51 protein-coding genes and 1 tRNA gene (1 of these 52 only partly in view) are annotated in these 57,671 nt (G+C 53.0%); 31 read left to right on the top strand and 21 right to left on the bottom strand.

All coding sequences use genetic code 11. From position 1 onward, the window contains the following. Positions 1-105 precede the first annotated feature (105 nt). Positions 106-1,197 carry an A/G-specific adenine glycosylase gene (gene mutY / locus OH144_RS15500; RefSeq protein WP_266203180.1) on the bottom strand — a complete coding sequence of 364 codons (1,092 nt, stop codon included), beginning with the start codon at positions 1,195-1,197 and terminating at the stop codon, positions 106-108. Between the two features lie 323 nt (positions 1,198-1,520). On the opposite strand from mutY, the gene OH144_RS15495 reads away from it, so the two are divergent. From OH144_RS15495 to OH144_RS15485, 3 genes are all read left to right on the top strand, one after another. Continuing rightward, on the top strand, positions 1,521-1,826 hold the full coding sequence (locus OH144_RS15495) for an HU family DNA-binding protein (RefSeq protein ID WP_046309325.1): 306 nt from the start codon (positions 1,521-1,523) through the stop codon (positions 1,824-1,826). 59 nt (positions 1,827-1,885) lie between these two features. Further along, positions 1,886-2,755 carry a tetratricopeptide repeat protein gene (locus OH144_RS15490; RefSeq protein ID WP_266203179.1) on the top strand — a complete coding sequence of 290 codons (870 nt, stop codon included), beginning with the start codon at positions 1,886-1,888 and terminating at the stop codon, positions 2,753-2,755. A 218-nt stretch (positions 2,756-2,973) separates the two neighbouring features. After that, positions 2,974-4,572, top strand: a complete 1,599-nt coding sequence (locus OH144_RS15485) for an Rne/Rng family ribonuclease (RefSeq protein WP_266203178.1) — start codon at positions 2,974-2,976, stop codon at positions 4,570-4,572. Positions 4,573-4,649: 77 nt separating this feature from the next. Here OH144_RS15485 and OH144_RS15480 read toward each other — a convergent pair whose 3' ends face one another. Further along, on the bottom strand, positions 4,650-5,321 hold the full coding sequence (locus tag OH144_RS15480; RefSeq protein ID WP_266203177.1) for a porin family protein: 672 nt from the start codon (positions 5,319-5,321) through the stop codon (positions 4,650-4,652). Positions 5,322-5,395: 74 nt separating this feature from the next. On the opposite strand from OH144_RS15480, the gene gldB reads away from it, so the two are divergent. The 4 genes from gldB to OH144_RS15460 all read left to right on the top strand — a co-directional run bounded on the left by gldB (position 5,396) and on the right by OH144_RS15460 (position 11,504). Then, complete coding sequence (gene gldB / locus OH144_RS15475; protein WP_266203176.1) at positions 5,396-6,400, top strand: gliding motility lipoprotein GldB; 1,005 nt, start codon at positions 5,396-5,398, stop codon at positions 6,398-6,400. Positions 6,401-6,516: 116 nt separating this feature from the next. Beyond that, the gene (locus OH144_RS15470; protein ID WP_266203175.1) at positions 6,517-7,725 is read left to right on the top strand and encodes a glycosyltransferase family 4 protein; all 1,209 of its coding nucleotides are present in this window, start codon (positions 6,517-6,519) and stop codon (positions 7,723-7,725) included. Positions 7,726-7,907: 182 nt separating this feature from the next. Next, positions 7,908-8,402, top strand: coding sequence for a hypothetical protein (locus OH144_RS15465; RefSeq protein ID WP_266203174.1), 495 nt, complete (start codon positions 7,908-7,910; stop codon positions 8,400-8,402). Between the two features lie 309 nt (positions 8,403-8,711). Continuing rightward, entirely contained in the window at positions 8,712-11,504 is a 2,793-nt protein-coding gene (locus OH144_RS15460) for an outer membrane beta-barrel protein (protein WP_266203173.1), read from the top strand. Between the two features lie 477 nt (positions 11,505-11,981). Here OH144_RS15460 and nth read toward each other — a convergent pair whose 3' ends face one another. From nth to OH144_RS15445, 3 genes are read right to left on the bottom strand one after another with little or no spacing between them, the layout of a single operon-like run. Further along, positions 11,982-12,665: an endonuclease III gene (gene nth, locus OH144_RS15455; RefSeq protein ID WP_266203172.1), complete on the bottom strand. Its 684-nt coding sequence runs from the start codon at positions 12,663-12,665 to the stop codon at positions 11,982-11,984. A gap of 19 nt (positions 12,666-12,684) precedes the next feature. Then, entirely contained in the window at positions 12,685-12,918 is a 234-nt protein-coding gene (locus OH144_RS15450; RefSeq protein ID WP_266203171.1) for a hypothetical protein, read from the bottom strand. Continuing rightward, on the bottom strand, positions 12,893-13,495 hold the full coding sequence (locus OH144_RS15445) for an RNA polymerase sigma factor (RefSeq protein ID WP_073851816.1): 603 nt from the start codon (positions 13,493-13,495) through the stop codon (positions 12,893-12,895). The genes OH144_RS15450 and OH144_RS15445 overlap by 26 nt, the downstream gene beginning before the upstream one ends. A 378-nt stretch (positions 13,496-13,873) precedes the next feature. On the opposite strand from OH144_RS15445, the gene OH144_RS15440 reads away from it, so the two are divergent. After that, positions 13,874-14,080 carry a hypothetical protein gene (locus tag OH144_RS15440; protein ID WP_266203170.1) on the top strand — a complete coding sequence of 69 codons (207 nt, stop codon included), beginning with the start codon at positions 13,874-13,876 and terminating at the stop codon, positions 14,078-14,080. Between the two features lie 13 nt (positions 14,081-14,093). Here the strand turns inward: OH144_RS15440 and OH144_RS15435 are convergent, their stop codons facing one another. The 5 genes from OH144_RS15435 to OH144_RS15415 all read right to left on the bottom strand — a co-directional run bounded on the left by OH144_RS15435 (position 14,094) and on the right by OH144_RS15415 (position 16,938). Beyond that, positions 14,094-14,477, bottom strand: a complete 384-nt coding sequence (locus OH144_RS15435) for a group III truncated hemoglobin (RefSeq protein WP_266203169.1) — start codon at positions 14,475-14,477, stop codon at positions 14,094-14,096. A 5-nt stretch (positions 14,478-14,482) separates the two neighbouring features. Beyond that, positions 14,483-14,674, bottom strand: a complete 192-nt coding sequence (locus tag OH144_RS15430) for a cupin domain-containing protein (RefSeq protein ID WP_266203168.1) — start codon at positions 14,672-14,674, stop codon at positions 14,483-14,485. A gap of 180 nt (positions 14,675-14,854) precedes the next feature. Continuing rightward, positions 14,855-15,193 (bottom strand): hypothetical protein, encoded by a 339-nt coding sequence (locus OH144_RS15425; RefSeq protein WP_266203167.1) that lies wholly within the window; start codon positions 15,191-15,193, stop codon positions 14,855-14,857. 482 nt (positions 15,194-15,675) lie between these two features. Then, positions 15,676-15,801, bottom strand: coding sequence for a 30S ribosomal protein THX (locus OH144_RS15420; protein ID WP_266203166.1), 126 nt, complete (start codon positions 15,799-15,801; stop codon positions 15,676-15,678). A 102-nt stretch (positions 15,802-15,903) separates the two neighbouring features. Beyond that, a complete protein-coding gene (locus OH144_RS15415) occupies positions 15,904-16,938 on the bottom strand; it encodes a hypothetical protein (protein ID WP_266203165.1) in 1,035 nt (344 codons plus the stop codon). Positions 16,939-17,353: 415 nt separating this feature from the next. Between OH144_RS15415 and uvrA the strand changes: the two genes are divergently transcribed. The 7 genes from uvrA (at position 17,354) to OH144_RS15380 (ending at position 30,371) form a co-directional block, all read left to right on the top strand. After that, on the top strand, positions 17,354-20,161 hold the full coding sequence (gene uvrA, locus OH144_RS15410) for an excinuclease ABC subunit UvrA (protein WP_266203164.1): 2,808 nt from the start codon (positions 17,354-17,356) through the stop codon (positions 20,159-20,161). 1,080 nt (positions 20,162-21,241) lie between these two features. After that, positions 21,242-22,003 carry a triose-phosphate isomerase gene (gene tpiA, locus OH144_RS15405; RefSeq protein ID WP_266203163.1) on the top strand — a complete coding sequence of 254 codons (762 nt, stop codon included), beginning with the start codon at positions 21,242-21,244 and terminating at the stop codon, positions 22,001-22,003. A 90-nt stretch (positions 22,004-22,093) separates the two neighbouring features. Then, complete coding sequence (locus OH144_RS15400) at positions 22,094-22,447, top strand: DUF6150 family protein (protein ID WP_266203162.1); 354 nt, start codon at positions 22,094-22,096, stop codon at positions 22,445-22,447. Positions 22,448-22,455: 8 nt separating this feature from the next. Further along, the gene (prmA, locus tag OH144_RS15395; protein ID WP_266203161.1) at positions 22,456-23,286 is read left to right on the top strand and encodes a 50S ribosomal protein L11 methyltransferase; all 831 of its coding nucleotides are present in this window, start codon (positions 22,456-22,458) and stop codon (positions 23,284-23,286) included. A 44-nt stretch (positions 23,287-23,330) separates the two neighbouring features. Next, positions 23,331-28,097 carry a hypothetical protein gene (locus tag OH144_RS15390; protein WP_266203160.1) on the top strand — a complete coding sequence of 1,589 codons (4,767 nt, stop codon included), beginning with the start codon at positions 23,331-23,333 and terminating at the stop codon, positions 28,095-28,097. 170 nt (positions 28,098-28,267) lie between these two features. Further along, on the top strand, positions 28,268-28,915 hold the full coding sequence (gene plsY, locus OH144_RS15385) for a glycerol-3-phosphate 1-O-acyltransferase PlsY (RefSeq protein ID WP_266203159.1): 648 nt from the start codon (positions 28,268-28,270) through the stop codon (positions 28,913-28,915). A 91-nt stretch (positions 28,916-29,006) separates the two neighbouring features. After that, positions 29,007-30,371, top strand: a complete 1,365-nt coding sequence (locus OH144_RS15380; RefSeq protein WP_323134737.1) for a dipeptidase — start codon at positions 29,007-29,009, stop codon at positions 30,369-30,371. Positions 30,372-30,434: 63 nt separating this feature from the next. Here the strand turns inward: OH144_RS15380 and OH144_RS15375 are convergent, their stop codons facing one another. From OH144_RS15375 to OH144_RS15335, 9 genes are all read right to left on the bottom strand, one after another. Continuing rightward, entirely contained in the window at positions 30,435-31,094 is a 660-nt protein-coding gene (locus OH144_RS15375) for a porin family protein (RefSeq protein ID WP_266203158.1), read from the bottom strand. 127 nt (positions 31,095-31,221) lie between these two features. Next, the gene (locus OH144_RS15370; RefSeq protein WP_266203157.1) at positions 31,222-31,893 is read right to left on the bottom strand and encodes a porin family protein; all 672 of its coding nucleotides are present in this window, start codon (positions 31,891-31,893) and stop codon (positions 31,222-31,224) included. Positions 31,894-32,205: 312 nt separating this feature from the next. Further along, positions 32,206-32,781 carry a porin family protein gene (locus OH144_RS15365; protein WP_266203156.1) on the bottom strand — a complete coding sequence of 192 codons (576 nt, stop codon included), beginning with the start codon at positions 32,779-32,781 and terminating at the stop codon, positions 32,206-32,208. 242 nt (positions 32,782-33,023) lie between these two features. Continuing rightward, positions 33,024-34,562 (bottom strand): YifB family Mg chelatase-like AAA ATPase, encoded by a 1,539-nt coding sequence (locus OH144_RS15360; RefSeq protein ID WP_266203155.1) that lies wholly within the window; start codon positions 34,560-34,562, stop codon positions 33,024-33,026. A gap of 117 nt (positions 34,563-34,679) precedes the next feature. Then, positions 34,680-35,312: a hypothetical protein gene (locus OH144_RS15355; protein WP_266203154.1), complete on the bottom strand. Its 633-nt coding sequence runs from the start codon at positions 35,310-35,312 to the stop codon at positions 34,680-34,682. A 155-nt stretch (positions 35,313-35,467) separates the two neighbouring features. Further along, positions 35,468-36,043 (bottom strand): D-sedoheptulose 7-phosphate isomerase, encoded by a 576-nt coding sequence (lpcA, locus tag OH144_RS15350; RefSeq protein WP_266203153.1) that lies wholly within the window; start codon positions 36,041-36,043, stop codon positions 35,468-35,470. 8 nt (positions 36,044-36,051) lie between these two features. Next, entirely contained in the window at positions 36,052-36,393 is a 342-nt protein-coding gene (locus OH144_RS15345; RefSeq protein ID WP_266203152.1) for a hypothetical protein, read from the bottom strand. 128 nt (positions 36,394-36,521) lie between these two features. Continuing rightward, entirely contained in the window at positions 36,522-38,360 is a 1,839-nt protein-coding gene (locus tag OH144_RS15340; RefSeq protein ID WP_266203151.1) for an ABC transporter ATP-binding protein, read from the bottom strand. 400 nt (positions 38,361-38,760) lie between these two features. Further along, positions 38,761-40,422, bottom strand: coding sequence for a hypothetical protein (locus tag OH144_RS15335; protein WP_266203150.1), 1,662 nt, complete (start codon positions 40,420-40,422; stop codon positions 38,761-38,763). Between the two features lie 248 nt (positions 40,423-40,670). On the opposite strand from OH144_RS15335, the gene upp reads away from it, so the two are divergent. The 3 genes from upp (at position 40,671) to OH144_RS15320 (ending at position 42,663) form a co-directional block, all read left to right on the top strand. Further along, positions 40,671-41,327, top strand: coding sequence for a uracil phosphoribosyltransferase (upp, locus tag OH144_RS15330; protein WP_266203149.1), 657 nt, complete (start codon positions 40,671-40,673; stop codon positions 41,325-41,327). Positions 41,328-41,528: 201 nt separating this feature from the next. Continuing rightward, positions 41,529-41,936, top strand: coding sequence for a hypothetical protein (locus OH144_RS15325; protein WP_266203148.1), 408 nt, complete (start codon positions 41,529-41,531; stop codon positions 41,934-41,936). Positions 41,937-42,411: 475 nt separating this feature from the next. After that, complete coding sequence (locus tag OH144_RS15320; RefSeq protein ID WP_266203147.1) at positions 42,412-42,663, top strand: hypothetical protein; 252 nt, start codon at positions 42,412-42,414, stop codon at positions 42,661-42,663. A gap of 104 nt (positions 42,664-42,767) precedes the next feature. Here OH144_RS15320 and OH144_RS15315 read toward each other — a convergent pair whose 3' ends face one another. Continuing rightward, positions 42,768-44,126: a DEAD/DEAH box helicase gene (locus OH144_RS15315; protein WP_266203146.1), complete on the bottom strand. Its 1,359-nt coding sequence runs from the start codon at positions 44,124-44,126 to the stop codon at positions 42,768-42,770. A gap of 239 nt (positions 44,127-44,365) precedes the next feature. On the opposite strand from OH144_RS15315, the gene OH144_RS15310 reads away from it, so the two are divergent. From OH144_RS15310 to OH144_RS15270, 9 genes are all read left to right on the top strand, one after another. Continuing rightward, a complete protein-coding gene (locus OH144_RS15310) occupies positions 44,366-44,986 on the top strand; it encodes an outer membrane beta-barrel protein (RefSeq protein WP_266203145.1) in 621 nt (206 codons plus the stop codon). 98 nt (positions 44,987-45,084) lie between these two features. After that, positions 45,085-46,311, top strand: coding sequence for a serpin family protein (locus OH144_RS15305; RefSeq protein WP_266203144.1), 1,227 nt, complete (start codon positions 45,085-45,087; stop codon positions 46,309-46,311). An 81-nt stretch (positions 46,312-46,392) separates the two neighbouring features. Next, complete coding sequence (locus tag OH144_RS15300) at positions 46,393-47,727, top strand: dihydroorotase (RefSeq protein WP_266203143.1); 1,335 nt, start codon at positions 46,393-46,395, stop codon at positions 47,725-47,727. A 5-nt stretch (positions 47,728-47,732) separates the two neighbouring features. Further along, positions 47,733-48,206, top strand: a complete 474-nt coding sequence (locus OH144_RS15295; RefSeq protein WP_266203142.1) for a DinB family protein — start codon at positions 47,733-47,735, stop codon at positions 48,204-48,206. Positions 48,207-48,271: 65 nt separating this feature from the next. Further along, positions 48,272-48,640 (top strand): DUF6980 family protein, encoded by a 369-nt coding sequence (locus OH144_RS15290; RefSeq protein ID WP_266203141.1) that lies wholly within the window; start codon positions 48,272-48,274, stop codon positions 48,638-48,640. Positions 48,641-49,046: 406 nt separating this feature from the next. Next, a tRNA-His gene (locus tag OH144_RS15285) sits at positions 49,047-49,123 on the top strand. Between the two features lie 92 nt (positions 49,124-49,215). After that, positions 49,216-50,139, top strand: coding sequence for a PfkB family carbohydrate kinase (locus OH144_RS15280; protein WP_266203140.1), 924 nt, complete (start codon positions 49,216-49,218; stop codon positions 50,137-50,139). A 323-nt stretch (positions 50,140-50,462) separates the two neighbouring features. After that, positions 50,463-50,663 carry a hypothetical protein gene (locus OH144_RS15275; protein WP_266203139.1) on the top strand — a complete coding sequence of 67 codons (201 nt, stop codon included), beginning with the start codon at positions 50,463-50,465 and terminating at the stop codon, positions 50,661-50,663. 127 nt (positions 50,664-50,790) lie between these two features. Then, positions 50,791-52,029 (top strand): NAD(P)/FAD-dependent oxidoreductase, encoded by a 1,239-nt coding sequence (locus OH144_RS15270; RefSeq protein WP_266203138.1) that lies wholly within the window; start codon positions 50,791-50,793, stop codon positions 52,027-52,029. Between the two features lie 149 nt (positions 52,030-52,178). Here OH144_RS15270 and OH144_RS15265 read toward each other — a convergent pair whose 3' ends face one another. Then, the gene (locus tag OH144_RS15265) at positions 52,179-53,894 is read right to left on the bottom strand and encodes a M61 family metallopeptidase (protein WP_266203137.1); all 1,716 of its coding nucleotides are present in this window, start codon (positions 53,892-53,894) and stop codon (positions 52,179-52,181) included. 1,198 nt (positions 53,895-55,092) lie between these two features. Here OH144_RS15265 and rpmH point away from each other — a divergent pair. The 4 genes from rpmH to tsaB form a co-directional block, all read left to right on the top strand. Then, positions 55,093-55,254, top strand: a complete 162-nt coding sequence (rpmH, locus tag OH144_RS21580; protein WP_071784616.1) for a 50S ribosomal protein L34 — start codon at positions 55,093-55,095, stop codon at positions 55,252-55,254. Positions 55,255-55,295: 41 nt separating this feature from the next. After that, on the top strand, positions 55,296-55,706 hold the full coding sequence (locus tag OH144_RS15255; protein WP_266203136.1) for a ribonuclease P protein component: 411 nt from the start codon (positions 55,296-55,298) through the stop codon (positions 55,704-55,706). Between the two features lie 29 nt (positions 55,707-55,735). Beyond that, on the top strand, positions 55,736-57,385 hold the full coding sequence (locus OH144_RS15250) for a S41 family peptidase (RefSeq protein WP_266203135.1): 1,650 nt from the start codon (positions 55,736-55,738) through the stop codon (positions 57,383-57,385). Positions 57,386-57,522: 137 nt separating this feature from the next. Continuing rightward, positions 57,523-57,671: the 5' portion of a tRNA (adenosine(37)-N6)-threonylcarbamoyltransferase complex dimerization subunit type 1 TsaB gene (gene tsaB / locus OH144_RS15245; protein ID WP_266203134.1), read on the top strand. 547 nt of this gene lie beyond the right edge of the window; 149 of the gene's 696 nt are visible here — the first part of the coding sequence; it begins with the start codon at positions 57,523-57,525; its stop codon lies off the right edge, out of view.

Below are 57,671 nucleotides of genomic sequence, written 5' to 3'. Positions count from 1 at the left end.
TGTCTAAATATAACGTTTAATTGGGCTACTCCGGCAACCAAGCTGGAGGCAAATATGGCTTTTACTGAAACTACTAAATGCTTTTGCTACCAGAAAAGTTTCAGCCTATAAATATACTAAAATCTTAGCATCTTTCAAATAGCTGCTGATCAAAACTGGCTTGGGCAAAGCCTCTATTTTTTCAACGGTATAAGGGGCTAATCTGGTTTCTGTTATTACCTCATCTTTTAGTGGGGCCTTCAATTTTATGCGGTAAAAACGTGCGGTTATTTTCTGGTGGCTGAGAATGTGCTTATAGTCTTTGGCTGGCGGTTGCACCTGCGCCTCCTGCACCGGCACGCCCGCCTCCTGCAGCTCCTGCAGCAGTTGCTCCATGGCTAATTCCTTGTTGTCGCTCTCGTAGAGGTAAAAGTCGTACAGGCCCTGCCAGATGTCGCCTCCCAATCGCTTGCGCAGGTAAAATGCGCCATCCAGCTCGAACACGATGTAGTGGAAAAAGCGTGGCCGCGCCGCCTTTGCCTTCGATTTTACCGGAAGCTCCTGCACCATGCCGTGGTTAAAGGCGAAACAACTTTGCTGCAACGGGCAGAACAGGCAATCGGGCATCACCGGGGTGCATTGTATGGCCCCGAATTCCATGATGGCCTGGTTGTAGGTGTCCGGCTCATCGATGGGCACCAACTGGTCGGCCAGTTGTTGAAAAACCTTGCGCGAGGCAGGAGCTGCGATGTCATCGGAAATGCCGAACACGCGCGCCAGTACCCGGAACACGTTGCCGTCCAGCACCGCCACCTGCTCCTGAAAGGCAAAGGCCGCAATGGCCGCCGCCGTGTAGCTGCCCACGCCCTTCAGTTTTAGTAGCTCCTCATACTTGCCCGGAAATTGGCCGCCATACTGCTCTACCACCAGCTGGGCGGTGTGGTGCATGTTGCGCGCCCTGGAATAGTAGCCGAGCCCCTGCCATAGCCGCAGCACTTCGTCCTGCGGGGCCGCTGCCAGGTCCTGTACCGTGGGGTAAGTAGCCGTAAAACGCTCATAGTAAGGCAGGCCCTGGGCCACGCGCGTCTGCTGCAGAATCACTTCGGATAACCATATAAAGTAAGGGTCTGTCGTCTCGCGCCAGGGCAGGGAACGCTTGTGCCGGCCGTACCAGCTGAGCAGGGTTTGGGCAAAATGGGCGTGTGGGGCAGTGGGCATCAATTGTATTGCTTAAGGTTTCCGGAACAGGCAAGTTACGGCTTTGTTCAGGGCAACAGCAAGTATAATCCGGATGGGTGAACTTTGAAATATAAACCGCCGGGGTGCGTTAAGGGAGGGTCAGCGAGGCACGGTGGCTGCACAAAGCAGGCAGGGCGGCAGAAAAAGACGGCAGTTTTGGTCCTAATAATTTAGCACTAAAGCTTTTACTATTCGAAAAGTAAAACTACCTTTGTGCCCCGAATTTGACCATTCTACGGAACAGGCTGATTTCCAAAGATTAGAAAGTTAACATATTATTAATATCCTAAAAATTTAAGAAAGTGACTAAAGCAGAAGTAATATCAGAGATTGCTGATAAGACAGGGATTGATAAAGCAGATGTACAGTCTACAATCGAGGCTTTCTTCAAAGTGGTGAAGGACTCTATGGCTGATGGAAACAACATCTACGTGAGAGGTTTTGGTAGCTTTGTGAATAAGAAGCGTGCGAAGAAAGTAGCTCGTAACATTTCTAAAAACACATCTATCATCATCGACGAACACTTTATCCCAAGCTTCAAGCCATCCAAGACCTTCATCCAGAAGATCAAGAACAGCAAAAAGATTCAGGAGCTTACGCATTCTTAATTTTTTGTATCTTTGCTGATCGGAGTTGAATAAAGTAACACAGCAATAAGGTAAAAAGAATGAAACGATCACAAATATTGATAGTTGTAGTAGCCATCGTGTTGGTGGTGGGTTTGTTCTTTTTGCCTAAAATTGTTGTTAACAACGAAGATCAGGACAGTGTAGCCGGAACTGAAAACAGCGCCGGTTTGCCTGAGGGCCACTCCGAAGACGATGGCCACGACCATGGGTCAGCAGAGGCAGGGGCAGTGGAAAACGTGCATAGAACGGCCACGCCAGAGCAAATGATGGCGCTTACAACCGCCCGCGCCAAGTATAACAAGGCCACCGACGAGCAGACGCGCAGCCGGGTGGCGGTGGAGCTTGGCGAGGCCTATGCCAACGCTGCCAAGTATGACAGCGCCGGATACTACTACGAAGTGGCCGCAAAGACCCGTGGTGGCGAGAAAAGCTTTAGAAGAGCCGGAGATGCCTACTATGAGGCCTTTACGTTTGCCGCTACGCAGGAGCGTGCCGGAGAACTGGGCGCGAAAGCACGCAGCATGTATGAGCAGGTGCTGAAGAACAACCCTTCTGACCACGACGCCAAAACCAACGTAGCCATGACCTACATCGCGACCTCAAATCCGATGCAGGGCATTACTATGCTGCGCGAGGTGCTGGCATCGGCCCCAAACAACCAGAAGGCGCTGTTTAACCTTGGTATCCTGTCCATTCAGTCTAACCAGTACGATAAGGCCGTTGGCCATTTCCGGAAGCTGGTGTCGGTGAACCCGCAGCACGTAGAAGGAACCTTCTACCTGGCGGTGGCGTTGGCTGAGACGGAGCAGAACGAGGAGGCGAAGGCTTTATTCAACAAGGTGAAGAGCATGAGCAATGACCCTGCCCTGAACACATCGGTAGATGAGTACCTGGCAAGACTGCAGTAACGCATTAAAGAAATCATCCATAAAACAAAAACTACAAGATTATGCCTTGCGGAAAGAAAAGAAAAAGACATAAGATCGCTACACACAAAAGAAAGAAGCGCCTTAGAAAAAACAGACATAAGAAGAAGTAATTCTTCTGCGTTCACGAGGGCCCACTTTACATAAGCTAAAGTGGGCTTTGGTCTTATACATACATCCACCTAACCATTTGAGAGAAATTGAGCAACGAGCTGATTATCAATTCTACTCAGGATGGGGATCGCATTGCGCTTTTACAGGACAAACGTTTAGTTGAGTATCACTTCGAGTCGAAAGACACGGACTACATAGTAGGTGATATTTTCCTGGGGACTGTAAAAAAGGTAATGCCTGGACTGAACGCCGCCTTTATAGATATTGGTTACCAGAAGGATGCATTCTTGCATTACCACGACCTGGGGGCCAACATCAAAACGCTGAACAGGTACGTAAAAGCGGCGCAAACACAGAAGAACGCAACACCCAAGCTAAACCAGGCGAAGTTTGAGCCTGAGATAGACAAGCTCGGCAAAATAGCTGATGTGCTCAAGAAAGGGCAGCAGCTGCTGGTGCAGATCGTAAAAGAGCCTATCTCAACCAAAGGCCCACGCTTATCCTGTGAGCTCTCTCTTGCCGGGCGATACCTGGTGCTCGTACCGTTTTCAAACACGGTAAGCGTATCCAAGAAGATCGTTAGCAAAGAGGAGCGGACCCGTCTGAAACGCCTGATCACAAGTATAAAGCCGGAGAACTTCGGCGTGATTATCCGGACAGTGGCGGAAGGCCGCGATGTGGCAGAGCTCGACAGAGACCTGCGCAACATGCTAGCAAATTGGGAAGAGGGCTTTAAAACCCTCAGAATAGCAAAGCCAAATGATAAGATCATTGGCGAGCTCAATCGTTCTTCCTCCATCTTGAGGGATTTATTAAACGAGAGCTTTGACAACATAGTGGTTGACAATACGCAACTCTATGACGAGATCAAGGCATACGTGCACAGCATAGCGCCCGAAAGGATCAAGATCCTGAAGCACTATACTGGAAAAACCAAGACCTTTGAACACTTCCACATCGAGAAGCAGCTAAAGGCAGCATTCGGTAAAACAGTGACCATACCAGGCGGCGGATACCTGGTGATAGAGCACACCGAGGCGCTGCATGTGATTGATGTGAACAGTGGGAACAAATCCAATACCGAAACCGATCAGGAGGCAACCGCACTGCACGTCAACATGATGGCCGCCAAAGAAGTGGCCCGTCAGCTGCGCCTTCGGGATATAGGTGGTATCATTGTCGTGGACTTCATTGACATGAAGTCTCCGGAAAACCGCCAGAAAGTATACGAGGTGGTGAGGGAGGAAATGAAACGGGACCGTTCCAAGTCCACCATTCTTCCTATCTCGAAATTCGGCCTGATGCAGATCACCAGACAACGCGTAAGGCCCGAGCAAAATATTGTAACCGGCGAAGTTTGCCCTACCTGCGGCGGCACCGGTAAAACATCTGCCAGTATACTGGTAACAGACGAAATTGACGCAGCGGTAGACGACCTGCTGACAAGCCACAACCACAGGAGCCTGGAAGTATACTTACACCCGTTCGTGCACGCCTACTATACCAAGGGGCTGCTATCGAGGCAGGTGAAGTGGTTCTTCAAGTACTTCAGGTGGGTGAGCCTGGTAAAAGACACTTCCCTTGGCATCATGGAATTTAAAGTGATGGACAGCAGAGGGGAGGAAATAGAATTGCGATCCGCCTTCAGCGACATGAATGGCGTGCAGGATAAAGAAGAGGAGTAAGCCCTGGCTTACTTAACACAAAAAAGCCGCTGCTAAATCAATAGCAGCGGCTTTCTTCGTTTTATAGGTATGGCGTCCTAGAACTTCAGGCCGAAGTCCAGCGATACGCCATTGTTCTTGACGGCGATGTTCTTGTCGCCGAACTTCTTCTCGTAGAAGTCGTCGATGTCGGTAAGGCCACGGTGATAGGTAAGGCCGCCGAAAACCTTGGTGCTCTCGCCCATCTGGAACTCCACGCCGCCGCCAAGTATGGCATCGGCCTCAAAAATATTGAAGCGCTTGATCACCTTCTCGCTGTTGATCACTTTCTTGTTGTTTACCTGAGCCGCCACCTTCGTGTTAAGCGCACCGCCTACCTGGAAGTATAAGATAGTGCCCGGGGCCACCTCGTTGGTAAAGAGCTTGAGCGTTAGGGGGAGTTGAACGTATTGCACTGCAATGTCATCTTTACCGCTCATTTGCTCGGTTGAACCATCTCCATTTTCACGGATATAGTTATAGGTAATTTCAGCGCCTTTGCTGCGGTACATCAGGCCGGTGCTGAAGGCGTAATTCTGGGCAAAGAAGTAGTCTACCACCACACCCACACCCAGGCGCAGGTTGTTGCTCTCCTTCTCAAAGTTATACCTGTCCTCAGCTACAAAGCGGTTGCCCGAGATCGTCGGGGAGAGTTGCAGGCCAATTTCAACCTGGGCCATTGCTGTGAACCCGGCGCACATAAACAGCATTAAGAGTGTAAATTTCTTCATTAGCTTAGCTTTTATTATACTTTGCGTTACCCTATTACGAAGTAACCCCCTATTTTTGTACAAAGATACGAAACATGTATTACAGATTACTTATACTTGCCCTACTTGTATTCGCTTTTGGTTGCGGCGAGAAAGGTTGTGAGTTGCCGAAGGAGATCGCCCGCATACCGATGGAGGTGCAGATAGAAAGGCTGGAGAAACCTTTCTTTGCGGCGGAGACCAAAGCCGACATTGCCGCCTTCATCCAGGCTAACCCATACTTTGCGGAGCAGTACCTGCAGCAGAGCGAATACCCTACGGACTCAGCCTTCATTAACCCGCTCTACGGCCTGGCCACAAACCCTGCCCTTGACTCGCTGGCGCGACAGGCCATGCAAACCTTCGGCGATATGCAGGAGCAGGAAAAACAACTGGCAGATGCCTTCCGGGTGATAAAGTATAACTACCCCGGGTTTAAGGAGCCGCAGGTAAAAACCTTCGTGACCGGCCTTGGCACCTTGGGCAATGACCTGTATGTGGCGGATAGCCTGATCGTATTTGGCCTTGATTACTTTATCGGGCCGGAGGCAAAGTACCGTCCGCAGGCTTACGAGTATATCCTGAGGCGCTACGAGCCACAGAAAATGGTGCCGGCTGCCATGCTGCTGCTCTCCAACCGCTATAACAGAACAAACTTTGCAGACCGAAATCTGCTAGCCGAGATGATCGGCATGGGCAAGGCCTACTATTTTGTGAAGTCGGTGCTGCCCTGCATGCCCGATTCGCTGATTATCTCCTACTCCGAGCAGGAGATGGCAGATGTGCATCATAACGAGGGGCGCATTTGGGCGCATTTTGTGGAGAAGGAGCTGTTGTTTGATAAGACGCCGTTTACCGTGAACAAGTATATTGGAGAGCGTCCGAACACGCCTGAGATAGACGCCACTGCCCCTGGCCGCATCGGTGCCTGGGTGGGGTGGCAGATCGTGCGCAAGTATATGGAGCGCAACCCTGAAGTAAGCCTGCCAGAATTAATGGCCGAAACCGATTATCGCAAGATCTTCGAGGAGTCAAAGTATAAACCGGAGAAGAAGCGGTAGTTCAAATGGCTACATGGCTACATTGTTGAATTGTTATTGCAGGCCCAATTAGGTAGGACTTCAGCTGATGTACTTACTCCGTCAACAATTTAACAATCAACAATTAAACAATAAAAATGCACATTGCCCTCCTAAACCAGCACCACCACAACCCGGACTGCCCTGCCACGTGCCGTCATTTCTCCTTTATGGAGGATTTGGTGCAACGGCATAGGGTGAGCCTGGTGACGAGCGATGGCTGGCGGAAAGTCCGCATCACGCAGTGTTATAACTGGGTGCCGGAGGGGGTGGAGCTGCACGAATGCATTGCCCCGTACTCCAACAAGATGGGGGTGCGCAAGCGCCTTAAATCTTTTGCTGGTTTTGCCGGAAGTGCGTTTAAACGCACCATGCAACTGCAGAAGCCGGATGTGCTGTGGGCCGTATCTACGCCGCTAAGCACACCGTGGGTGGCGGCGCAGGCGGCAAAGCTAAGGGGGGTGCCGTGGGTGTTTGAGGTACAGGACCTGTGGCCGAGCTTCCCGATACAGATGGGGGCTGTGCAGAACAGTTGGCTGCAGCAGCGCCTCTACAACATGGAGCGCCGCCTCTACGAGAGCGCCAGCCATATCATTACCCTCTCTCCCGATATGACCGATTACGTGGCCAGCCTCGGCATTCCGCGGGAGAAGATCACGACCAACTATAACGGCACTGATTTCTGCATGGTAGATGCCGTGCAGGAGCAGGAGGTGGAAGCACTGCGCCAGAAGTATAACCTGCAGGGCAAGCAGGTGGTGTTGTACGCCGGCACTTACGGCCGCGCCAACAGTATGCCCACGCTCATGCAGGCCATTCGAAGTATGGCCGCCGACCGAAGTATAACCTTCGTGTTTACCGGAAACGGCTATTACGAACCACAGCTGCAGGAACTGGCGCAGCAGGTGCCCAATCTGCTTTTGCTGCCGCCGCAGCCACGCGCCGATGTATTTAAGCTGTTCAAATTGGCTGCTATCTCCCTGGTGCCTTTTAATGATCTGCCGGTGCTGGCCAGTAATTCGCCAGCCAAGTTCTACGACAGCCTCGCCTGCGGCACCCCTGCCATTGTCACTAACCCCGGCTGGACGGAAGCCTTCGTAGCGAAGTATAACTGTGGCTGGTATGCGCCTGCCGAGCAGCCGGAGGCGCTGGCCCAAACCATCCGACAGGTGCTGGCGCAGCCACAGCAACTGCAGGCAGCGTCTGCCAACGGCGCGGCCATCGCCCGCCAGCTCTTCGACCGCAGGCAATTGATGCGGCAGGTAGAGGAGGTGCTGTTAAACGTGGTAAAGTCATCTGCTCGCTAACCTCACACTTTCTTTTTTGTGCCACATCGCGCTGTAAATATCTCTTTCTTAGCTTGATAAGTATAGCATCACTTTAAGGCCGTTACTGCCGGAAAGTTTTGGCACGCCGTTTGGATAAGTAGAAGCAACAAGCAGGAATTCCAGGCCTGGACTTACCGCTAATCTATCTACCTGACCTAAGAATGAAGAAGATGAAAAAGAACCTGTTAGCGCTGGCACTCGGTGTGCTGGTTATGGGAAGCACTGTGGCACCCGCAGTAGCACAAGATACTACCAAGCCTCGCCAGGAGGCAAGAATGCACAAACACAAAGGCGAGCGCAAATCTCCGGAAGAAAGAGCCAAAGTAAGAACCGAGCGCATGACCCAGGAGCTGGACCTGAGCAAGGCGCAGGCGAAAAAAGTGGAGGCGCTGTACCTGAAGGAGACAAAAGAGCGAGAAGCCAAGCGCGCCAACTTTAAAAAAGGCGATAAAAAAGATGCTGCCGGCCGCGAGCAAATGCGCGCCGAGAGGATGGCTGCCCACCAGCGCCACAACGAGGAGCTGAAAGACATCCTCAACAAAAAGCAGTACGCCAAATATGAGGAGATGCAGGCACAGAAGCGCGAGCAGATGAAAGCCAGGCACGAGAAAGGAGGCAAGGGTAAGCGCGGCCAGCATGAGGGAGGCAGAGCATAGATGCCATAAACGTATGAACCAGACAAAAGGCAGACTATTAAGTCTGCCTTTTTTTGTGGCTTAGCTTGTACCTGGTCAATGCTGAGGTTTTACTTTTTGGCCCCTGAAGAGGCCATACCAGCATAGGGAGGCGCTACCTATACCGTAGCACCGCGCTTGCCGCTAGTTTAAAAGTTTAATAATGTGGTGTTTCTGTTAGATAATTCTATATATTGTAAGATAAGTATGTTGCTCCTGTTCAGGAACTTCTCTGCTTTTCCTGCTGGAACAGAGCCAGAACTTTTCATGGTAAAAAGCACGACTCCTCCTATGAAAAACTTCCTGCCTTTCACGCTGCTGCTCATGTTTGCTTTATGCCCGGGTGCCTCCTTCTCCCAAAGCCAGAAAGGCGAGGTAAAGGGCGTGCTCACCGATGCGGAAACAAACGAGGCGCTGCCTTATGCCACGGTGGCTGTTTACACGGCACACGACACAGCAATGGTCACGTTCCGGATGAGCGATGAGAAGGGTGTATTCAGGGTGCCTGGCTTGCCGGTGGGCCAAGGGCTCAGGGCAGTGATCACAATGATGAGCTTTCAAGTGTACCGTAAGGAGTTCATGCTTTCGGCGGAGCAGCCCGCGTTGGACCTGGGGGAGGTTAAGCTGGAGCCAAGTTCTGAGCTGCTGAATGAGGTGCTGATAGTGGCCGAAACACCGCCGGTGCTGGTCCGCAACGATACGCTGGAGTTCAACGCTGCCTCTTTTAAAACACTGCCCACTGCGCTGGTGGAGGACCTGCTGAAAAAGCTTCCGGGCGTATCGGTGGACGCGGCGGGCAACATCAGCGTGAACGGGAAGGCAGTGCACAAAATACTGGTGGACGGGAAAGAGTTCTTCGGCAGCGACCCCAAGATTGCCAGCCGCAACCTGCCAGCCGATGTCATTGAGAAGGTACAGGTGATGAACGACCCTGAGGTAGTGCGCCGCGACCCGCACCTGCCCGAGAGCGAAATTCCGCAGGTGGTTAACCTCACGTTTAAGAAGGGAATCAAAAAAGGTATGTTTGGCAAAGTATACGGCGGTTTCGGCACGGACAACCGGTACGAGGGTGGCGGGCTGATAAACGCTTTCCGCGACACCACGCAGGTGAGCCTGTTGGGCTACTCGAATAACCTGAACCGCCCGGGCTTTGGCATGGGCGACATGAGGAAGATAGGCGGGTTTGACCGGAGCGGGTTGAACAGCATTATGATGAGCGATAGGGGCTACGAGTTAAACGGGGTCTCCTTTGGCGGAACGGGCGAAGGGGTAGAGCAGTCATCAGGGGGCGGGGTAAACTTTAACACGGTCACCAAAAACGGCATCAAACTGAACCTGCAGTACTTTTACGGCGGCATAAACGGAGAGGTAAACCAGCTTATAGACACCAGGCAGTCCCTGGCGCGGGATACCCTGACCACACGCCGCAGCCGGGACCAGCGCAGCAGGAGCCATAAGCACCAGATAGGCGGCAAACTGGACTGGAAGATCGATTCCCTCACGGATTTCTCCTTTAGGCCGAGTATAATGCTTGGGCAAAATACCATAAAGCAGGAGGAAAATGCGAATACCTACCGCAACGCCAATCGGTTGGTGAATGAGAGCGATAACAACCAGCGCTCAGAGGAAGGTACAGACAGCTTTTCGGGCACATATTCCTTAAACCGGCTCTTTTCCAAGAAAGGGAGAGTATTTAATCTGTTCGGCAACTATGAGTATAACACTGTGCTGCAGGACAGGTATAACCTGGCGCTCAACCGTTTTTTCGAGCCACACCCTGAGACCTCGCAGTTGAACCAGCTTCGCGATGAAAGCCGGGACAATCTTGGCATCCGGAACAACATTTCTTTTACCGAGCCACTTGTAGAGAACTTAAGTGCGGTTATCAGGCTGAACTCGCAGTACTTTAGGGATGAAAATGCCATTGGGACCTACGCCTATGCCCCGGAAAGCAACGAGTATGATCGCCGGGTAGATGACCTCTCCACTTCCTTCGACCGCAAAGGCTGGCGAAACTATGTGACGACGGGTATCCAGTGGAAGAAAGGCAAACTGACCGTACAGCCGGGAGTGGAGTTCGCGTCGCTCAACATCGAGTCTGATTTCCGGGAGCGGAAGCCCATTGATCAGGACTACTTCTATGTGTTCCCCTCGCTGCGGGTGCGCTGGCAAGACCTCAACCTGAGCTACAGTGCCTCTTTACGGGAGCCTGGTGCCATGGATCTGCAGCCTGTGGTGGATAACACCAATCCGCTGTTTATCCGGTACGGAAATCCGGCCCTGGTACCTACTGTCACCCACAGCGTTAACCTGAACTTGTACAAGTATGATTTAAACAGGGCGCTCAACTATAATCTTCATGCTTATACAAGTATAAACCAGAACGATATCACCAGGGAGCGAACGATAGAGCCTAACGGGGTGCAGGTTACCCGGCCGGTGAATACCGATGGGAACTGGTATGCGAGCGGATCGGCACGGATTTCAAAGGATTTCAAGTATGAGTTGGGCAGGCAGTTTTCGCTGGGGGCCTCGGCCGGGGGAAGCTTTCGCAAAACGCTGATCATCCTGAACGAAGTGCAGAGCTACGGGCAGATGCGAAACTTCTGGCCCTCGGTCAATGCAGGGTTCAACCTGCACGACAAGATCGAGTTTAGCCAGTCCCTGCGGCTGAACTTCAGCCAAAGCCGCTACGAGCAGGATGCGTTTGAAAACTACAACACCGTGAGCAGGACCTCCACAACATACCTTGTGCTCCGGGTGCCGAAGCGTGTGGTATGGGAGGCACACTTTGAGCACTGGCATACCTCCGATGCCGTACCGGGGCTGCGGGATAGCTACGGGCGGCTTACTGCCGCTGTAACCTTCCTGTTCCTGAAAGACGACCGGGCACAACTGAAGCTATCTGTATACGATTTGCTGGACCAGAACCTCAGCGCCAGCCGCAGCATCCGGGAAAACATGGTGGAAGATGTGCAGACAACGGTGCTGAACCGTTACGGCATGGTCACCTTTATCTATAACATCCGCAACTTCGGCGGCAAGGTGGGCAGCACAGGCAGAAACACACTGTTCCGGTTTTAGGCAGGTATGGAGACAGTGTTGGGTTAAAGTAAGGGGGACTGTTATGCTGGAGGAAACCCGGTAGAAAAAGAGCAGGACCGTTAAATGCTACATTTCTTGTCATCCTGGAAGGATCTTGGTGGCCTGTAGCGGTGGCTCAACCTACCTCCTGCCAGGTTACTCAACAGAATGACAAATATCTTAACAACGGTGTAGCTAGAACATAATAACGGCCCTAGGTAGAAATAGCAGCTCCTTTCCCAAGAGGTTAAGCTGATGCGGCTTGCCCACAAGCTCCTTCCAGGATGACAGAGTAAAGTGCTGATGCTGTCGTCTTACCTATAAACCAGCCATTCCTGCTTATACGATCAGGGCCATTTTCTGTGTTGGCATCAACGTGAGTGAGAAAAACAGGAGCAGGATACCGTACCTCAAGTATAAAGTATAAACCCTGTGCGGCATGAGGCGGCACAGGGTTTATACTTTATACTACGCACTTTACACCCCGCCCAGCTTATTCTCCGGGTCATCTGGGATGTTGGGGAAATTCTTCTGAAAAAAGGCGCAGAAATGGGTGAGGGGGCATTCCTCGCACTTGGGGCGGCGGGCCAGGCAAATGTAGCGGCCATGCAGGATAAGCCAGTGGTGCGCTTTAGAGATGAGTTCGTTCGGGATGTTGACCACCAGCTGCTTTTCCACCTCCAGCGGGGTTTTGGCGGTTGTAGTGACCAGGCCCAGGCGCTTGCTTACCCGGAACACGTGGGTGTCCACGGCCATGGCGGGCTGGTTCCAGATAATGGACACGATCACGTTGGCGGTCTTGCGGCCCACTCCCGGCAACTTCACCAGCTCCTCCACCGTGCTGGGCACCTCCCCGCTAAATTGCTCCACCAGCATTCTGCCCAGTCCGGCCAAATGCTTTGCCTTGTTGTTGGGGTAAGATATACTTCTGATCAGCGGGAAGACCTCTTCAGGCGTGGCCGCGGCCAGTGCCTCCGGCGTAGGGTAGGCCTCAAACAGGGCAGGCGTTACCATGTTCACGCGCTTATCGGTGCACTGGGCGCTCAGCACCACCGCCAGTATCAGCTCATAAGGGTTTGTATAAGCCAGCTCGGTTTCCGGCTCCGGAAAGTGTTGGGTAAAGTACTCGATCAGGAGCCTGTAGCGTTCCTTTTTCTGCATAAAAAAAGCTTGCAATCGGTTAAGACTGCAAACTTAAGCTTTTTGAGTAATTTAATATGTTTTGTACCGAGCGTTCGCTTGGCGCTTTGGAAGCCGCCCCGTCAAGGAGCTGTTGGAGCAGGAGCAGGTCGGAGCAGCCCTCGGCCAGCTCTGAGTCTTGCATTAACGCTGATTCCAGCTGCGCGCAGGCGTCGTCGGCCAACTCGTCATATACATACTGGATCAGTTCATTCTGTGTAGAGGTTTGTATCATACGCGATATTACTTTTTAGCATCTTTTTCCTGAGGTTGATCAGCGCATAGCGCATACGACCCAAGGCTGTGTTGATGCTCACGCCGGTAGCATCGGCTATCTCCTGGAAGCTCATCTCTGCGTAGTGGCGCATCATAAGCACTTCCCGCTGCGACTGTGGCAGCGTCTGGATAAGCTCGCGCAAGCGGGCATGCGTGTCCTCTTTTATCTGCAGCGACTCGGCAGAGTCCTCTGAGAATGACATGTTATTGAACACGTTGCTGCCATCTTCCAGCGTGATCACCGGGCTTCTCTTCTCTTTACGGAAATGGTCGATTGCCAGGTTATGTGCAATACGGCATATCCACGAAGAGAACTTACCTTCCTCGTTGTAGCGTCCGCCCTTCATGGTGTGGATGGCTTTTATAAACGCATCCTGCATGAGGTCCTCGGCTGTGTACGAGTCCTTTACGATCAGTAAAATGGTTGTGTAGACTTTGTTTTTGTGCCTGTTTACAAGCTGTTCAAACGCACCTTCATTACCTGCGATGTAGAGCGATACCAATGCAGAGTCGCTCATCTGGGTAGTTGTATTCATCTTAAAGCTACATTAAGTTAACGTAGAGCTTTATATCATATTGTCGCGTTTACTTGTTTTAAACAGTTTTTTTCAGAAATGTAAATCAAATATATAGAACGCCTTTTGTATGTGCAAGCATTGATGCCGGGAATATTCAAAAAAAGAAACTGGGCTTATACTTGCCGCCACTCATTAACGTTGCGCAGCTGGGGTTTAAAGTGGTATATACGTAAGCAAAATGAAAGTTATAATGTGATGGGTTAAATTTAATTTTCCACATATAGAAAAAAGCTTTTTGTTCTTGTGCAAATAGTTGTGGTAGTGAGATTTAAGCTCATGAAAATTCTCTGGCGGAGGAGGAGGAAGTATAAAGTATAAGCCTCAGCGAGAGCGGCGATGAAGAAAAAGCTCTGCATCCTGCTGCAGATAAGTGTCCGCTCCCCTGTGCGCGCGAAGAATCCTGCGGATGTTCTATCGGGTGCCCCGGGCTTGTTGTGCTGCAGGCTGATGGCAAGGCTCCGGTGGCAGACGCCCGTCAGCAAGTATAAAACAGAAAAGGCAACAGCCACTGGTGCCATTGCCTTTTTGGGGGTAAAAGGATAAGGTTATGGATTGGCTATACTTCCTGATCAAGTATACTTAGCAGGCCCATCCGCATCTGAAAAATACGGGAAATGCTCTTTGCCTTTTGTTTGGCCTCCTCTGCCTTCGGTCCCTCAAACAGCTCATCTATGGTTTGGGTAAACAGCACAACCCAACGCATGAAATGCTCTTGCTGAATAGGCAGGCGCAGGTGCTTCGGAAATGGCTGGCCCTTGTAGGCCATACTTCCGAACAGCAGCGAACTCCAGAAACTATACATAATGGGCAGGTGGTGCTGCCAGTTAATTTGGGCAAAGCCATTGAATACTGGTGAAAGCAACTCATCCTCATTCACATGGTTGTAAAAGGTATTAACCAACAGCTTTACATCTTCCTCGGTTGTGATGTCTTTCTTCATGGGTATCACTTAATCAGCAGCATCTTAAAGTTCCTCAGCGCTTTCAGGGCGCGTGGCTCGCGGGCAGGTATGCGGAATACTTCTCCGGCCTTCAGGCGCAGTGTCTCGGCTGGCATGCCAAACACGTCCGCCCGGCTACGGGCCAACTGGCCGCCTGGATCGGTAAAGTCCTGAAAAGATGATGATGCCTCCGCCATGCCTGCTCCTGGTGTATTAGCTAAAATACAAACTTAGACAGGCAGCCGCACCAAAAAAATGACTTAGGTCATGTATTAAAGAGGGGAGGGCAATGGGAAAGGATTGGGCATAAAAAATCCTTCGGAAGAGCTGAGGTATCTTGCGAAGGATGGTCTGAAAATAGGTTATGGTGCCGGCTGTTACCTTCTGCTGTAGCCTTTCAGGCGGTTCAGGATGAGCAACAGGCGACGGTTTATCTCGCGCTCTTCCAAGGGTTTGCATTGCGCGGAGATGTCACATGGCTTGCGGAGCTTGGCCTCTACGGCCTTCAGGTGTTCCAGGTAGCACTCTAACGTGGTGCAGGAAACGTTCTTGAGCATGTCTACTTCGGTCTCGTTCTCCTTTGTATACTTCAGGTTGATGGCCTTCGTGATTTCTGCATTTATCAATTTCGTTACTGCGTCGTCAGTCGTGATTTCCTGCCGGTACACCTTCCGCTCGATGTTCTCCAACAAATTTCTGATATCCAGTACTTGCATGGAATAGTGTCAGTTAAGTTAAAAAAAATAGTTTTAAGAACGTCTTACAGTCGTAAAGGTACGCACCTTCCGGACAAGCGTTGGCTTAGAAAAATATACTTTATAATTTGATAATACCCTGGCCTACTGCTTAACACAGAGGTTACAGTTTTGTTATGTTGGGCTAATGATGCTGGCCAGAGGCGCCTTCGGGAGCAGGGCCCAAACTAAAAATAGGTAAAAGTTTATACTTTGATCCCTTCGCTATAGTTGCAGCAAAGGGAGGGTTTTTAGTAAGAATTTTGGATGTTATGAATATAGGGTACAAAAGCCGCCGGAGCACAGAAAACAGCCCTAGTGCTGCTAAAGTGCAAACGGCAGAAAATTTTAGCGGAAGAAGGTTTACTGTAAGGGACTGCGGATATAGAAGCAAAATGCAAAATCGCACTGCTACAGGTAGTTATCCTGCAACAGCGCGATTTTGATTCATGCTGGTAGTCCTCCTACTTTGAGGAGGACTCTTTGTTGATTGGCTTCATTTTCAGGTTGTAGCCTTTCTTGGTGCGTCTCTTACCGAAAGTGCCTTTCGTAATCTTGCCCCTCCTGGATTTCTTATCGCCTTTTCCCATAGTGAAACAATGTTTTGCTGATAGGTTGAACAGTAATCTCCCATACGTTTTAGCGGCAGGTATGGGTTGTGCCTTCAGGCCCGGATCCTTGGGAAAAGCGCACTACTCCAGCACCACCCGCTGCCGCACCACCTCCTGGCCCGCCTCCGCCGAAAGTATAAACACGCCACGCAGGTTTTTCAGTTGCTGCCGGGTAAGCTGTAGCTGCTCGCCATCGTCCCGCAGGCTTTGCTCGAACACGACGCGGCCTGTCAGGTCCTGCAGCTGCACCCGCACCGGCTGGCCCGGCGTAGCGGTGGCTAGGTTTAGCTGGCAGTCGCCCTGGAGGCAAGGGTTAGGCAATAGCTGCACCTGCAGCTGCTCGCTTTTTTCTGCTGCGGTAACGGCTACCACATTCGAGTACTCATACGTGCCATCAAAGTCCACCTGCTTCAAACGGTAGTAATTAAGGCCTGCAAAGGGGTGCTTATCGAGGTAGCGGTAAGTGAGGAAAACCGAGGAGTTCCCGTTGCCTGCTACTGTGCCCAGCTGCTCGAAGGCCTTGCCGTCGGCGCTGCGCTCCACCTCAAAGTGGCTGTTGTTCTGCTCGCTGGCCGTCTCCCACTCCAGGCTGATGCCGCTTTGCGTTGCTTTTCCTTCAAAGCTTGCCAGCTCCACGGGCAGTGGAGTAATAGGCAGGCAGGGGTCGTCGGAGTCCAAGCGTGCCTGCAGGTCTACTACATTGGTCGGAATAGGTATCTGTACCCCAATAACCGGAATATTGATGTATCTGAAAGTAGCAACCAGCACATCGGGTGTCGCCGTGAAGATGGCTCTGTTGACGACAAGTTCTATGAAGTTCTGATTCTCTTCCAGGTCCTCCCGGGTTACCAGCGTAGGAACGCCCCCGGCAGGAGAGAGGATAAGGCCATCGATTCTGTTGCACCTGCCCCCTTCCTGAAGAAAGGCTGTCAGCACGACGACCAGGCTGGGGGAGGTAGGGCTCTCTTCCTGTATGGATTCATATGCAATGAAAAGGCAGTCATCCTCAAATTCACATACACCCACCTCTAACTGCGCTCTTGCAGTACTTGGGAGCAAAAAAAGGGGAAGCGTAAATACAAACAATAGCTGGAGCAGCGTAAAGGTCTTTTTCATAATAGGGTAGCTTTCGGTTCAAACGCGCGAGATCAACAGGAGGCATACCCGGAGCCAGGTAACGGGGTACTACTGAAGGGTGGGCAGGAAAGGAAAGTAGTGTCGGCCGGTTCCGGCTGATGTATACTTTATATCTGTTATGATATGTACGGGCTTCGGGGACGCAAGAGCAGGCCGGGTGCCGGATTTTAGTGAAGCGCCGCAAATATTTTGTGAACCTCCGCAGCCGATGCAACAAAGCAAAATATAAGGAGCCTGTTTTCGGGGAGTCTGATGGAAGGGTATCGGCTTGAGCTCCTACTGAAACAAAGGCCTTCAAAAAGCGGTTATCTATTCGTATCTTTACAGATTGAAAATTTGCTTAAAACAGCCTCAGAAACGGCAACTTATACTTGCCAAAGGGGCTCACTGCTATATGGTAGACATAACCGAAGATAAATTAGACGAGCTCGATGCCCGTCAACACATCATCATTAAGGGGGCACGGGTACACAACCTCAAAAACCTGAGCGTAGCGCTGCCCCGCAACCAGTTCATTGTCATCACCGGCCTTTCCGGGTCAGGTAAATCCTCGCTGGCGTTTGACACGCTGTACGCCGAGGGGCAGCGCATGTACGTGGAGAGCCTGAGCTCTTACGCCCGCCAGTTCCTGGGCCGCATGGACAAGCCCGATGTGGACTACATCCGGGGCATCAGCCCGGCCATCGCCATCGAGCAGAAGGTAAGTATAAAAAACAACCGCTCTACGGTTGGCACCAGCACCGAGATTTACGATTACCTGAAGTTGCTCTACGCCCGCATCGGCAAAACCTACTCGCCCATTTCCGGGGAGGTGGTGCAGAAGGATACGATAACGGATGTGGTGGACTTTATTTTCTCGCTGGAGGATGAGGCCCGTGTCATGATCCTGGCGCCGCTGCACCAGCACCGGGAGCGCACGCTGGCCAAAGAGCTGGACCTGCTGTTGCAGAAGGGCTACTCCCGCATCTACGCCAACGGACAGGTATACTTTATAGAGGAGCTGCTGGAGGAGAAAAAGCCGAAGCTGGGCAAGGATATCTATATTCTGGTAGACCGCGCCGTGATTTATAAAGCCGACGAGGACCTGCAGTTCCGGATAGCCGACTCGGTGCAAACCGCCTTTTTCGAGGGGCAGGGGGAGTGCCGCGTCAAGTATGGCAACGAGGAGGAACGCGTGTTCTCGGATAGGTTTGAGCTGGACGGGATGGTGTTCGAGGAGCCCTCGGTTAATTTCTTCAGCTTTAACAACCCCTACGGCGCCTGCCAGACCTGCGAGGGTTTCGGTAGCGTGCTGGGCATCGACCCGGACCTGGTAATTCCCGACAAAAGCCTGACCGTGTACGAAGGGGCCATCGCCCCATGGCGCACCGATAAGATGAGCGAATGGCTGCAGCCACTGCTTAAGAACGGCATCCGCTTCGACTTCCCGATCCACCGCCCTTACAACGAGCTGACGGAGGCGGAGCAGGAACTGCTGTGGACCGGCAATAAGTACTTCTCCGGCCTCAACGCCTTCTTCAGGGAAATACAATCGCAGACGCACAAGATACAGTACCGCGTGATGCTCTCGCGCTACCGCGGCCGCACCGCCTGCCCGGACTGCAAGGGCTCGCGCCTGCGCAAGGATGCCAGCTACGTAAAAGTAGGCGGCAAAAGTATAACCGACCTGGTGCTGATGCCGATTACGCAGGTGCTACCGTTTTTCCGAAACTTGCAGCTAACGGAGCACGAGCAGAACGTGGCCGAGCGACTGGTAACGGAAGTAGCGAACCGCCTTGGTTATCTGGAGCGCGTGGGCCTGGGCTATCTTACCCTCAACCGGCTTTCCAACACGCTTTCCGGCGGCGAGAGCCAGCGCATCAACCTGGCAACCTCGCTGGGCAGTGCCCTGGTAGGCTCCATGTATATTCTGGATGAACCAAGTATAGGCCTGCACCCGAAAGATTCGGAGCAGCTGATTGGCGTGCTGCGCTCGCTGCAGCAGCTGGGCAACACGGTCATTGTGGTGGAGCACGAGGAGGAGATGATGCGCGCGGCCGACCAGCTGATCGATATTGGCCCGGAAGCCGGCTCGGGTGGCGGTAACCTGATGTTCCAGGGAACGCTGGATGAGCTGACGAAGAAAGCAGACACTTATACTTCCAGGTATCTGAGTGGCCGCATGGAGGTGCCGGTGCCAACGCAGCGCCGCAAGTGGCGCAATGCCATCGAGCTGATCGGGGCGCGGGAGAACAACCTCAAAAACCTGAGCGTGAAGGTGCCGCTGGGTGTGATGACGGTGGTGACGGGCGTGAGTGGCTCCGGTAAGTCCACCCTGATCAAAAAGATACTGGCCCCGGCCATGCAGAAGCTGCACGGCGCTACCGCAGAGGCCACGGGCAAGTTCGACAAACTGTCCGGTGACTACAGCAAAATCGAGCATGTGGAGTTTGTGGACCAGAACCCGATCGGCAAGTCCTCGCGCTCCAACCCGGTAACCTACGTAAAGGCCTACGATGCCATCCGTACCCTGTATGCCGACCAGCCGGTAGCCAAGGCGCGTGGGTTTAAGCCGTCGCACTTCTCCTTTAACATCGAGGGTGGCCGTTGTGAGGTATGCCAGGGCGAGGGCCAGGTGAAGATTGAGATGCAGTTTATGGCCGATATCTACCTGACCTGCGAGAGCTGCCACGGCCAACGCTTTAAGCAGGACGTGCTGGATGTAAAGTATAAGGACAAGAGCATCTCCGAGGTGCTGGACATGACCATCGCCGACAGCATCGATTTCTTTGCCGATCAGCCCAAGATCATCGAGAAACTTAGGCCGCTGAATGATGTAGGCTTGGGCTACATCCGCCTGGGGCAGTCGAGCAACACCTTGTCGGGGGGCGAGGCGCAGCGCGTAAAGCTTGCCTCTTTCCTCACCAAGGGCGTGCAGGCGCACCAGGAGAACATCCTCTTTATTTTTGACGAGCCCAGCACCGGCCTGCACTTCCACGACATCAGCAGGTTGCTTACCTCCATTAACGCCTTGATAGAAAATGGTAATACGGTTGTCATCATCGAGCATAATATGGATATCATCAAGTGTGCCGACTGGATCATTGACCTTGGTCCGGAGGGAGGTTTAAACGGTGGCCACCTGCTGTTCGAGGGCACGCCGGAGGAGATGGCAAAGCTGGAGGATAACCACACAGCCAGGTTTCTGAAGGATAAGCTGTAGGGGAAGTATAAGTATAGGTATAAGTATAAAGCCGCTGCAAGTATGACTGCAGCGGCTTTATTGTTTTGCAGCACCTGGTCCAACCACCCCTGCCCCTCCTTTAAGGAGGGGAGCTTTGCTACTACTTTGGCTGAAGTATGAGCTCCGTTTCTGCTGGTATTGCGCGGACAGGTCGCGACCTGTCCCTACAAAGTCTGGAACCCACCCTTTCCTGCTCTTTCGGATTTGCAATCCGGAAGTATAATAGCTGCGGATTTGTAATCTGCCATAGCAAAGGCAGTAGCTACGGACAGAAAAGCGGATTGCAAATCCGCAGGTAACAGTGTTCCGGATTGCAAATCCGGAACAGCAGGACTACAAAGTATAAACCCACCCCTAACCCCTCCGAGGAGGGGGATTATACCTCACCCCAGCCCTCTCCTAAAAACAGGAGAGGGAGTTTATACTTGCTATACTTTCCCTGTCATCTCCAGCAGGACGAGAGATGACAGGGAATTCTAAAGAGATCTCTCCCGCAGGTCGAGATGACAAATAACGGTGGCTATCGAAATGATACCGAGTCTTTGGGTTGAGCGCCTTGTGAGATTCCGGTGCCGCCGTGGCGGTATTGCGACCGAAGGGTAGCAAAGGAAGGGAACACAGCGCGATGCGGGAAGACGAGCCCTCGCGGGCTTGAGAGCTCCACATTTAGAGATGAAACGAATCGCGGGTAAATCTGGAGGATCAGCGGAAGCTAGAAAATATAGCTTGTGTCAGGTTGAAGGAGGCGGTGGCTAAGGAAGTATAGCTGAAGCAAGTCTAAATAATTAAAAGGCACGGGCTGCAAGCCCGCGCCAGCGAAAGTTGCAGATATCAGCTGCTTATAAGGCACAAGCAGACGCTTGCGCCAGCAGAGGCTATAGCTGAAGCAAGTAAAGCCGCTAAAAAGATTGAGGATGAACAACAGCCAGCACGTATTGTGTTCAAGATAAGACCCAAGCGAAGTATAAATAAAGGAGGTACAGCATAATTTACTATCTTGCCGTAAAGCTTTTAGGCAAACTAACCCAAGTATAACCATCATCAACACAAGTATAAAACATGAGAAAGAAGATTGTTGCAGGTAACTGGAAAATGAATAAAACCGCTGAGGAGGCGCTTTCGCTGGTGTCGGAGATCGATAACATGGTGAAGGACGAGGTGAATCAAGACGTGGCCGTGGTGGTGGCGCCGCCTTTCCCGTTCCTGCAGAGCGTGGGTAAACTGACCCAGGGCAACGACAGAATGCACCTGGCCGCCCAGAATGTGAGTGAGCACGAGAGCGGTGCCTATACCGGCGAGGTGTCGGCTGCCATGCTGAAATCAGTGGGCGTAGAGTATGTGATCATCGGGCACAGCGAGCGCCGCCTATACCACCACGAGGATGCGCAGACGCTGTACCAGAAAATGAAAGCTACCACTGCCCATGGCATGAAGCCGATCTTCTGCTGCGGTGAGCCCCTGGAGGAGCGCGACGCCGACCGCCACTTCGATTACGTAGGCAAGCAACTGCACGACAGCCTTTCTTACCTCAGCAACGAGGAGTTTGACCAGGTGGTGGTGGCTTACGAGCCGATCTGGGCGATTGGCACCGGCCGCACGGCCAGCAGTCAGCAGGCGCAGGAAATGCATGAGTATATCCGCGAGCAGTTGGCCCGCATGTTCGATGCCGAGGCTGCCTACAACACCCCCATCCTTTACGGCGGTAGCTGCAACCCCGGCAATGCCCAGGAGCTGTTCTCGCAGCCGGATGTGGACGGTGGTTTGATCGGAGGAGCCTCCCTGAAGTCAAGGGATTTTACGGATGTGATCAAATCCATATAAAATACAAAAAGAAATTGTTAAAAAGGTCGCTATCCTACTGGGGGAGCGACCTTTTTTTGTATCTTGCCTATATTTTAACAAATTAATATTATGCAGATACTGTTCACGCTCTGGGTGGCATTGCTGCCGCACCTCAGCCCTGCTTCTACCGCAGAAATGGGGCGAAACCACTGCCAGGTGTATGGTTCTGTGTACCTGGAGCGCAACCCCCTGTATAAAAACACGGCCTCGCATGTGGTGTACCTGGGGGAAGAGGAGGCCTTTGCCAACATGGTGGTATACCGCGAAAGCAATAAGCTCTTTGCCGATGCGCCCGCCATCTGGTACGTAACGCCGAACAAGGCCTTTGCCGACCACGTGCTGTACGTGACCGAGCAGCGCCACCAAGCTGATTTTACCGTGCATTTTACCGATGCACGCTCATTTGCCACTTGCCGAGAATAATTTTTACCATGGATTTTATAGAAGTAACCTTAAAAGTAAACGCAGACTTTGCGGATATACTCACGGCCGAACTTGGAGAGTTAGGCTTTGATGCCTTTGTGGAGACGGAAGACGGTTTTAGCGCCTACATCGAAGAGGACAAGTATAGCCAGCAGGAGCTGGAGGAGACGCTGAACCGCTACGCCGATCTGGTGCAGGTAGCCTATACGGCCCGGAAAATTGAGCGCCAGAACTGGAACGAGGAGTGGGAACGCAATTTCGAGCCGCTGTTCATCGGAGGACAGGTATCGGTCAGGGCCTCTTTTCACGAGAAACCTGCGGATGCCAGGTATGACATCGTCATCAATCCCAAGATGTCGTTTGGCACCGGGCACCACGAAACCACCACGCTCATGATCGAGAACCAGTTGACGCTGGACCACCAGGGCAAGCGCGTGCTGGACATGGGCTGCGGTACCGGCATCCTGGCCATTATGGCCGGTGAACTGGGCGCCACGGAGATCGTGGCCGTGGAGATAGAGGACTGGACTGTGGAGAACGCCCGCGAGAACGCCGAGCTGAATGGCTACGCAAGTATAGACGTGCGACTCGGTGACGCTGAGGCGATTAAAGGAGAAAAACTTTTCGATATCATACTTGCCAACATCAACCGCAACGTTCTATTGGAAGATATGCCAGCCTATAAAGCCGTGCTGAAGCCGGAAGGCTGGCTGCTGCTGAGCGGCTTCTACACCGAAGACCTGCCCCTGATACAGCAGCGCTGCGAGGAACTGGGCCTGGTCTATGTTTCGCACCGGACGAAGAATAACTGGGTTTCTGCCGTTTTCAGGGCCTCATAAAGTATACGCGTACACCACCATCCAATCACCCAACCCCTACTTGTATGAAACGACTTTTACCTTTCATCTTATTTTTTGCATTCCTGACAGCGCAGGCGCAACAGGCCAAGCTTTCTACAGAGCCTGATAAATTTGTGGGAGATGTAAAAGCCCTGCTCACAGCGGGTAGAGTGGAAAACGCCGAGGCCCTTTCTGCCGACCTGGAGGAAGTATGGAGCAGCGGGAAACTCTCCTCGAAGCAACAAAAAGAGGTGATCGACATAGCCCAGCAGATGTACCGCAAGCGCATGCGCAGCAATCCGCATTTCTCGGATTTCTTTACCATGGTGACGGCAGGCGTGAAGAAGCAGAACCTGCGCCCCGCCCAGCTGGACAACATGCTGGAGGTTACGGCCAAGGCAGTAAAGCAGGAGGACATCAAGCGCCTGGAGCAGTTCCTGCGCACCACCAGTCTGTTCATGGACCAGGGAAAGCTGTTCCAGAATGCTTACTATAGCCTGCGCACTTCCGGGGGTAGCTTCAATTTCGTGTATGAGGGAGCCAGTAAGGCCGCCGAGGAGCAGGAGGAAGGCGCGGATGCCTGGGGCAGTGTGTCGTGGGATGATGAGGTAAGCGCAAGCGGGGAAGATACCTGGGCCGATGACGGATGGGGAACCGTTGTTCCGCAACCTAAAAAGGAGGATAAACAGAAGAATGCCCAGAAGCGGAAAGAGAGCCTGAAGCGCCAGTTCATTCCTGCCATGCCTAAAGTGTCGGGGCCGGTGCTGAAACTGGAGAAAGTGGCGCTCGTGTTCGTTACCCCCTGGGACTCCGCCGCCATACAGAACACGGCCGGCCAACTGATGCTGGCCCAGAACATGTTCGTGGGCGAAGGCGGCACATTTGATTGGGAGGTGAAGGGGGAGCCAGCCAAAGCCGAGCTCAGCAAGTATAGCTTCAATACCAGCTTTGCCGGTTTTAAGGCGCCCGATGTAAAGGTGACTTACAGTGCCGTGCTAGCCGCCCCGGTGGATGGTGCGCTGGAGTGGATCAGCAGCAAGCGCAAAAACGGCAACTACCCATACCCTAAGTTCACCTCCTTCACCAGCGATGCCCGCCTGAACAGCCTGGGCAACGGTATTGCTTATACCGGCGGCTTCTCGCTTTCGGGCAACATCATCGGCAGCCGCCCGCTGGATGGCAGCCTATCGCAGCTGGTGGTGTCGCACCAGGGGCAGCGCAAGTTCCGCACCATGGCCCGCAACTATACGTTCGAGGACTCGCTGGTGCTGGCAAACCGCGCTTCGGTATCCGTGTACCAGGCACAGGACTCGCTTACGCACCCTGCTATGCAGTTGCGCTACTCCCGCGTAAGCCAGGAGCTGACGCTGACAAAAGACAAAGGCCCTTACGCCCACACACCGTTCTACGACTCCTACCATGAGCTGGAGATAACCGCAGAACGGGTACACTGGAACCTGAACAAGCCAGAGATCGAGTTTTCCATCCTGAACACCAAGACCCTGATCCCGGTGCAGCTGGAGTCTACGGAATACTACTCCAACGTGCGCTACCAGCAGCTGGTGGGCATCGCGCCTTTTCATCCGCTGCAGGTGTTGGTGGGGTATGGGGCCAAGGCGAAATCCAGTACGTTTTATGCGGCTGATGTAGCACGTGCCACCCGCCTCGATGAAAAGGCCGTGCGCGAGGCTGCCCAGACGATGTCTTACCAAGGGTACCTGGACTACGATCCCGCCTCCGGTTATATAGAGCTGAAGGACAAGGCCTGGCACTATGTAGGTGCCTCCCGCGATAAGAATGACTACGACCACATCGTGATAAAATCAGTGGTTCCATCGGGCCGCAATGCCACCCTAAATCTTGAAGATAACAAGCTAACGGTGCGCGGGGTGAACAAAATTACCTTTAACAACGACACCGCCAGCGTGTACATCCTGCCGCGCCGCGAAGAAATTCACATCCTGAAGAACCGCGACATCGAGTTCGACGGGCAGGTATACGCCAGCCGCCTGGCCCTGCGGGGTACCGAGTTCAGGTTTAACTATGATGAGTTCTCGATTGACCTGACCAAGCTGGATACCATTGCCCTGGTAACCAAGAGCCGCAACACACGAAGCAGAAAGGCGACTGAGCAGGTAATGACCAGTAGCTCGTCCGGTAAGCTGTATATCAACAAGCCGAGTAATAAGTCCGGCGAGAAGTTTTTGGCGGAATACCCGAAGTTTGACGCGGTGGCCGGTGCCCAGATGGCCTTCTCGCGCCCTGAGGTGGCAGCCGGCGCCTATGATAGCACGGTGTACTTCGACATGCCCCCGTTTAAGCTCGATAGCCTGAGCTCGGGCAACCAGGCGGTGGTGTTCGACGGTACTTTCCACTCCGGAGGCATTTTCCCGCCGATTAAGGCAAAGCTGCAGATGATGCCGGACGAGACAATGGGCTTTTACTACCAGCCGCCAGCCAAGGGCCTGGAGACCTACGGCGGCAAAGGCATGGTGTACGACACCATCATGATGAGCTCGGCGGGCATCCAGAGCAGGGGCAAACTAACTTATCTGTCGGCCACGCTGCAGGCACCGGAGTATACGTTCTATAAAAATGGCGCGGTAGCCGAGGGCGGCACAGAAGTAACGATCAGCGAAAGCACCGTGAATGGCACAGCTTACCCGGTGGCGACGCTGAAGAGCTTTAAGATGAACTGGCAACCACAGGCCGATACCATGTACCTGCAGACCACCGAAAACCCGATGACGGTGTACAAAGAGAATTATACTTTCAAGGGAGTGGCCAAGCTCTCGCCGGGAGGCTTGTACGGAAGTGGCGTGCTGGACAACGAGAATGCCAGCGTGACCTCGGCTAAAATGCTGTTCGACCAGCGCAGCTTCAGCGGCAACAACGCCCAGATGCTCGTTAAATCAGATACGGAGGGTAGCCCGGCCGTTAGAGCGCATGACGTGGCCTTCACGTACGACATGACCACTGGCTTCGTGGACTTTGAGAGCGAGCAGAAAGGCGCCGCAAGTATGGAGTTCCCGAAAACACAGTATAAAACTTCCATGAGCAGCGCCCGCTGGGACATGAACACGAAGAAAGTAAGCCTGAAGGCTGATGAGAACGGTGGTAAGAACTGGTTTTACTCGCAGGTACCCGAGCAGGAGGGCCTGCGATTCATGGCCGACGGCGGCGAATACAGCCTGCAGGACAACACACTGCATGCGACGGGGGTGCCGCACATTGCCGTGGCCGACTCCTACGTGGTGCCGGATAGCGGCAAAGTGGCCGTGCAAGCGGGGGCAAGCATCCGCTTGCTGCGCAATGCCAGGGTGCTGGCCGACTCCGTACAGCAGTACCACAAACTATACGCAGGCAACATCGAGGTTCTGTCGCGAAAAGAGATGCGGGGCGACGCGGTGCACGATTACTATAATGCCGCCGGCGATTCGTTCCAGTTGCGATTCGGGGACTTTGTATACGGCAATCCGCAGGAGAAAAAGAAACCAATTTATACCTATGCCACGGCACACCTGGAGGATGAGGCCAAGCCGTTCTACATCTTCCCGAAGATCATGTACCGCGGCAAGGCAATAATGCAGGCCCCAAATGAGTTTATGGATTTTGACGGAGAGGTGAAGCTGAACTTTACCGGCAATCCGGACGACTCCGACTGGTTTCCTTACAAGAAAGACACCCTCAACCCGAACAATGTGCGCATCCCGATCCTGAAGCCGAAGGCGGCGGATGGCTCCCCGCTGCACACGGGCCTGCACGTGGCGAAAGGCTCAGGCATACTGTACAACACCTTCGTGTCCAGAAAGCAGGCCGAGGACGACCTGGACCTGTTCACCGTAAACGGGTTACTTTCTTATGACAAGGAGAGCGGAGAGTTTAAGATGGGCCATGAGAAACGGGCTTATGGCGATGCCTATGAGGGCAACGTGCTGCGCTACAACGAAGCATCCAACTCCATTCACTTTGAGGGCAGGCTTAACCTGGTAAAGCCGAAGAAAAACTTTGGCATAGAGGCATCGGGCAGCGGCGACGCTAAACTGGATAGCAGCCGCTATAAGCTGCACACTCTTCTTGTGTTTGATTTAGATGTGCCGAACCAGGCGCTAGGGTCCATGGCCGGCAACCTGCGCGGAAACGCCGCCGGGGCGGCAGCCATCGGCAACGTAGACGATGAACTGCTCTACCAGATAGGCGAGTTTGTTGGCGACAGAGATGCACGCAAGTATAGGGACCAATCGATGGCGGGGTATGTGCCGCTGGCGAAGCTGTCGAAGAAACTGGAGCGTAGCCTGGTGCTCACCGACGTGAACCTGCATTGGTCTAACGAGCAGAAGGCCTGGTACAGCGTAGGCGGAATTGGCGTGGTCAGCAGCCTGAAAGAGGATATCAACGCGAAGATGGACGGCTACCTGGAGATGAAGCAGGACATGTACGGCGACCCGGTGGTGAACCTGTACCTGCAGGCCGACCCGTATACCTGGTACTATTTCAGCTTCTTCGAGAATGGCCTCACGCTGGTGTCGTCCGACGATAAGTTTAACAAGGCGGTGCGTTCCAAGTCGAAAGGCAGCCGCGGTGCCACCAGCAGCTACGGCATTTACGAAGGCATCCCGATCGAGAAGAACGAGTTCCTCAACTACTTCCAGAACACTTACCTAGGTGGTAAAGAAGGCTTCAAAACCGTAACGGAGAATGTGGTGAAGGAGTCTACCGGCAACTTCGATTTTATCTCGGAAGACGACGATAAGAAGAGCCGCAAGAAGAAAAAGAAGAAGGGTGAAGAAGAGGGGGAAGGAACATTCTAATATAACCAGGAACCATAAACACCGCGTATAGGGGTAGAGAGGCACTTAAATATTAGCTGGGAAATCAAGAATTGCCTATATTTGGGCTTGTTTTTGCTACTGAAAAGCACCTGTTCCTGCAGGTTAGCACGCTGGCAAAAAGCAGTCCCCCTGGTTTAAAGCTTATACTTATGAATATTTTACTGATAGCTGTATTTGCCATTGTGGCTTATCTGATCGGCTCCATTTGCTCGGCCGTCTGGATAGGCAAGGCATACTATGGCGTTGATGTGCGGCAGCATGGTAGCGGTAACTCCGGTGCCACCAATACCTTCCGGGTGCTGGGCAAGAAACCGGGCGCCGTGGTAATGTTACTTGATATTTTTAAAGGCTGGACGGCCACCTCGCTGGCCGGCTTCCTCGTGATCTTCGGTGCCGTAGAGCCCGAGAACCTGATCCTGTACCAGTTGATCTATGGCGCCATTGGCGTGCTGGGACATATTTTTCCGGTGTACGAGAAGTTTAAGGGCGGCAAAGGCGTGGCCACGCTGCTGGGCATGATGCTGGCCATCGAGCCGGTAGTGGCCCTGATGTGTATCGCCATCTTCGTGATCGTGCTGTTTACCTCGAAGTATGTTTCTTTAGGCTCCATGATCGCGGCGCTGGCTTTCCCGATGCTGCTGCTGTTGGTGCCGCGCTTCCACCCGGATAACCCGATCCTCATCATCTTCGGATTTATACTTTTCGCGGTGGTGGTGCTTACGCACCGTAAGAACATCAACCGCCTGATTGCTGGTGAGGAAAGCAAGGCTAACATTAAGCTGGGCCGCAGACGGTAACCAAGTGTAAAAAGTATGAGAAGGCCATCCTGCTAAGCAAGGGTGGCTTTTTTTTGTAACTTTAAGTCAAAACAGAGCAAACCCATACGCTATGATCAATCAATATATCAACGACAACAAAGACCGATTTGTAAACGAGCTGCTCGACATGCTGCGCATCCCTTCCGTTAGCGCCGACCCAAAGTTTAAAGCCGACGTGATGCGTAACGCCGAGTTCCTGAAAGAGCGGCTGCTGGAGGCCGGTGCCGATAACGTGGAGCTGGTGGAAACCGCCGGCAACCCGGTGGTGTACGGCGAGAAGATGGTGGATCCCAGCTTGCCGACGGTGCTGGTGTACGGCCACTACGACGTGCAGCCCGCCGACCCGTATGAGCTGTGGACTTCGCCTCCGTTTGAGCCGGAGATCAAAGACGGCAAGATTTACGCCCGCGGCGCCTGCGACGACAAAGGCCAGATGTACATGCACGTGAAAGCGTTTGAAACGATGGTGAAGACGGGCACGCTGGCCTGCAACGTCAAGTTTATGATAGAGGGGGAGGAAGAAGTGGGCTCTGTGAACCTGGGAGCCTTTGTCCGTGAGCACAAAGACCGCCTGACAGGCGACGTGATCCTGATCTCTGATACCGGCATGCTGGGCAATGACACCCCCTCCATTACCACTGGCTTGCGTGGCCTGAGCTACCTGGAGGTAGAGGTTACCGGCCCGAACCGCGACCTGCACTCCGGTTTGTACGGCGGCGCGGTGGCCAACCCGATCAACATACTTTGCCAGATGATCGCCTCCCTGCATGACGAGAACAACCACATCACCATACCAGGCTTCTACGATAACGTGGACGAGCTGAGCCAGGAGGAGCGCGCCGAAATGGCCCGCGCCCCGTTTGACCTGGAGAAGTATAAAAAGGCGCTGGATCTGGGTGATGTGCACGGTGAGGCAGGTTATGTGACCATGGAGCGCAACTCCATCCGCCCGACGCTGGACGTGAACGGCATCTGGGGTGGCTATACCGGAGAGGGCGCCAAAACGGTGATCCCGTCCAAGGCGTACGCGAAGATCTCGATGCGCCTGGTGCCGCACCAGACCTCCGAGGAGATCACCGAGAAGTTTAAGAAGCACTTTGAAAGTATAGCGCCCAAGAGCGTGAAAGTGCTGGTGAAGCCCCATCACGGGGGCGAGCCGGTGGTAACCCCAACCGATTCTCCTGCTTACCAGGCGGCTGCCATGGCCTACGAGGAAACCTTCGGCGTGAAGCCGATCCCGGTGCGCAGCGGCGGCTCTATCCCGATCGTGGCCATGTTTAAGTCTGAGCTGGGCCTGGACTCTGTGCTGATGGGCTTCGGTCTGGACTCTGACGCCATCCACTCGCCGAACGAGAGCTACGGCCTGTTTAACTACATGAAAGGCATTGAGACGATTCCGCAGTTTTACAAGCACTTTGCCGAGCTGAAGAAATAAGCCTCACCCCAAGTATAAAGTATGGAAATGCCCGGCTACCGAAATAGCCGGGCATTTGCTTTTCTAACGCATCATTTCGTCAGGTGAAGGCGGGCGCAGCAGGTAGCCTATGCTGAGCATGTAGCCGAAGTTTTTCTGGTCGAGCCTTTTAGAGAAGGAGGTAAGGCCGCCGGTGTTGTGCACACTCACGAAAAAGCCATTGTCCATTTCGATGCCGATGCCTATCGTGTAGCCATAATCCCAGCGCTCAAAGTCGCTTATGTGCAAGGGGTAGTCGCCGAGCGTGGTGGGATTGGTGTCGTCGAGGGTGCTGCGGTCGAGGCGCTTTATGTCGGAGGCCTTGGCAAGCAGGTAGCCCAGGTAAGGGCCGCCCTCCACAAAAAGGCCGCCTTTCTGCAGCTTCAGCATGACGGGCAGCATGAGGTAGTGCAGCCGGTGGTCGCCTTCCAGCACCTCATCGGCGCTAATCGGGAAGGCATCGTACACAAAGCCGCGCTGCTCATACAGCAGTTCCCCCTGCACCGCCAGCCGCGACACGAACTCATAGCTCAGGATGAAGCCCCCGTTTAAGCCCGCCAAGTTGTTGGTGGTGTTGGAGGAGCCGTCGGAGCCCTGCACGCTGGAGAGGTTGCCGCCTGCCTTGGCCCCGAACCTGGCGTACTGCGCCTGCGCCAGCAGCACAGGTAAAAGTATAAACAGCGGGAGGAGGAGCGTCTTTTTCATAGTATGGTGGAGTTAGGCTGTGTATACTTGTTTACTGACGCAGGTATAAATTTGTTGGGGGCACAAAAAAAGCCAGCCGCACCAAAATGGCGGGGCTAGCTTAGGCATTACAGGAAAAGAAAAGTCTTTATCTGGAGGCCGAGAAGTTAAGGCCCAGTGTCAGCATGATGGTGGAGTGGCGCGCATCCATGAAGTTCTCGTCGTTGAAGTACTCGGTCGAGGACTTATCCATAAAGTCTGTAACGCTGCCGTTGTAGCGGACGCCCACGCTCAGCATGCCACTGGTGATGCCGATGCCGGCCGCGTAGCCAAGCTCAAAGTCCTTCATGGTATCTTTGTCTATCTCGGTAGTGGCGGAGCTGGTGCGCTCGTTGTTCAGATACTCCTTAATGTTGTTGTTCACGCTCAGCAGGTAGGATGCCTGCGGACCGGCTTCAAAATATATCGGGCCAGCCTTAATGCGCGCCAGCACGGGCAGCTCCAGGTAGTTATAGTTCATGTTGCCCTCCCTTCGGAAAACGTCGTTGGTTACCGGAATCGTAATCTCCGTATCCTCATACTTAAAGCCCTTGTTGGAGTACAGCAGCTCGGGCTGTATCGAGAAAAAGTCGCCTACCACCGGGATATTATAGGTAAGGCCGCCATGGAAACCCACTTTGTTCTCGTAGCGGGACTCGTCCTTCAGGTCGCCGGAGAGGTTGGAGAAATTAGCGCCGCCCCTTATACCCAGACCGGATTGGGCCTGTGCCGCAGCAAAGGAGAGCAAGGCAATGCTCAAGGATAAAAATAGCTTCTTCATAATCGTGTTAGTTAGAGTACATGCATTTTAACGTGCAGACATAGGTTGATAGATCAGCGTTTACAGCAATTTATTAGGACCCCTGCAGGGAGCCTTAGTGAACGGAGCAGAATGTACTGCCTTGGCTCATCCAGTGCTGCCTGTGCGGAGGTCCATATCAACAAGCGGGCCAAAGTATAAGCGGATGGTATATAGAAGAGCACAATATTTTAGGCTTCTATACTTGCAGGTTGATACTATGGAAAAACAAAAAGTCCGGCGGTGAGGCCGGACTTTTTGTTTTCCATAGTTCTAGTTCATACTAATAGCAGGCTAGCGCCCGGGTAGCGTAAAAGCCAGCGTGAGCATAAATACGCTGTTCCTGTACTCGGGAGCGTTGTCGTCATCGTTTAGCTGTGAGATATCGCCATTATAGCGCACGCCAATGTTAAGCCCCATCGGTGCAGCAAAGCCCACGCCGGCTGCATACCCCAGGCTTGTGCGCTTGAACTGGTCCAGGTCATCATCAATGTTAACGCCGTTTACCTCTATGTCGCCGCCAACGCGGAAAGAGACCTGCGGGCCAGCCTCAAAGAAAATAGGCCCGGCATTTATATGCGCCAGTACTGGTACGTCGATATAGCTGAGTTTGATTTTGAAATCATCGTTTTCGGATTCCCCGCCCTTTTGGGAGAAAAGCACTTCCGGCTGGATGGCAAAGAATTCATCGGTGGTGAGGAAAAACTTCGACGTCAGGCCGGCATGGAAGCGGAACATTCTGTCGGTTGCAGGTACGTCATCGCCTGTTAAGCCGGCATAGTTAACACCAGCCCGGATACCGATCCTTTGGGCATCCGCGGCAACCACAGTTGCCAGCACAAATACGAATAGTAGCAGGGTCTTTTTCATAGTCTTCATCATTAGTCAGAAATAGTACGCGCTGCCAGCACCTACCTTACCGAGAGGCTAACAGTCGTAAGCTATTACGCAGGGTATAAAGAAAGGTATAGGTTAGACGGTTGATTTTGGTGATGGCGAAGTACAATTTAGGGAGGATAGGATAGGTAAAAGGCAAAGAAAAAGCGGCAGCCATAGTTGGTTGCCGCTTGTGTTAAATATTTGTTAATAAACGTGTTGAGTGGCTACCGCGCCTAGCCCGCCCAGCCTTCCCGGTCGAGGCTGCGGTACTGGATGGCCTCTGCCAAATGTTCAATTTTAATATCCTCGCTTCCGGCCAGGTCGGCAATGGTGCGGCTCACTTTCAGGATGCGGTCGTAGGCGCGGGCCGAGAGGCCGAGGCGTTCCATGGCGGTCTTGAGCAGCGTGCGGCCGGCCTCGTTTATCTGGCAAACCTCCTTCACCATCTGCGAGGGCATCATGGCGTTGGAATGTATCTGCGGCATCTCGCTGAAGCGCTCCGTCTGTACTTCCCGCGCCTGCATTACCCGCTCGCGCACCGCAGCGCTCTTCTCTGCCTTACGGGTAGCGGTCATCTCATCAAATGTAACGGGCGTTACCTCCACGTGCAGGTCGATGCGGTCCAGCAGCGGGCCGCTCACCTTGTTCAGGTAGCGGTGCACCACGCCCGGGCCGCACACGCACTCTTTGCTGGGGTCGTTATAATAGCCGCAGGGGCACGGGTTCATACTTGCCACCAGCATAAAGTTAGCCGGAAAGTCGATAGAGGTTTTGGCGCGGGAGATGGTGACGCGGCGCTCCTCCAGCGGCTGGCGCATCACCTCCAGCACCGTGCGCTTGAACTCCGGCAGCTCATCCAGGAAAAGAACACCGTTATGGGAAAGCGAGATCTCGCCCGGTTGCGGCACACCGCCGCCACCCACCAGGGCCACATCCGAAATAGTATGGTGCGGCGAGCGGTAGGGGCGCGTGGTGAGCAGCGAGGTCGCCTCGCCCAGCTTGCCCGCCACCGAGTGTATCTTGGTCGTCTCCAGGGCCTCGTGCATCGAGAGGGGCGGAAGTATGGAGGGCAGGCGTTTGGCCAGCATGGTCTTTCCGGCGCCCGGCGGGCCGATCATGATCAGGTTATGGCCACCGGCAGCGGCAATCTCCAGGGCGCGCTTAATGTTTTCCTGCCCCTGCACGTCCGAGAAATCGGCGGCATACTGGTCGGCGGTGTTGCTGAAGAGCTCGCGGGTATTGATGACCAGGGGCTCAATTTCGCGGGCGCCGTCCAGAAACTCGATCGCCTCCAGGATATTGTTCACGCCAATTACTTCCAGGTTGTTCACGATGGCGGCCTCCTGCGCGTTCTGGGCCGGCAGTATAAATCCTCTGAAGCCTTCTTTGCGAGCCTGTATGGCAATGGGCAGTACACCTTTTATCGGCCTAAGTGACCCATCTAAAGACAGCTCCCCCATGATCATGTAAGCTGATACTTTCTCGTCGGAGATCTGGCCGGAGGCAGCGAGGATGCCCATGGCAATGGTCAGGTCGTAGGAGGAGCCCTCCTTGCGGATATCGGCGGGTGCCATATTGATCACGATCTTCTGGCGGGGGATCTTGTAGCCATATTGCTTGAGGGCCGACTCGATGCGCTGCTCGCTTTCCTTTACGGCATTATCCGGCAGGCCCACCAGAAAATATTTCGTGCCCGCACTAACACTCACCTCCACGGTGATGGTGTAGGCGCTAACGCCCTGCACGGCGCTGCCAAACGTTTTAATAAGCATGTTTCCTTCTTGTTGGAAGTATAGGTTTCGGAAGATTTTGATGCGGAACAACGCTGGTAATGAATTGATTCCGAATTATACTTTAAATATATAAAATTGGCGGGAGGGGCGTTGGAATTATTCGATTCTGGTCATATCCGGGTGCAGGGGCAGGTACGTATCGGCTAAATTCTCGCCTTTCGGGTGGATGGTGATGGCAGTGAGGATGCTGTCGGGAAGTAGAACCTCAAAGGCAATGCCCTGCTGCTGCGCATCATAAATGTAGACCTGCTGCTGCCGCTCGTTCCGGTAGTAAGCCAGCGGTTTCAGGTTGCCATACTGCTGCCTGATCTGGGCCAGGGTTTTTCCGGTGCCGATGCTGTCTGGAGTCTGGAACCGGGGCGAGTTTACCTGCACCTGCTTCACCTTGGGCCTCTCGTCGGTGCCGCCGAAATCGGAGACGGTGTAAACGGCTACGTAATGGGGCCCGTCAAGCCAAAACAACAAGGCTTTTCCCATGGCTGCATCGGTGCTGTCGGGCTGGCCAAGTATACTTGTCATTTTCTCGCCGGTCATGTCTATTTTTATTTTACCTATACTTTCACCAGGGAGGATCAGGTAAGCCGAGTCCGGTGTGGCAGGCGGAGGTGTTTGCACAGCAGTGGTGTCTGGAAGAGGCAGGGTAGCGGGTGTGGCTTGCTGGTTATTACCGTCCTGGCTCTGGCAGGAGAGGAGGCTGAGGCAAAGTATAACGTATAGCGCGTGCTTCATGGTAATACAGGCATCCTGAAAGTATGAATCTATACGTTACCCTACGTGGATCACACCATCATTGTATAGCCGCAGCCTGAAAAGCAGAAATCCGGGCGGCAGGAATATCGCTGCCACCCGGATTTCTGTACGTTGGTTTATACTGTAACGAGTGTTTACACCAGCTTCTGCTCCAGCAAAAGTATGAGTATGTGGATGACCTTGATGTGGATCTCCTGCACCCGGTCGGCGTAGCCGAAGTGCGGCACGCGCACCTCCACGTCGCAGAGCGGGGCCAGCTTGCCGCCGTCTTTGCCGGTCAGGCCCACCACCCGCATGCCTTTGGCTTTCGCGGTTTCGGCGGCCTTGATAACGTTGCCGGAGTTGCCGCTGGTGCTGATGGCCAGCAGCACGTCGCCTTTATTGCCCAGTGCCTCCAGGTAGCGGGAGAACACATACTCGTAGCCGTAGTCGTTGCCCACGCAACTCATGTGGCTGGCATCGGAGATGGAGATGGCGGGGAGGGCTTTGCGGTTGTCGCGGTAGCGACCGGTGAGCTCCTCGGCAAAATGCATGGCGTCGCACATGGAGCCGCCGTTGCCGCAGCTCAGGATTTTGCCCCCGTTCCGGATGGAAGTGGCCATCGCCTCGGCGGCCCGTTCAATGGATGCGATGTTTTCCGCATCAGACAGAAACGCGGTGAGCACTTCCTGTGCCTGCGTCAGTTCTGCAAGTATGGTAGTTGATGTCATGTAGGTGTTTACGCAACCTCTGCCTGGCGCTCCTCGGCATAGGTTTCTTTATAGCTATTGCTCCTAAACGCCTGGCGCTTCTCATAAAGTGCAGCCTTTAGGTTATTTATCTTCAGTTCGGCGCGGTAATTCTCGTGCTGCAGGTCGGCCACGTAAATGCTGCTCATCAGTACACGGGCCAGCATCACCACGCCGCCCACAGCTACCAGTCCTTTATAAAGGATCAGGACCTCGTTTTCTGTGTTTGTGTTCAAAATAGCATTTTCGTCTATGGCTCCGGCCAGGAGCAGTACCGTGAATATGATATAACCAAACACAAGTACATCGAGGAGTGCTTTTAGAGCTTTCATGCTGCTTTAGCGGTTTTAGTACAACAACTGTTTGGCTAAAATTAGCAAAAAAATATTATTTACAAATACTATGTAACTCTAAATTTGCGTTTTAGGCTTTATGGGTATGGCGGAAATGCAAATTCGGATTAAACCGTTAGCTGCATCTGCGTCAGTTTTGCGTACAAACCCGAGTGCTCCAGCAGCTCTTCGTGCGTGCCTCTTTCTACAATTCTTCCCTGCTGCAGCACCAGTATCTCATCGGCGTGCTGAATGGTACTTAACCTATGTGCAATTACAATAGAGGTGCGGTTCCGCATCAGGTTCATGAGCGCCTCCTGCACCAGTTTTTCCGATTCCGTGTCCAGTGCCGAGGTGGCCTCATCCAGGATGAGGATGGGCGGGTTCTGCAGGATGGCCCGGGCAATGCTCAGGCGCTGGCGCTGGCCACCGGAAAGCTTGCCCCCCCGGTCGCCGATCATGGTCTGGTAGCCGTCTTCGGCGTTGATGATGAACTCGTGCGCATTGGCGATTCTGGCGGCAGCGATGACTTCCTCTTCCGTGGCGTCGGTTTTGTTGAAGGCGATGTTGTTGAAGATGGTGTCGTTGAACAGGATGGACTCCTGCGTAACCACCCCGATCTGCGCCCGCACCGACTCCATGGTATAATCGCGGATGTCGTGGCCATCGATCAGTATGGCGCCGCCGGTTGGGTCGTAGAAGCGCGGCACCAGGTCGGCCAGCGTGGATTTACCGCCGCCTGATGGGCCTACCAGGGCCACCGTCTTTCCTTTCTGGATGCGGAAGTTGATATCCTGCAACACCGGTTTGTTGCCATAGGCAAAGGCCACGTCGCGGAACTCGATCTCATTTCTGAAAGCAGGCAGCACCTTGGCGTTTGGCTTGTTCACGATCTGTGGCTCTGTGTCGATTACCTGGAGTACCCGGTCGCCGGAAACCAGGCCGCGCTGGATGTTGCTGAAGGCCGCCGACATGGCCTTGGCTGGTACCAGCACCTGCGAGAACAGGATGATGTAGGTGATGAACTCACTGGCTGAGAGCTCGGACTCATTGTTCAGCACCATGGTGCCGCCATAGAGCAGCAGCCCCGCCACCACCGAAACCCCCAGGAACTCCGACAAGGGCGAAGCCAGGTCGCGCTTGTTGGCGATAGAGCGCTGGATGCGGGCATAGCGGTTGTTCTGGTCGTGGAACTTGCCAAGTATAAACGGCTCCGCGTTAAAGGCCTTAACCACGCGCATGCCGCTCAGGGTCTCATCAATAATAGTAAGTATAAAGCTGAGCGAGTTCTGGCCTTCCTTGGCTTTCCGCTTTAGGCGCTTCGAGATGCCGGCAATAATACCACCCGACAAGGGCAGCAGGATGAGCGAGAACAGCGTCAGCTCCACCGACATGTTAAAGAGAAGTATAAAGAAGGCGATGATCGAGATTGGCTCCCGGATCACCACCGTCAGTGTGCTCACCACCGAGCTTTCCACCTCCTGAATATCCACGGTCAGGCGCGTCATCAAATCACCCTTGCGCTCGTTGCTGAAGTAGCCCAGGTGCAGTTCGGTTACGCGCTGGTACACCGTCTGGCGCATGTTGCGCACCACATGCGCCCGCAGCGCCCCCACAATCCGGAAGGCCAGGTAGCGGAACAGGTTCGCCAAGAAAACCGATACCACGATGATGATACAGACGAACATTAACGCGCCCACACGGCCCTGGTCAAGTATCACCTGCCCGAAATGGTAGTAGAAGAACTCCTTAAAGAACTCGATGTTGAGTGCGAAGTCCGGCTTGGTGGAGACCATGGCCATCACCTCGTCGTTGCCCACTTTCCCGAAAAGCACATCCAGCAACGGAATGAGCAGCGTGAAGTTAAACAGGCCGAAAATGATGCCCAGGAAAGTATAAAGGGTATAGAGCGGCACAAACCGGCTGTAGGGTTTGGCAAACTGAAGTATGCGAAGGTAGGTCTTCATGGTACATTGGGGTTGCTAACCAGCTCTTCCGCACAGGCCTCTGGTATCGGTTAGCAACAAGTATAGCCACGCTGCGGCAGCCACAAATCAGGGTTAAGTTGTTTATACTTTGGCTATTACGGCATTATTCCGCTTGGCCGCTGCAAAGATACTGAAATAGAACGGAGTGGTAAATGCAAAGGAGAAGTTTTGGCAAAGCTGCTTAGAAGGAGGCAAGGTGCTGAAGGCATAAGCGGACATATGGCTTAAACCTACCGCGAGCTTTCAGCTCGTGGTTAACCACACCGACAAGCTTTCAGCTTACGTGAGTTATACTTATACTTTCGCAGGCTGAAAGCTCGCGGCAGAAGAAGTATAAAAAAACTGCCCCCTCCTGATTGCAGGAAGGGGCAGTAAGGGCTTAAAACTCGTGCAGCCTTTGCGGAATGTTCCAGCGGAGGGCGAAGGAGGTGAAGGAGGTGTTGTAATCCGGTGCCTCGCCTGCTGCCTTTACGCGGCGCACGATCTGCTTTAAATCCACGAACAGATTGTGGCGCAACTGGAAGGTAGCGGTCAGGTCGGCGTGCACCTGGTTCGTTTTAACGCCCTGCCCGATCTCGTTGCCGTAGGTGGATACGCGGTCGAGGTAGGAGAGGAGCACGTTGTTGCCGTAGTTCAGCGTGTCGGTGGCGGTTACCACATCCTGGCCATACTGGGTGGCAATGGCCTTGGCCGTCAGGTGCAGGCGCGGGATGGGTTGGTAGCGCACGATGCCCACCAACTCCACCAGGTTAGCCCCCATAGGGTGCGCCAGCGGCTGGCGGTAGTGCTGGAAATTGGAGAACTCGTCGGCGTACTGGTAAGTATAGGGGCGGATGGCGTTCACCTCGCCCTGCAGATCCAGATTGCTCACACCAAAGGCATCGATGTACTTGGCTCCGATCTGGCCGCCGAACTTATTGCCCCACCAGCCTTTGCCTGCCCTTACCTCGTCTATCACAAATTCATCCAGTGCCACCTGGCCATATAATTGCAAGCGGTTCCAGAGGTTCCAGCGGAAATCACCGCCCAGCAGCACGTTGTCGGGGCTGCCCAGGCCGTGCTCCACGCTGCGGTAGAAAATAACCGGATTCAGGTACTGCAGCTCGAAACGGCCCTTGCCGCGCGCAAAGATCACCTGCTCGTATAAGCCGAAGTTGAAGTTGTCGGTAATGTTGACACCCAGGCGGTGCATGGCCATGTACTTCTTAGGGTACAGCTCATCGCGGCGGTTAAATACCGGAATCAGCTCCTGAAAGAGGTTCATATAGTGCAGCTTCCATACTTTGGTGTTGAGCTTGAGGAAGAAGGCCGGAGGTGCGTAATCGGAGTAGAGCAGGGAGCGGTAGCCGTCGCCGATAAAGTGGCGGTCGTGGCCCAACTGCACCTCCACGTGCTTGCTCAAGGCGTAGTTCATATAACCACGGGCGGTGATGTAGTCGGCTCCGTCGTTCTTAAAGTCTTTCCAGAACCCCTCGTGCGGCACCACGCCGTCCCTGCGGATGCGGCGGTTCACGTACTCGGGGTAGCGGGCCTGGTTCTCGGCCACGAAGAAGTAAAAGCCGAACCGGTCGTCTATGCTTCCCTCTATCTGGGCCCCGCGGGTGTTCACATAACGCACCCCATCCGATTCGTTATCCACGCCCACCTCAAAATGAATCACCGGGTTTACGCGCAGCACAAAATCCTCGGTATCCACATGGTAGAGGTCGGACACGTTGCGGTAGAAGTGCGTGAGGAAAGGTTTGCGGCTCTCGTTCTGCGCCTGGTCGGTGTAGTTCCAGTTATCGTTGAGCAGGTAGGCGGCGTTATATGCATCAACGCGGGAGGTGGCGTTGCGGGCGCTGATCTCGGCCAGCGCCGCCACATCAGCCCGCCCATACGGTTTCACGGCCGTGTGCATTTCCGGCAGCTGTTTGCCATACTTTATCTGGAAGCGGTCCACGAGGTGATAGGTGTCGCGGTCGTAGGGCATGTAGACGTCCTGCGCTTGCGCGGCGAGGGCGGCAAGCGAGAGGGTGAGGGCACCAAGTATGCGTTTCATGTATAGCTTATTAAAGGGAAATCAATATAATAAAATGCGAATGTACTGTTTTTGAAGCTGATTATACTTGTAGGGCAGCTTAATTTATACTTCCTGCGGTTTAAACGGATGAATACGAGATTGTGGTGCCTCAGCGTTCCGCAGTAAAGGAAAATAAGGCAATGGGTGAGCTAAATTTAGCGCCGGCTTTGGTGCAAGCCCGTTGCCATGTGTATCTTTAAGCCGATCATCAGCCCCAAATACCCCACATGGAAAAGAAACAAGTACATATCCTGACAGATACGCCTTCGCTTGCCAACCACTATGTCGCCGAACTGCGTGATGTGCAGGTGCACGGCGACAGTATGCGCTTCCGCCGAAACCTGGAGCGCCTGGGGGAGTTGTTGGCCTACGAGATTTCTAAAACGCTTCCGTATCGAGAGGCAACCATTACCACGCCGCTGGCCGAGACCCAGACACTGCTGCTGGCCGAGCAGCCGGTGCTGGCTACCATTCTTCGGGCGGGGCTGCCGTTGTATAACGGTATGCTGAACTATTTTGATAAGGCCTACAGCACTTTTGTGGGCGCTTACCGTGTGGAGGAGGAGAACACAGCGCTGCAGATCAACATGGAGTACCTGGCCTCTACCGACCTGCATGACAAGATCCTGATTCTGGCAGACCCGATGCTGGCTACCGGCCGCTCGCTGGTAAAATCTTACCAGGGCATGCTGCGCCACGGAAAGCCGCTGCAGGTGCACTTTGCCGCCGCCATTGCCGCCCCTGAGGGCCTGGCCTACGTGCAGGAGCAGGTGCCCGAGGCGCATGTCTGGCTGGGCGCGTTGGATGATCACCTGAACGAGAAGTCATACATTGTGCCGGGTCTCGGCGACGCCGGCGACCTTGCCTTCGGCCCGAAAATATAGTATCACCTTAGCTTAGGCTTAGCCGCCATTGCAGCAGTTTACACGGTGCCGGAGTAAGGGTTTTATACGCATACATGAAATTCGCTGAGCTTCGTATAAGCTATTTGGTACTACCTCAGCCCCGGAGTAGACATCATTTTACTAGGAGAGCCCCCTGTGTCTGTAGAAATATTAAAATACCTTTCGGTATACCTGGCGAGTATGGTGAAGTTTATCGGAGGGCCTTTAGCGGGTGTTGCTGCCGGACTGACGTACCTGGAGTCTGTGCTGCTAACGATTGCGGGCATGATGACCACGGTGGTTATCTTCTCTATTGTCGGGAGGGCGTTTGCCAAATGGTGGTCTGCGCGGCAGCGGGCAAAGAATGCTTCGGTGTTCAATAAAAAGAACCGCCGCATCGTCAAAGTCTGGAAAAGCTATGGCGTGGTAGGAGTGGCCTTCTTAACGCCCGTCATCTTCTCACCAATTCTGGGTACCGTAGTTGTCGCAGTTCTTGGAGCATCGCGCAAGCAAATATTTATACACATGCTTTGGAGCGCCATCGTCTGGAGCACGGTGTTAAACCTGGTGGTGTTTGAGTTCGGCGATCTGGCTGAGCAGTGGTTTTAAGGATATAGCTGCTTGTTTCAATAGTACTTGGCCCGACCACCCCTGCATCTGGTCCAACCACTCTTGCCCCTCCTAGTCAAAGGAGGGGAGTCTGCTTTTGCTACTGCTGAAGTATGAGTCTTATAGTTGCTACCGTTGCGTAGTTAAGTCGCGCCTGTCCCTACAAGCATAAACTTAGCATATGATTACATCCCCCTACCCCCTTCAAAGGGGGACTTTGGTTCACGTTGTATAGCAAAAGCTATCGAACCTGATCCCAGTCCTTGGGTTGAGCGCCTATGCGAGTTTTTCCGGTGCCGAACGTGAGTGAGGCATTGCGACGTCAGGAGCAAAGGAAAAGCTCCCAGCGCGATGCCCTTATCGAGGGCCCCTACCCCCAGGACGAGCCCTCTCGGGCTTGAGAGCACCAAAGTATGAAGTGCAACTTTAGGTTTATGGGAACTAGAGGATCAGCGGTAACTAGCAAGTATAGCTTGTGTCAAAAAGCAGGAAGCAGCGGCTAGGGAAGTATAGCCAAAGTATAAAAGCATGGCTTACGCGGATTAGGAAATCCGCAGCAGCAGTAGTTCCGGACAAGGATGTCCGGAACAGCAAGTATAAAAGTATAGCCAAAGCAAGTATGGCTTTCCAAGCCAGTTGGGTTGCAAACCCAACGAATAAAAAGACACGGGCTGAAAGCCCGCGCCAGCGGAAGTATGGATATTTGGGAAGTATAAAGTATAGCTGAAGTATGAAATCCTGCTCATCCCTTTATCCTGAGAATCCTGATTCAGACACAAGTATAAACAAGAACGTCCGGAAGTATAAGGTATACTTCCGGACGCGCCATTTTTATTTCCTGCGGCTGCCTTTTTTCTTCGTCTTCTGCCAGCCCGAGTTCTTCGGGTCGCCTTTCTTCTTGCCCTTCTCGAAATTCGATTTGTGCTTGCCTTTTTTCTCATGGAAAGCACCTTTGAAGTCCGGGTTCTCGCTGCGCTTCTGGTGGTCGATGTCGCGGGCGATGGCCTGCTGCTCCTCAAAGGTTATCTCATGGATCTTTACTTCCGGCGGCATCGGCTGCTCGGGTATCTGCATTCTGATCAGCTTTTCGATCTTGCGGATGTGATACATTTCTGCCGGGTTGGCAAACGTAATGGCTGCCCCGACATTTTCAGCCCGGCCTGTCCGGCCAATGCGGTGCACGTAATCCTCGTACACAAACGGTACATCAAAGTTGATCACATGGCTCACCATACTCACGTCAATCCCGCGCGAGGCCACATCAGTAGCTACTAAAAAGCGCACATCGCCGCTTTTAAAGGCTTCCATGGAGTTGATGCGTGTGTTCTGCCCTTTGTTGCCGTGTATCGCCCGCACTTCGCCGTATTCGCGCCGTTCCAGGAATTTAGCCACATCTTCCGCATTCTTTTTGCTCCGGGTAAAGATGATCACGCGGTTAAACGTCTCCCTGTCCTGGATGATGTGCTCGAGCATCGCAATTTTGGTGCGCAGGTTCGGTACCTGGTACAATACCTGGCTTACGGTTTCTACGGGCGTTGCCTGGGGCGTTACTTCAATGCGGGTCGGGAACTCCAGAAACTCTTCCGACAGCTCCACTACTTTTGGGTGCATCGTTGCCGAAAACAGCAGGTTCTGGCGTTTGCGCGGGATCACTTCCAGCATCTGGCGGATCTGCGGCATGAAGCCCATGTCCATCATCTTATCGGCCTCGTCCAGCACCAGCGTTTTTACTTCCTTCAGTATCAGTTCGCCTTTCAGGTAGAGCTCCATCAGGCGCTTTGGCGTGGAAACCAGTATGTCGAGCCCTTTATTTATAGTTTCGATCTGGGTTTTCGGGCCGAGACCTCCGTAAATAACCGTATGGCGGATGTCGGTATACTTGCCCAGCAGCGTAATATTCTCCTCGATCTGCATGGCCAGCTCCCGGGTAGGGGCTAGTATGATGGCGCGCGGGTTCATACCCTGTGCATACTTCACCTTCATCAGTATCGGTAACAGGAAAGCGGCCGTTTTACCGGTGCCGGTCTGGGCAATGCCCATCACGTCGTGTCCGCCCATTATGACCGGAATCGCCTTTAATTGTATGGGCGTGGGCTTTTCGTAGCCAGCCTCTTCAATGGCGTTCAGCAGCTGCCTGTTCAGCTTAAAATCCTCGAACGTGGTTATCTCTTTCTCTGCTTCTTCGGCCATGGGGATACTTTATACTTGGTGTTGAAGTGCAAAGGTACGGGAAAAATGGTTAACACCGTTTGCAGCGGCTTAACTCAGGTAAGAAGAGTAGTGCAAGTTATACTTTAAATGAGTATATTGATGCTGCTATACTTTACCTGCTCCTTATGAAAACAAAACTTATACTCTGTTCCATCTGCACTTTCACATGCCTACATATTGCAACTGCTCAGAAGCTTTCTTTCGGGCCTAGTTTTGGGTTGATAAACCAAGGTGACGCCGGCAGAGTGCTGCTGGACTCGGTTCAGGTGGAGTTGCAGGGCGGAGGTGGCCTTAGTGGCTACTTTGGCGGATACGTTTCTTATCGAATAAACAGGGCGTTCAGCATCTCATCAGGTATAAACTATTATGATGATGGCATTAGTTACCTTGTGTACAACACCAGAAAAGATTGCCAGTTCTGCCCGATCGTAAAAGCCGGCGGGGTAGCGCATGCTTCAATCGAGGTTCCCCTGCTTGTGGAGTTCAACATCCCTTTAACCGAAGGGAAGCTTTTTATTATGGCAGGCGTGTCGCCAAGTATAAGGCTGCAGCGGAAAGGTGGCGCATACTACTTCCACAAAGATGCGGGGCAGGGCGTGTCGGATGTGCTGCCCGCCATGCGCACGGCTGTAAAACCTGTAGTATGGGACTCTTCTGTCGGAGTTGGGGCAAATATCTGGCGGCTCAGGCTGGAGGCAAGGTATCAGGCAAATCTTACACGTTCGGCTAATAACGCGGTTAAGGTATGGGGCAAGAGCTATGATTTTATGTCGAGCCACGCCAACATGCGCCTGGGACTGGGGTACAACCTAAACTGGAAAAAGATGCAGGGGGATTGACATTCCATATACTTCTACAGGCATGGCACTTGCAACCATCGGCCCAGCACGAGGGTCATGAAAAAAAGAACCTATACGTTGCCCTGAACCCTACTGCCATGAACAAAAACACGCTCCTGTTAAGTATAGCCACAGCGGCTGCCATGCTGTTTTCCGGCTGCCAGCAAGACGACGCTTCGGACAACGCTCCCAACATACGCGCCCTGACGGTGCAGGAGCAGAAAACCGTGCAAAGCTCCAACGACTTTGCCTTTCGAGCCTTTGCACAGCTAAGCGAGGAGGAAGGGGCCGAAAACGTATTCATCTCGCCGCTAAGTATCAGCATGGCCTTAACCATGACCTACAACGGAGCCGATGGCGCTACGAAAGAAGCCATGCGCCAGACGCTGGGGTTCGAACCGGCTTCGGATGAAGAAATCAACCAATCTTTCAAGAGCCTTTCAGAGCTGTTGAAAGGGATCGATAAGAAAGTAGTTTTCACCTCGGCCAACTCCTTGTGGTACAGAAAAGATCTGCAACTGCAGGCTCCTTTCCTCAAGGCTAACCAAACCTACTTCGATGCCATGGTGCAGGGACTTGACTTTTCTTCGCCTGCCGCCAAAGACCAGATTAACAGTTGGGTGGAGCAGAAAACCAATGGGAAGATCGAAAGCATTGTGGAGGAGGTAACTCCCCGCCATGTACTATTCCTGATCAACGCCATTTACTTTAAAGGCACCTGGGCCTATCCCTTCGATAAAAAGCTGACGCAGCCAGGGCAGTTCTTCCTCGAAAATGGCACCACGGTTACCCACGACTTCATGACGATGAAGGAAGGCAAGTACCTGTACTACCAGGACCAAACCAAGGAAGTGCTGGACCTGCCCTACGGAAACAAGCAGTACAGCATGACCTTGATGATGCCTAAAGCCGGGCACAATGTGCAGGAGGTGGTGCAGGAGCTGAACAAGATGAACCTGAGCAGCTGGTTATCCGCTGCGGATACCTCTAAGCTGGAGCTGCACATGCCCAAATTTAAGCTGGAGTACGAGAAAGAACTGAACGAACTGCTGGAGCAGCTGGGCATGGGCATCGCCTTTACAGAAGCAGCTGACCTGAGCCGTATGGTGGAAGGAAAGAGCAACCTGGCTATCTCCGAGGTGAAGCATAAAACGTTTGTAGAGGTGAACGAAGAAGGCACAGAAGCCACGGCGGCAACCTCTGTAGGTATTGTCGTTACTTCACTGCCGCCCTCCATCCATATCAACAGGCCTTTCGTTTTCCTTATCCGGGAGAAATCCTCCAACGCCATCCTGTTCATTGGTAAACTGATGCAGCCGGAGTAAAGCACTGCCGACAAACCAATAGGATTTATGCCTGAAACTAAGATAATGTGTTAATTTTGCTCAACACGTATCTTAGCAAGCATGAAATCCATCCTCATAAAAAACGCTCAACTTGTAAACGAAGGAAGTATAACCACCGCCGACGTGCTGGTGCAGAACGGCCGCATCGCGCAGATTGGCCAACGTATAGCCGCAGAGGCCGACCAAACCATCGATGCCACCGGTTTATACTTGCTGCCCGGCGTGATCGACGACCAGGTGCACTTCCGCGAGCCGGGACTGACGCATAAAGCCAATATCGAAACGGAGGCCCGGGCGGCCGTAGCAGGTGGTACCACCTCGTTTATGGAGATGCCCAACACGGTGCCGAACGCTACCACGCAGGAACTGCTGGAGGACAAGTATAAAATCGCGGCGGAAACCTCGCTGGCCAACTACTCCTTCTACATGGGAGCCACCAACGATAACCTGGCCGAGGTACTGCTCACCAACCCCAACACGGTTTGCGGCATCAAGATCTTTATGGGCTCCTCTACAGGCAACATGCTGGTAGATAACGAGCAGACGCTGGAGCAGATTTTTGCCAAAGCCAAACTGCCCATCGCTGTGCACTGCGAGGACGAGCAAACCATCCGCGACAACATGGCGCTCTACGAGGCAAAGTATGGCGAGGACATTCCGGTGAAGTGCCATCCCGAGATTCGCAACGAAGCTGCTTGCTTTAAATCGTCCTTTATGGCCGTGAAGTTGGCCGAGAAGCACAACACGCGCCTGCACATCCTGCATATTTCCACCGAAGAAGAACTGAAGCTGTTCCGCAACGACATTCCGCTGGAGCAAAAACGCATAACGGCCGAAGTATGCGTGCACCACCTCTGGTTCGATAAGGATGACTACGATACCTATGGCACGCAGATAAAATGTAACCCAGCTATAAAAGAGGCGCGCCACAAGCAGGGCTTGCTGAAAGGCCTGCTGGAGGACAAGCTCGACGTGATTGCCACCGACCATGCCCCGCACCTGTGGGAAGAGAAGCAGGGCAAGTATAAGCAGGCGCCATCCGGGGTGCCGCTGGTGCAGCACTCGCTGCAGATGATGCTCGAGTTTGTAAAGCAAGGAAAGCTGACGCTGGAGAAAATGGTGGAGAAAATGAGCCATGCGCCGGCTATACTTTTCAATGTGCGCGAGCGCGGCTACATACGCCAAGGCTACTGGGCTGACCTGGTGCTGGTAGACCCGAACAAATTGTACACCGTTACAAAAGAGAACACCTACTATAAGTGCGGCTGGTCTCCGTTTGAAGGACATACCTTTAGCTCCAGCATAACCCATACTTTCGTTTCCGGTCACCTGGCTTTTGCCAACGGGGAATTTGACGAGCGCAAGAAAGGGGAGCGAATGCTGTTCGACCGGTAGAAAGTATGGAAAGCATCATGTCGTTGCAGTATGATATGGTAAGGCATTCCCGTGATGTGCTCTTGCTGTACTGTGATACAGTCAGCCCAGCGGACTTCTTAGTTGAAAACAGCTCCTTTGGCAGGGAGAGCATGCGGAACCTGCTGGTGCACATCGGCAATACCTATGAGTTTTGGTTGGGGAATCAGGGGCTCCAGAAAAAAGACATTCCCTTCACCGCATATGGGGCGGTTAGCAATGTGGGGGAGTGCCGGGCCTTTTTCAGGAGAATCGATGCGCTGATGACAGAGTTCATCACATTTTTCGCGAAGAACTACCTGGATTACATCCATGTGGAGTTGAATGGTGCCAGCACCAAGGCTACCCCGCTTAAGCTGTTCACGCATACCATTACGCATGAGTTCCACCATAAAGGGCAGATACTCTCTTTAAGCAGGCACCTGGGCTACACTCCCGTTGATACAGATATTTTGCGTTAGACGTAGGTATAAATGTGTGGCAACTAGCTTTTGGGTACTGCTGCCAGCTTTTTCGAAGTATAGTTATGGACTTAGATAGATTTAAAGAACTACACGCCCGTTATTTCGGGAAGGAGTTGCCGGAGGAGGTAATGGCTTCGGAGGAGTATGAGGCGTATGTGGATGCCATACATGAAAACGAGGCCTGCTACAACTGGGCCACCGCCGAAAAGCTAAAGGCCCAAGGCTTCGACTACGAAGGCTATTGCTGCCTGATGATGGCCGACAAAGTATACCAGAGCCTGGATGCAGAGGGAGAGATAAAGTATGACGACCCGGAGGTGATCATCAACAAGTGGGACGAAGGACTTTACGGCATTCCGGTGCACGATGGCAGCGCGTCTATGGTGGTGATCAACTACTGCCCGTGGTGCGGAAACAAACTGAGTCAATAGTATGGCGCGAGCGTCCTCGCTCGTGTCAGAATATAGCTGGGCACACCATAGCTGATCATACCGCCAGTTTGAGCACAGCGGTAACTGGTGGTTTAGCTTTGAGCCAGTTTGTAACTGGCGTGTTTTGGAATTATAGTTTCGCCAGTTACAAACTGGCCCCATGCTTAGCCACAAGTTGCAAACTTGCGGCATATAGTACTCTTTACCTGGTCAGGAGCAGGTAGTGTGCAGATCCCCAAATAGTTAGTTGGGGCGGTGCCATTTTTGCTGGCCGAACGGGCATACATTTATACTTGTTTGCGTAAGTATAAAGGCAGCAGATAACTGAAATTTTTCTGCAAAAATGTGCGCAGAGTATTGCATTATGTGATTTGCTGCGTATATTTGCACTCTCAAATGAGACACGGTGGTTGTAGCTCAGTAGGTTAGAGCACCAGATTGTGATTCTGGGGGTCGTGGGTTCGAGCCCCATCTTCCACCCCAAGCCCTTGAAGCAAACCTTCAAGGGCTTTTTCGTTTATATTGCATGAGCGTCTATTCACTCATGCAAAAATCACTCATTCAAAATTAAAAATATGAGCTTAGTAGTAGTCGGTTCGATGGCGTTCGATGCGCTGGAGACCCCCTTCGGAAAAACAGATAAAATCGTGGGCGGTGCGGCCACATACATCTCTTTGTCGTCTTCATACTTCGTGAAGCCCGTAAACGTGGTGTCGGTAGTGGGTGGCGATTTTGACCAGGACCACGTGAAACTGATGCACCAGCGCAACATCAGCACCGAAGGCATGCAGGTGAAGGAGAACGAGAAGTCTTTCTTCTGGTCTGGCCGCTACTTCAACGACATGAACAGCCGCGAAACGCTGGTGACGGAGTTGAACGTGCTGGGCGATTTTGACCCGATCATTCCGGAAAGCTACCAGAACTGCGAATACCTGATGCTGGGCAACCTGGCGCCGCAGGTGCAGAAAACGGTGATCGAGCGCCTGAACAACCGTCCGAAGCTGATCGTGATGGACACCATGAACTTCTGGATGGACATTGCCCTCGACGAGCTGAAAGAGACGATAAAGCTGATCGATGTCCTTTCGATCAACGATGAGGAGGCGCGCCAGCTGAGCGGGGAGTACTCTTTGGTGAAAGCTGCCAAGAAAATTATGGCGATGGGGCCAAAATTCCTGATCATCAAAAAAGGTGAGCATGGCGCCCTGCTGTTTAACGAAGAGAAAGTATTTTTTGCCCCAGCCCTGCCGCTGGAGGAAGTGTTCGACCCAACCGGCGCCGGCGATACCTTTGCGGGCGGCTTTATCGGGTACCTGGCCAGCTGCAACGATATCAGCTTCGAAAGTATGAAACGTGCCGTGATCTATGGCTCTGCCATGGCCTCGTTCTGCGTGGAGAAATTTGGAACCGAGCGCCTGAAAAACCTGACGCAGGAGGAGATCGACGGCCGCGTGCAGCAGTTCGTGAACCTGGTGGCATTTGATACGGTGCTGCAGTAAGTATAGGTAAGTATAAACCCCAAGTTACGATTTACTAGTGCAGTGCAGGTGTAAACCCACCCCTAACCCCTCCGAGGAGGGGAATTACCTGCTCTTTTGCGAAATTCCCCTCCTCGGAGGGGCAGGGGTGGGTGAATCGCAACTTGAGTCATAAAGTATAAAAGGGAGGCTTTGGCTTCCCTTTTTTGTTTGAGATGTAGTGCAAAAAAGATTCTCGTCCGGGCCTTTTTGATAGCTTCTTACGTATGAGGTGCAGCATCTAAGTGCAACAAAGTGGGGCCCGATGGGGTAAACTATACTATACACTAGAAGGAAAACAAGCTATGAGCATCAAGAATGAGAATAAGAAGAATTTGGATGAGTTGAAGAAAAACAATCCAAATCAGGAAGACCAGAGTAAGCCAATGGGTAACATCGATGATAACCCGGTGCGCAACAAACTGAATAAAGACGCAACTAAAGTGCAGAACCCGAACCGTAACCTGGCAAAGGGCGGTAACAATACGCCATACGATAAAAAGTAAGGCGTTCTAACAAAATAAGCTATGAAAACTACGAAAGGAAAGCTCTTGACAAGGGCTTTCTTTTTTTGTGCCCATGCTGTGTGGTTAAGGGGCTTCTGCCTATCTTTAGGAGGCCTTGAAGTTTAACATGCACAAAACCGATATCTGTATACTTGGCGCTGGTCCAGCCGGAGCCACTGCCGCGCTGCACCTCGCCAACAAAGGCATTCCATCGCTGCTAATCGACAAATCTACCTTCCCGCGCGATAAAGTATGCGGCGATGCCCTGAGCGGCAAGGTAGTGAACGAACTGCGCCGCATCTCCCTGGATTTGCCTGCACAATTGGGGGAACTGCAGGAGGCCTTGCCTTCCTGGGGCATCCATTTCATCTCGCCCGGCGGTCATAAGCTAAGTGTGCCGTTCAAGTATAACTACAGGCCTGAGCAGGACACACCGGCAGGCTACATCTCCAAACGCATTCACTTTGATGATTTCCTGGTGGAGCAGGTGCGGCAGCGGTCCGAGGTCGATTTTCGGGAGAATATAGACGTGGTAAAGTATGAGCGCACTCCAGAAGGCGGGTTTATACTTTCGGATAAGCAAGGGCAGCCGCTGGTGCAGGCAAATCTGCTGCTGGTGGCCAACGGGGCGCAGTCGGGTTTCACACGGCATGTGGCAGAACTGCAGCAAGAGCCGGAGCACTACTGCGCCGGCCTGCGGGCCTACTACAAAGGCGTGGAAGGCATGGATGCCGATGGCTTTATAGAGCTTCACTTCTTCAAGGATTTTCTGCCGGGGTATTTCTGGATCTTCCCGCTGCCGAACGGGCAGGCCAATGTGGGGGTGGGCATGTTGAGCAGCGCCGTGAGCCGTAAAAAAGTGAACCTCAAAAAAGAGATGCAGCAGATGATCGCGTCGCACCCCGAGCTGCAGCAGCGCTTTGCCAACGCTGAGCTGGTGGATGACATCCGTGGCTTTGGGCTACCGCTGGGCTCTCGGAAACGGGTTATCTCCGGAGATAACTACATGCTGCTGGGTGATGCCGGGGCCTTGATTGATCCTTTTACCGGCGAAGGCATCAGCAACGCCATGATCAGCGGGCGCTGGGCGGCAGCGCAGGCTGAAAAGTGCCTGGAGCAGCAGGATTTCTCGGGTGCCTTTATGCAAGGCTACGACAAAGCTGTGTACAACCGCCTCTGGAAAGAGCTCCGGCTGAGCCGCCAGATGCAAAAGCTGCTAAACTATCCCTGGCTGTTTGATAAAGTGGCCAGTAAAGCCTCCAGAAACCAAGCGCTCGCCGAAACCATCTCCTGCATGTTCAACGACCTGGACCTGCGCGAGCGGTTACGGCAACCCTCCTTTTACGCTAAGCTGTTGTTTAATTAGAGGGACTGCTTTTTAGCTGGCGCGAGTGTCCTCGCTCGTGACTGGCTATAGTGTGGGCCTCCGCCCCAGTTGAGTTACAAACTCAACATCATACTAAGACACGAGTTGAAAACTCGCGCCAGCCGAGAATATCAATAGGAAAAGGCCCACTAAAACTCCTGCTTCAGCCATAGCCTAAAGTTTTCTTTCTCCGCCGCCGTGGCATCTTGCCGCTTCTGCACGGTATGTTTGCTGTAAAAGCTTTGGCCGTTGGGCTCCAGCCTGACCACGCGCAGCTGCTTTTCCCGGAACAGCGCCAGCTCCACCTCCTGCGGCTCCAGTGCCAACAGCTGCTGCAGGTTGCTCTCCAGTTTGCGCCCGTTCAGGGCCACCAACTCATCCTCTATACTTAGCAGCTCACGGGCAGGAGAGCCTGGGGCAATGGCCGTCACTTTTATACTTCCCTCGGAAGAGATCTTAAAGCCATACTTGCCCTCATAAATAAGTGGGTTTTGCTGTTCGGCCAAATTACAACCCACATAACGCAGCGCCTCATCCAGCGTCGGTTCTATAGGTTCGGTGCCGTTGATGTATTTGTCGAAGTATAGCTGGAACGACTGCCCAGCCACCTTATTTACTAGATTTGCATAATCCTGCGCGGTATAGCCGGTGTTCTTTTTGCCAAAACGCTCCCAAAACTCCCGCATCACCACATCCATACTCGCTTTGTTGCCGGTGGCTTTGCGTAGCTGCAGGTCGAGGAGCAGAGTCGTAAGGGCGCCCTTGATGTAGATGGATACCTTGCGGTCAGGGATGCCGGGCTTGTAGCCGTCCAGCCACAGGTCAAAGGAGGAGTCGGCGACGGAGAGGTTGTGGCGGCTGTAGTCGGCAAAGTAGCGCTGCAGGCTGGTGTTTAGTTCTTCGAAGTATGCCTCGGCGGTAAAAAAGCCGCTGCGGGCCAGCATGTAGTCGCCGTAGTACGTGGTGATACCCTCGGCCACATAGCCGGTTTTAAAGTAGTTCTCCTGCGCAAAGTTGTAGGGCAGCATCTCCTTGGGCCGGATCTTTTTGATGTTCCACGTATGGAAAAGCTCATGCGAGCTCACGCCCACAAACTCTTTGTACAGGCTCGGCGTCATCAGTAATTCGCCTGGCCCCAGCGTAATAACAGTGGAGTGGCTATGCTCCACGCCGTGGTAATAGCGGTAAGGCAGGATCTCGTTGAGGTAATGATATTCCTTCACCGGAAAGTCGCCGAACACCGCCAGTTGCTCTTTGGTGAACCCGGCGAAGTCCTGCTTCATCTTCTCCCAATCCGGCTGGCAATCGCCTTGCAACCAAATGTGGAAAGTATAACCATCTACCTCAAAGGTCTCGCGCTTCAGGCTCTCGCTGGCAATGAAGGGGCTATCTGCCAGCTCATCGAAGTTTTCGGCCTGTAGCGTATGTTTTTCTGTCTCCGGCAAGCCGCAGGCAATCGTCCATTCCTCCGGCAGCTGCAGCTTCAACTGGCATGGCTCCTGCTCGCGCCCCTCCACTGCCATCAGGCAGTTGATCGGATTCAGGTAAAGCTGTTCCTCATCCAGCCACGAACCGCCGGCGTCCATCTGGCGGGCAAAAAAGCTGTAGCTGATCGCTACTTCCGAAGCAACTCCGGTCTGCACCTTCCAGCGGTCTTTGGTTACTTTGTCTATGGTGATGCCCTCTCCGTTGGCAGAGGCCGTAACCGCCCGCAGCTTCTGGGCAAAGTGCTGCAGTTCATACCTGCCGGGCCGCCAGGCGGGCAGCTGCAAGTATAAGGCCTGCTGCTGGTTCTCTTTTATAGTGATGGTGATGTCGACAAAATGCGTAAGCGGGTTCTGGAAGGAGAGGTGATAGTGGATCATAGTTTATCGGGCTGATGCGTCAGGTTATACTTTTGTGTTGCAGATTATACTTGATAAAGTACGTTAGGTGGCGTAAAGGTAGTTTTTATACTTTGAGATTTGCTGTAGGCAGCCTGCTTGTGGGTATTCAGCCCTAACCCTCATCACTCCACCCTTCTCCTGAGAACAGGAGGGTGAGCTAGTACCGGGTCCAACCACCCCTGCCCCTCCTTAACCAAGGAGGGGAGCCTGTAACTGCTGCTACCAAAGTATAAGTTCTATAGCCGCTGTTCTTGCGTGGACAGGTCGCGACCTGTCCACGCAAAGTATAAACCCACCCTTTCCTGCTCTGTCGGATTTGCAATCCGGAAGTATAGTAGCCGCGGATTTGTAATCTGCCATAGCAAAGGCAGTAGCTACGGACAGAAAAGCGGATTGCAAATCCGGAACAGCAGGACTACAAAGTATAAACCCACCCCTGCCCCCTTCAAAGGGGGACTTGGTTCAAGTTGCATCAGCGGGGGCTATCAAACCTGATCCCAGTCCTTGGGTTGAGCGCCTTCTAGATTTCCGGTTTCGCTTCAGCGAAATTGCGGAGACCGCAGGTCAAGCAAAGGAAATGTAGACAGCGCGATGCCCGTGGACGAGGCCTCCCGGCCTGGAGGGAGCCACAGCCAGAGATGAAATGAGCAGCTGGTAAGGCCGTGGATCAGCGGCAGCTAGCAAGAATAGCCTGTTTCAAATGGAAGGTAGCAGCGGCTAGTGAAGTATAGCCAAAGTATGAAGTATAATGTATGGCTCTGCGAGCCAGTCGGGTTACAAACCCGACATCATAGAAGGCACGGGTTGCAAACCCGCGGCAGTGATAGGTGAAGCTTGTGTCAAGTTGCGGGAAGCGGAAGCTATGGAAGTATAACTCAAGTGTAAATTATGGCTTTGCAAGCTAGTCGAATCACAGACTCGATACCACTTAAAGACACAAGTCTGCAGACTTGCGGCAGCAGTATTATTGGGCAAGTATAAAGAAGAGGCAAAGCCGGTACAGTCGCTTCAAAGTATAAAACCAGTCCTCTACAAGCCTGTAAAGCTTCCCGGAGGCAACTGTTTCAACACCGATACGCAGCTCTACAGCATCTTTTTACAAAAATTATGAACCAGACTTTGCTATTCTTTAAAGGTTTACTAATTTTGCAGGCCATAATAAAACCATTGGCAGACGATGAAAAGAACATTCCAGCCTTCTCAGAGAAAAAGAAGAAACAAGCACGGTTTCAGATCAAGAATGGAAACCGCTAACGGTAGAAGAGTATTGGCCAGCAGAAGAGCCAAAGGCAGAAAGAGACTGACAGTTTCTAGCGAGAAAAGACATAAGGCAGCTTAATTCCTGATACAGGAATTGGTTTCGCTATTGTATAGCCGCTAATGGATTCAGCAGCAGCTAACGAGCAGCAAGCCGGCCAGCCTAACAGTTATACATTTTCGAAAGAAGAACACTTGTGCAGTAAGCGGCTCATTTCGCTGCTGTTCGCCAAGGGTTCTTCTTTTAATTTGTATCCGCTGCGGTTTGTGTACCACACGCCGCAGGACCTGCCGCCTGGGCAAACCCAGGTGCTCCTCTCCGTTTCTAAACGCTACTTCAAGCGTGCCGTAGATCGCAACCGCCTCAAAAGGCAGATGCGTGAGGCGTACCGCCTTAACAAGCACCTCCTGCTGCAGCACCCGGCCCAGGCGCCCCGCCTGCTGGGGATCCTGTATATTGGCAAGGAAAAAAAATCCTTCCAGTCTATCCAAAAAAAACTAATTTCAGGTTTGGAGCGTTGTCTAAATAAATAGACTTACCTGCGTCTCCTTAGCCTGATATTATGTACAAGAAAACTATAACCGGTCTGCTGGTGGGCGTTTTTGCCCTGGGCCTCTTCTCTTTCAAAACCGATTCCGAGAAATACTTCGAGATAGCCAAGAACCTGGATGTTTTTGCCACGCTGTTCAAAGAAGTAAATACCTATTACGTGGACGATGTGCCCCCTGCCCAGATGATGCGGGAAGGCATCGACGCTATGCTTAAGTCACTCGACCCTTACACGAATTACATTCCCGAAGACGATATTGAGGATTTTCGCACCATGACCACCGGCCAGTATGGCGGCATTGGTGCGATTATCGGCAGCCGCGACGGTAAAGTGGTGGTGCAGATGCCGTACGAGAACTCCCCGGCACACAAAGCAGGCCTAACCATCGGCGACGAGATCCTGAAAGTGAACGGCGTGGACGTGCGGGGCAAATCTACCGAAGAGGTAAGCAAGCTGCTGAAAGGCCAGGCTAACACGGCCATCAAACTGGAGGTGCGCAGCTACGGGCAGAACAAATCCAGAAACCTGGAGCTGATGCGTGAGAACATCATGGTGGATAACGTACCCTACTATGGCATGCTGGACGGCCAGATCGGCTACCTGCAGCTTTCGGGCTTTACGGTGGATGCAGGCAAAGAGGTGAAGATGGCGGTGCAGAAGCTCAAGGAGATGGGCGCTCAGAAGATTGTTTTAGACCTGCGCGACAACCCGGGAGGCCTGCTGCATGAGGCAGTGAATATATCGAACGTTTTCGTGGAGAAGGGCCGCGATATTGTAAGCACCAAAGGTAAGGTAGAGGAGTGGAACAAAACCTATAAGGCGCTGGATGAGCCGCTGGACCTGGAGATGCCGCTGGTGGTGCTGACAAGTTCACGCAGCGCTTCAGCTTCCGAGATTGTGGCCGGCGTGATGCAGGACTACGACCGGGCCGTGCTGGTAGGGGAGCGCACCTTTGGGAAAGGCCTGGTGCAGGTAACGCGCCCGCTGTCTTACAACTCACAGCTAAAAGTAACCACAGCTAAATACTATATACCGAGCGGCCGTTGCATCCAGGCTATCGATTATGCCCACCGCAACGAAGACGGCAGCGTGGCCACTATTCCGGACTCGCTTCGCGCGGCCTTTAAAACAGCATCGGGCAGGGTGGTGTACGACGGCGGGGGCGTTAGCCCGGATGTGGAGGTAGAGCAGCCAGCCTTCTCCGAAATCACCAGAACTATCGCGGGTAAAGGCTACTTCTTCGACTATGCCAACAAGTATAAATCAGAGCACCCAGGTATCCCTTCGGCCAAAGAGTTTAAACTGACGGATGCCGAGTATAAGAAGTTTGTGTCTTACCTGGAGGATAAGGACCTGTCTTACACTACCGCCATCGAGAACGAGCTGGAAGATGTGGCCTCTAAGGCCAAGGAAGGCAAGCACTATGATGATATCCAGGCAGAGCTCGACGCCATCAGAAAGAAAGTATCCCATAACAAATCGAACGACCTGATGCGCTTCCGCGCCGAGATTCAGGAGATGCTGGAGGCGGAGATCGCTTCGCGCTACTACCTGCAGAAAGGGTACATCGAGTCTTCCTTTGATGATGACCCCGATATTCTGGCAGCGGTGCAGGTGCTCAACGATCCGGCCAAGTATAAATCATACCTGAAGGCCCATTAAAAGTATAAAACGCGCAAACAGGGGAGGGAGGTGCAGCAGTGCCTCCCTCTTTTGCGTTGGAGAAGCTATACTTTTGGAGGCTTCGCTTGTGTGGCGTAATTTTGCAGACATCTTATAAACTATAACCCTACTTGCACATGCCGTTGTTGCTCGCGCTCGAAACCTCTACCATTGTCTGTTCTATCGCACTATATAAAGATCAGCAGTTGCTGGGGGCTTCGGAGTTGCAGATCGAGAAATCGCATTCATCCCACATCACTGTGATGGTGTCGCAGTTGGTGGAGAA

This window comes from Pontibacter kalidii (assembly GCF_026278245.1).
In the GTDB taxonomy this organism is placed as follows: Bacteria; Bacteroidota; Bacteroidia; order Cytophagales; family Hymenobacteraceae; genus Pontibacter; species Pontibacter kalidii.
Note: the sequence above shows the minus strand (reverse complement) of the source record. Positions and strands in the feature narration are given on the sequence as shown.

What these genes read in the sequence shown, in the direction of transcription:
- mutY (WP_266203180.1), bottom strand. Translation starts at nt 1,197, where the DNA reads ATGCCCACTGCCCCACACGCCCATTTTGCCCAAACCCTGCTCAGCTGG.
- OH144_RS15490 (WP_266203179.1), top strand. Translation starts at nt 1,886, where the DNA reads ATGAAACGATCACAAATATTGATAGTTGTAGTAGCCATCGTGTTGGTG.
- OH144_RS15480 (WP_266203177.1), bottom strand. Translation starts at nt 5,321, where the DNA reads ATGAAGAAATTTACACTCTTAATGCTGTTTATGTGCGCCGGGTTCACA.
- gldB (WP_266203176.1), top strand. Translation starts at nt 5,396, where the DNA reads ATGTATTACAGATTACTTATACTTGCCCTACTTGTATTCGCTTTTGGT.
- OH144_RS15470 (WP_266203175.1), top strand. Translation starts at nt 6,517, where the DNA reads ATGCACATTGCCCTCCTAAACCAGCACCACCACAACCCGGACTGCCCT.
- OH144_RS15465 (WP_266203174.1), top strand. Translation starts at nt 7,908, where the DNA reads ATGAAGAAGATGAAAAAGAACCTGTTAGCGCTGGCACTCGGTGTGCTG.
- OH144_RS15460 (WP_266203173.1), top strand. Translation starts at nt 8,712, where the DNA reads ATGAAAAACTTCCTGCCTTTCACGCTGCTGCTCATGTTTGCTTTATGC.
- nth (WP_266203172.1), bottom strand. Translation starts at nt 12,665, where the DNA reads ATGCAGAAAAAGGAACGCTACAGGCTCCTGATCGAGTACTTTACCCAA.
- OH144_RS15450 (WP_266203171.1), bottom strand. Translation starts at nt 12,918, where the DNA reads ATGATACAAACCTCTACACAGAATGAACTGATCCAGTATGTATATGAC.
- OH144_RS15445 (WP_073851816.1), bottom strand. Translation starts at nt 13,495, where the DNA reads ATGAATACAACTACCCAGATGAGCGACTCTGCATTGGTATCGCTCTAC.
- OH144_RS15440 (WP_266203170.1), top strand. Translation starts at nt 13,874, where the DNA reads ATGAAGAAAAAGCTCTGCATCCTGCTGCAGATAAGTGTCCGCTCCCCT.
- OH144_RS15435 (WP_266203169.1), bottom strand. Translation starts at nt 14,477, where the DNA reads ATGAAGAAAGACATCACAACCGAGGAAGATGTAAAGCTGTTGGTTAAT.
- OH144_RS15430 (WP_266203168.1), bottom strand. Translation starts at nt 14,674, where the DNA reads ATGGCGGAGGCATCATCATCTTTTCAGGACTTTACCGATCCAGGCGGC.
- OH144_RS15425 (WP_266203167.1), bottom strand. Translation starts at nt 15,193, where the DNA reads ATGCAAGTACTGGATATCAGAAATTTGTTGGAGAACATCGAGCGGAAG.
- OH144_RS15420 (WP_266203166.1), bottom strand. Translation starts at nt 15,801, where the DNA reads ATGGGAAAAGGCGATAAGAAATCCAGGAGGGGCAAGATTACGAAAGGC.
- OH144_RS15415 (WP_266203165.1), bottom strand. Translation starts at nt 16,938, where the DNA reads ATGAAAAAGACCTTTACGCTGCTCCAGCTATTGTTTGTATTTACGCTT.
- uvrA (WP_266203164.1), top strand. Translation starts at nt 17,354, where the DNA reads ATGGTAGACATAACCGAAGATAAATTAGACGAGCTCGATGCCCGTCAA.
- tpiA (WP_266203163.1), top strand. Translation starts at nt 21,242, where the DNA reads ATGAGAAAGAAGATTGTTGCAGGTAACTGGAAAATGAATAAAACCGCT.
- OH144_RS15400 (WP_266203162.1), top strand. Translation starts at nt 22,094, where the DNA reads ATGCAGATACTGTTCACGCTCTGGGTGGCATTGCTGCCGCACCTCAGC.
- prmA (WP_266203161.1), top strand. Translation starts at nt 22,456, where the DNA reads ATGGATTTTATAGAAGTAACCTTAAAAGTAAACGCAGACTTTGCGGAT.
- OH144_RS15390 (WP_266203160.1), top strand. Translation starts at nt 23,331, where the DNA reads ATGAAACGACTTTTACCTTTCATCTTATTTTTTGCATTCCTGACAGCG.
- plsY (WP_266203159.1), top strand. Translation starts at nt 28,268, where the DNA reads ATGAATATTTTACTGATAGCTGTATTTGCCATTGTGGCTTATCTGATC.
- OH144_RS15380 (WP_323134737.1), top strand. Translation starts at nt 29,007, where the DNA reads ATGATCAATCAATATATCAACGACAACAAAGACCGATTTGTAAACGAG.
- OH144_RS15375 (WP_266203158.1), bottom strand. Translation starts at nt 31,094, where the DNA reads ATGAAAAAGACGCTCCTCCTCCCGCTGTTTATACTTTTACCTGTGCTG.
- OH144_RS15370 (WP_266203157.1), bottom strand. Translation starts at nt 31,893, where the DNA reads ATGAAGAAGCTATTTTTATCCTTGAGCATTGCCTTGCTCTCCTTTGCT.
- OH144_RS15365 (WP_266203156.1), bottom strand. Translation starts at nt 32,781, where the DNA reads ATGAAAAAGACCCTGCTACTATTCGTATTTGTGCTGGCAACTGTGGTT.
- OH144_RS15360 (WP_266203155.1), bottom strand. Translation starts at nt 34,562, where the DNA reads ATGCTTATTAAAACGTTTGGCAGCGCCGTGCAGGGCGTTAGCGCCTAC.
- OH144_RS15355 (WP_266203154.1), bottom strand. Translation starts at nt 35,312, where the DNA reads ATGAAGCACGCGCTATACGTTATACTTTGCCTCAGCCTCCTCTCCTGC.
- lpcA (WP_266203153.1), bottom strand. Translation starts at nt 36,043, where the DNA reads ATGACATCAACTACCATACTTGCAGAACTGACGCAGGCACAGGAAGTG.
- OH144_RS15345 (WP_266203152.1), bottom strand. Translation starts at nt 36,393, where the DNA reads ATGAAAGCTCTAAAAGCACTCCTCGATGTACTTGTGTTTGGTTATATC.
- OH144_RS15340 (WP_266203151.1), bottom strand. Translation starts at nt 38,360, where the DNA reads ATGAAGACCTACCTTCGCATACTTCAGTTTGCCAAACCCTACAGCCGG.
- OH144_RS15335 (WP_266203150.1), bottom strand. Translation starts at nt 40,422, where the DNA reads ATGAAACGCATACTTGGTGCCCTCACCCTCTCGCTTGCCGCCCTCGCC.
- upp (WP_266203149.1), top strand. Translation starts at nt 40,671, where the DNA reads ATGGAAAAGAAACAAGTACATATCCTGACAGATACGCCTTCGCTTGCC.
- OH144_RS15325 (WP_266203148.1), top strand. Translation starts at nt 41,529, where the DNA reads ATGGTGAAGTTTATCGGAGGGCCTTTAGCGGGTGTTGCTGCCGGACTG.
- OH144_RS15315 (WP_266203146.1), bottom strand. Translation starts at nt 44,126, where the DNA reads ATGGCCGAAGAAGCAGAGAAAGAGATAACCACGTTCGAGGATTTTAAG.
- OH144_RS15305 (WP_266203144.1), top strand. Translation starts at nt 45,085, where the DNA reads ATGAACAAAAACACGCTCCTGTTAAGTATAGCCACAGCGGCTGCCATG.
- OH144_RS15300 (WP_266203143.1), top strand. Translation starts at nt 46,393, where the DNA reads ATGAAATCCATCCTCATAAAAAACGCTCAACTTGTAAACGAAGGAAGT.
- OH144_RS15295 (WP_266203142.1), top strand. Translation starts at nt 47,733, where the DNA reads ATGGAAAGCATCATGTCGTTGCAGTATGATATGGTAAGGCATTCCCGT.
- OH144_RS15290 (WP_266203141.1), top strand. Translation starts at nt 48,272, where the DNA reads ATGGACTTAGATAGATTTAAAGAACTACACGCCCGTTATTTCGGGAAG.
- OH144_RS15280 (WP_266203140.1), top strand. Translation starts at nt 49,216, where the DNA reads ATGAGCTTAGTAGTAGTCGGTTCGATGGCGTTCGATGCGCTGGAGACC.
- OH144_RS15275 (WP_266203139.1), top strand. Translation starts at nt 50,463, where the DNA reads ATGAGCATCAAGAATGAGAATAAGAAGAATTTGGATGAGTTGAAGAAA.
- OH144_RS15270 (WP_266203138.1), top strand. Translation starts at nt 50,791, where the DNA reads ATGCACAAAACCGATATCTGTATACTTGGCGCTGGTCCAGCCGGAGCC.
- OH144_RS15265 (WP_266203137.1), bottom strand. Translation starts at nt 53,894, where the DNA reads ATGATCCACTATCACCTCTCCTTCCAGAACCCGCTTACGCATTTTGTC.
- rpmH (WP_071784616.1), top strand. Translation starts at nt 55,093, where the DNA reads ATGAAAAGAACATTCCAGCCTTCTCAGAGAAAAAGAAGAAACAAGCAC.
- OH144_RS15255 (WP_266203136.1), top strand. Translation starts at nt 55,296, where the DNA reads ATGGATTCAGCAGCAGCTAACGAGCAGCAAGCCGGCCAGCCTAACAGT.
- OH144_RS15250 (WP_266203135.1), top strand. Translation starts at nt 55,736, where the DNA reads ATGTACAAGAAAACTATAACCGGTCTGCTGGTGGGCGTTTTTGCCCTG.